At 75.3% G+C, this 57,671-nt stretch carries 55 protein-coding genes (2 of these 55 cut by a window edge); 47 read left to right on the forward strand and 8 right to left on the reverse strand.

Features of this window, described 5'->3' with window-relative positions; genetic code table 11:
* On the forward strand, positions 1–451 hold the final stretch of the coding sequence (locus VGH76_RS23395; protein WP_331559141.1) for an ethanolamine ammonia-lyase subunit EutB. 947 nt of this gene lie to the left of the window's left edge; 451 of the gene's 1,398 nt are visible here — the last part of the coding sequence; its start codon lies off the left edge, out of view; the stop codon is at positions 449–451.
* Positions 448–1,179: an ethanolamine ammonia-lyase subunit EutC gene (gene eutC, locus VGH76_RS23400; protein ID WP_331559142.1), complete on the forward strand. Its 732-nt coding sequence runs from the start codon at positions 448–450 to the stop codon at positions 1,177–1,179. The genes VGH76_RS23395 and eutC overlap by 4 nt, the downstream gene beginning before the upstream one ends.
* 3 nt (positions 1,180–1,182) lie before the next feature.
* On the opposite strand, the gene VGH76_RS23405 is transcribed toward eutC, so the two are convergent.
* Complete coding sequence (locus tag VGH76_RS23405) at positions 1,183–2,109, reverse strand: hypothetical protein (RefSeq protein WP_331559143.1); 927 nt, start codon at positions 2,107–2,109, stop codon at positions 1,183–1,185.
* Between the two features lie 102 nt (positions 2,110–2,211).
* Positions 2,212–3,579, reverse strand: coding sequence for an acyl-CoA dehydrogenase family protein (locus VGH76_RS23410; protein WP_331559144.1), 1,368 nt, complete (start codon positions 3,577–3,579; stop codon positions 2,212–2,214).
* A gap of 110 nt (positions 3,580–3,689) precedes the next feature.
* Between VGH76_RS23410 and VGH76_RS23415 the strand changes: the two genes are divergently transcribed.
* From VGH76_RS23415 to VGH76_RS23435, 5 genes are all read left to right on the forward strand, one after another.
* Positions 3,690–5,255, forward strand: a complete 1,566-nt coding sequence (locus tag VGH76_RS23415) for an Rv2578c family radical SAM protein (RefSeq protein ID WP_331559145.1) — start codon at positions 3,690–3,692, stop codon at positions 5,253–5,255.
* Between the two features lie 248 nt (positions 5,256–5,503).
* Positions 5,504–7,405 carry an aspartate--tRNA ligase gene (gene aspS / locus VGH76_RS23420; protein WP_331559147.1) on the forward strand — a complete coding sequence of 634 codons (1,902 nt, stop codon included), beginning with the start codon at positions 5,504–5,506 and terminating at the stop codon, positions 7,403–7,405.
* Between the two features lie 97 nt (positions 7,406–7,502).
* Positions 7,503–7,649: a hypothetical protein gene (locus tag VGH76_RS23425; protein WP_331559148.1), complete on the forward strand. Its 147-nt coding sequence runs from the start codon at positions 7,503–7,505 to the stop codon at positions 7,647–7,649.
* The gene (locus VGH76_RS23430) at positions 7,622–7,846 is read left to right on the forward strand and encodes a DUF389 domain-containing protein (RefSeq protein ID WP_331559150.1); all 225 of its coding nucleotides are present in this window, start codon (positions 7,622–7,624) and stop codon (positions 7,844–7,846) included. Before VGH76_RS23425 ends, VGH76_RS23430 begins: the two co-directional genes overlap by 28 nt.
* Before the next feature lie 114 nt (positions 7,847–7,960).
* Positions 7,961–9,232 carry a hypothetical protein gene (locus VGH76_RS23435; RefSeq protein WP_331559151.1) on the forward strand — a complete coding sequence of 424 codons (1,272 nt, stop codon included), beginning with the start codon at positions 7,961–7,963 and terminating at the stop codon, positions 9,230–9,232.
* Here the strand turns inward: VGH76_RS23435 and VGH76_RS23440 are convergent.
* Genes VGH76_RS23440 through VGH76_RS23450 form a run of 3 tightly spaced genes read right to left on the reverse strand, consistent with a single transcriptional unit; the run spans position 9,220 to position 12,274 of the window.
* Complete coding sequence (locus VGH76_RS23440) at positions 9,220–10,641, reverse strand: MFS transporter (protein ID WP_331559152.1); 1,422 nt, start codon at positions 10,639–10,641, stop codon at positions 9,220–9,222. The two genes, VGH76_RS23435 and VGH76_RS23440, sit on opposite strands and share 13 nt — an antisense overlap.
* On the reverse strand, positions 10,638–11,795 hold the full coding sequence (locus tag VGH76_RS23445; protein ID WP_331559153.1) for an aminotransferase class I/II-fold pyridoxal phosphate-dependent enzyme: 1,158 nt from the start codon (positions 11,793–11,795) through the stop codon (positions 10,638–10,640). Before VGH76_RS23445 ends, VGH76_RS23440 begins: the two co-directional genes overlap by 4 nt.
* Positions 11,795–12,274, reverse strand: a complete 480-nt coding sequence (locus tag VGH76_RS23450) for an Lrp/AsnC family transcriptional regulator (RefSeq protein WP_331559154.1) — start codon at positions 12,272–12,274, stop codon at positions 11,795–11,797. The genes VGH76_RS23445 and VGH76_RS23450 overlap by 1 nt, the downstream gene beginning before the upstream one ends.
* Positions 12,275–12,595: 321 nt before the next feature.
* Between VGH76_RS23450 and VGH76_RS23455 the strand changes: the two genes are divergently transcribed.
* The 12 genes from VGH76_RS23455 (at position 12,596) to VGH76_RS23510 (ending at position 24,874) form a co-directional block, all read left to right on the forward strand.
* A complete protein-coding gene (locus VGH76_RS23455; RefSeq protein WP_331559223.1) occupies positions 12,596–13,918 on the forward strand; it encodes a replication-associated recombination protein A in 1,323 nt (440 codons plus the stop codon).
* 140 nt (positions 13,919–14,058) lie between these two features.
* Positions 14,059–14,460, forward strand: a complete 402-nt coding sequence (locus VGH76_RS23460) for a DUF948 domain-containing protein (protein WP_331559225.1) — start codon at positions 14,059–14,061, stop codon at positions 14,458–14,460.
* Positions 14,457–14,777 (forward strand): hypothetical protein, encoded by a 321-nt coding sequence (locus tag VGH76_RS23465; protein WP_331559155.1) that lies wholly within the window; start codon positions 14,457–14,459, stop codon positions 14,775–14,777. Before VGH76_RS23460 ends, VGH76_RS23465 begins: the two co-directional genes overlap by 4 nt.
* Before the next feature lie 108 nt (positions 14,778–14,885).
* Positions 14,886–17,579 carry an alanine--tRNA ligase gene (alaS, locus tag VGH76_RS23470; protein WP_331559156.1) on the forward strand — a complete coding sequence of 898 codons (2,694 nt, stop codon included), beginning with the start codon at positions 14,886–14,888 and terminating at the stop codon, positions 17,577–17,579.
* 55 nt (positions 17,580–17,634) lie between these two features.
* The gene (gene ruvX / locus VGH76_RS23475) at positions 17,635–18,096 is read left to right on the forward strand and encodes a Holliday junction resolvase RuvX (RefSeq protein WP_331559157.1); all 462 of its coding nucleotides are present in this window, start codon (positions 17,635–17,637) and stop codon (positions 18,094–18,096) included.
* Positions 18,093–19,802, forward strand: a complete 1,710-nt coding sequence (locus tag VGH76_RS23480; RefSeq protein ID WP_331559158.1) for an endolytic transglycosylase MltG — start codon at positions 18,093–18,095, stop codon at positions 19,800–19,802. The genes ruvX and VGH76_RS23480 overlap by 4 nt, the downstream gene beginning before the upstream one ends.
* The gene (locus VGH76_RS23485) at positions 19,803–20,681 is read left to right on the forward strand and encodes a shikimate dehydrogenase (RefSeq protein ID WP_331559159.1); all 879 of its coding nucleotides are present in this window, start codon (positions 19,803–19,805) and stop codon (positions 20,679–20,681) included.
* 94 nt (positions 20,682–20,775) lie between these two features.
* The gene (locus tag VGH76_RS23490) at positions 20,776–21,390 is read left to right on the forward strand and encodes a prepilin peptidase (protein WP_331559160.1); all 615 of its coding nucleotides are present in this window, start codon (positions 20,776–20,778) and stop codon (positions 21,388–21,390) included.
* A 32-nt stretch (positions 21,391–21,422) separates the two neighbouring features.
* Positions 21,423–22,619 carry a chorismate synthase gene (aroC, locus tag VGH76_RS23495; protein WP_331559226.1) on the forward strand — a complete coding sequence of 399 codons (1,197 nt, stop codon included), beginning with the start codon at positions 21,423–21,425 and terminating at the stop codon, positions 22,617–22,619.
* Positions 22,616–23,152, forward strand: coding sequence for a shikimate kinase (locus tag VGH76_RS23500; protein ID WP_331559161.1), 537 nt, complete (start codon positions 22,616–22,618; stop codon positions 23,150–23,152). The genes aroC and VGH76_RS23500 overlap by 4 nt, the downstream gene beginning before the upstream one ends.
* Positions 23,145–24,239, forward strand: a complete 1,095-nt coding sequence (aroB, locus tag VGH76_RS23505; RefSeq protein WP_331559162.1) for a 3-dehydroquinate synthase — start codon at positions 23,145–23,147, stop codon at positions 24,237–24,239. Before VGH76_RS23500 ends, aroB begins: the two co-directional genes overlap by 8 nt.
* A gap of 281 nt (positions 24,240–24,520) precedes the next feature.
* On the forward strand, positions 24,521–24,874 hold the full coding sequence (locus VGH76_RS23510; RefSeq protein ID WP_331559163.1) for a VOC family protein: 354 nt from the start codon (positions 24,521–24,523) through the stop codon (positions 24,872–24,874).
* A gap of 84 nt (positions 24,875–24,958) precedes the next feature.
* Here the strand turns inward: VGH76_RS23510 and VGH76_RS23515 are convergent, their stop codons facing one another.
* Entirely contained in the window at positions 24,959–25,855 is an 897-nt protein-coding gene (locus VGH76_RS23515; RefSeq protein WP_331559164.1) for an EamA family transporter, read from the reverse strand.
* An 84-nt stretch (positions 25,856–25,939) separates the two neighbouring features.
* Between VGH76_RS23515 and VGH76_RS23520 the strand changes: the two genes are divergently transcribed.
* Complete coding sequence (locus VGH76_RS23520) at positions 25,940–26,839, forward strand: LysR family transcriptional regulator (RefSeq protein WP_331559165.1); 900 nt, start codon at positions 25,940–25,942, stop codon at positions 26,837–26,839.
* On the opposite strand, the gene VGH76_RS23525 is transcribed toward VGH76_RS23520, so the two are convergent.
* On the reverse strand, positions 26,840–27,799 hold the full coding sequence (locus VGH76_RS23525) for a hypothetical protein (RefSeq protein ID WP_331559166.1): 960 nt from the start codon (positions 27,797–27,799) through the stop codon (positions 26,840–26,842).
* A 62-nt stretch (positions 27,800–27,861) separates the two neighbouring features.
* Between VGH76_RS23525 and VGH76_RS23530 the strand changes: the two genes are divergently transcribed.
* From VGH76_RS23530 to nusB, 3 genes are read left to right on the forward strand one after another with little or no spacing between them, the layout of a single operon-like run.
* A complete protein-coding gene (locus tag VGH76_RS23530; protein WP_331559167.1) occupies positions 27,862–28,995 on the forward strand; it encodes an aminopeptidase P family protein in 1,134 nt (377 codons plus the stop codon).
* Between the two features lie 57 nt (positions 28,996–29,052).
* Positions 29,053–29,616 (forward strand): elongation factor P, encoded by a 564-nt coding sequence (gene efp, locus VGH76_RS23535; protein ID WP_331559169.1) that lies wholly within the window; start codon positions 29,053–29,055, stop codon positions 29,614–29,616.
* Positions 29,616–30,182, forward strand: a complete 567-nt coding sequence (gene nusB, locus VGH76_RS23540; protein ID WP_331559170.1) for a transcription antitermination factor NusB — start codon at positions 29,616–29,618, stop codon at positions 30,180–30,182. The genes efp and nusB overlap by 1 nt, the downstream gene beginning before the upstream one ends.
* A 139-nt stretch (positions 30,183–30,321) precedes the next feature.
* Here nusB and VGH76_RS23545 read toward each other — a convergent pair whose 3' ends face one another.
* Positions 30,322–30,810 carry a transcriptional regulator gene (locus tag VGH76_RS23545; protein WP_331559171.1) on the reverse strand — a complete coding sequence of 163 codons (489 nt, stop codon included), beginning with the start codon at positions 30,808–30,810 and terminating at the stop codon, positions 30,322–30,324.
* 345 nt (positions 30,811–31,155) lie between these two features.
* On the opposite strand from VGH76_RS23545, the gene pyrR reads away from it, so the two are divergent.
* The 24 genes from pyrR to VGH76_RS23665 form a co-directional block, all read left to right on the forward strand.
* The gene (gene pyrR / locus VGH76_RS23550; RefSeq protein ID WP_331559172.1) at positions 31,156–31,755 is read left to right on the forward strand and encodes a bifunctional pyr operon transcriptional regulator/uracil phosphoribosyltransferase PyrR; all 600 of its coding nucleotides are present in this window, start codon (positions 31,156–31,158) and stop codon (positions 31,753–31,755) included.
* A 41-nt stretch (positions 31,756–31,796) separates the two neighbouring features.
* The gene (locus VGH76_RS23555) at positions 31,797–32,753 is read left to right on the forward strand and encodes an aspartate carbamoyltransferase catalytic subunit (RefSeq protein ID WP_331559227.1); all 957 of its coding nucleotides are present in this window, start codon (positions 31,797–31,799) and stop codon (positions 32,751–32,753) included.
* Positions 32,750–34,033: a dihydroorotase gene (locus tag VGH76_RS23560; RefSeq protein WP_331559173.1), complete on the forward strand. Its 1,284-nt coding sequence runs from the start codon at positions 32,750–32,752 to the stop codon at positions 34,031–34,033. Before VGH76_RS23555 ends, VGH76_RS23560 begins: the two co-directional genes overlap by 4 nt.
* The gene (carA, locus tag VGH76_RS23565) at positions 34,030–35,142 is read left to right on the forward strand and encodes a glutamine-hydrolyzing carbamoyl-phosphate synthase small subunit (RefSeq protein WP_331559174.1); all 1,113 of its coding nucleotides are present in this window, start codon (positions 34,030–34,032) and stop codon (positions 35,140–35,142) included. Before VGH76_RS23560 ends, carA begins: the two co-directional genes overlap by 4 nt.
* A 3-nt stretch (positions 35,143–35,145) precedes the next feature.
* On the forward strand, positions 35,146–38,580 hold the full coding sequence (gene carB, locus VGH76_RS23570; protein WP_331559175.1) for a carbamoyl-phosphate synthase large subunit: 3,435 nt from the start codon (positions 35,146–35,148) through the stop codon (positions 38,578–38,580).
* On the forward strand, positions 38,577–39,500 hold the full coding sequence (gene pyrF, locus VGH76_RS23575; RefSeq protein ID WP_331559176.1) for an orotidine-5'-phosphate decarboxylase: 924 nt from the start codon (positions 38,577–38,579) through the stop codon (positions 39,498–39,500). Before carB ends, pyrF begins: the two co-directional genes overlap by 4 nt.
* Before the next feature lie 281 nt (positions 39,501–39,781).
* Positions 39,782–40,099: an integration host factor, actinobacterial type gene (gene mihF, locus VGH76_RS23580; protein WP_169183015.1), complete on the forward strand. Its 318-nt coding sequence runs from the start codon at positions 39,782–39,784 to the stop codon at positions 40,097–40,099.
* Between the two features lie 4 nt (positions 40,100–40,103).
* Entirely contained in the window at positions 40,104–40,760 is a 657-nt protein-coding gene (gmk, locus tag VGH76_RS23585) for a guanylate kinase (RefSeq protein WP_331559177.1), read from the forward strand.
* Positions 40,757–41,041: a DNA-directed RNA polymerase subunit omega gene (gene rpoZ, locus VGH76_RS23590; RefSeq protein WP_331559178.1), complete on the forward strand. Its 285-nt coding sequence runs from the start codon at positions 40,757–40,759 to the stop codon at positions 41,039–41,041. The genes gmk and rpoZ overlap by 4 nt, the downstream gene beginning before the upstream one ends.
* A 5-nt stretch (positions 41,042–41,046) precedes the next feature.
* Positions 41,047–42,297: a bifunctional phosphopantothenoylcysteine decarboxylase/phosphopantothenate--cysteine ligase CoaBC gene (gene coaBC, locus VGH76_RS23595; RefSeq protein ID WP_331559179.1), complete on the forward strand. Its 1,251-nt coding sequence runs from the start codon at positions 41,047–41,049 to the stop codon at positions 42,295–42,297.
* A gap of 178 nt (positions 42,298–42,475) precedes the next feature.
* Positions 42,476–43,672 carry a methionine adenosyltransferase gene (metK, locus tag VGH76_RS23600; RefSeq protein WP_331559228.1) on the forward strand — a complete coding sequence of 399 codons (1,197 nt, stop codon included), beginning with the start codon at positions 42,476–42,478 and terminating at the stop codon, positions 43,670–43,672.
* Between the two features lie 189 nt (positions 43,673–43,861).
* Entirely contained in the window at positions 43,862–45,997 is a 2,136-nt protein-coding gene (locus tag VGH76_RS23605; RefSeq protein ID WP_331559180.1) for a primosomal protein N', read from the forward strand.
* Positions 45,998–46,063: 66 nt separating this feature from the next.
* Positions 46,064–46,639: a peptide deformylase gene (gene def / locus VGH76_RS23610; RefSeq protein WP_331559181.1), complete on the forward strand. Its 576-nt coding sequence runs from the start codon at positions 46,064–46,066 to the stop codon at positions 46,637–46,639.
* A 2-nt stretch (positions 46,640–46,641) separates the two neighbouring features.
* On the forward strand, positions 46,642–47,568 hold the full coding sequence (gene fmt / locus VGH76_RS23615; RefSeq protein ID WP_331559182.1) for a methionyl-tRNA formyltransferase: 927 nt from the start codon (positions 46,642–46,644) through the stop codon (positions 47,566–47,568).
* Positions 47,569–47,596: 28 nt separating this feature from the next.
* Positions 47,597–49,078, forward strand: coding sequence for an RsmB/NOP family class I SAM-dependent RNA methyltransferase (locus VGH76_RS23620; RefSeq protein ID WP_331559183.1), 1,482 nt, complete (start codon positions 47,597–47,599; stop codon positions 49,076–49,078).
* Between the two features lie 103 nt (positions 49,079–49,181).
* Positions 49,182–49,859 (forward strand): ribulose-phosphate 3-epimerase, encoded by a 678-nt coding sequence (gene rpe, locus VGH76_RS23625; RefSeq protein ID WP_414637796.1) that lies wholly within the window; start codon positions 49,182–49,184, stop codon positions 49,857–49,859.
* A 136-nt stretch (positions 49,860–49,995) separates the two neighbouring features.
* Complete coding sequence (locus tag VGH76_RS23630; RefSeq protein ID WP_331559185.1) at positions 49,996–50,625, forward strand: riboflavin synthase; 630 nt, start codon at positions 49,996–49,998, stop codon at positions 50,623–50,625.
* A complete protein-coding gene (locus VGH76_RS23635; protein ID WP_331559186.1) occupies positions 50,625–51,899 on the forward strand; it encodes a bifunctional 3,4-dihydroxy-2-butanone-4-phosphate synthase/GTP cyclohydrolase II in 1,275 nt (424 codons plus the stop codon). Before VGH76_RS23630 ends, VGH76_RS23635 begins: the two co-directional genes overlap by 1 nt.
* A complete protein-coding gene (gene ribH / locus VGH76_RS23640; protein WP_331559187.1) occupies positions 51,896–52,402 on the forward strand; it encodes a 6,7-dimethyl-8-ribityllumazine synthase in 507 nt (168 codons plus the stop codon). Before VGH76_RS23635 ends, ribH begins: the two co-directional genes overlap by 4 nt.
* Positions 52,399–52,908, forward strand: a complete 510-nt coding sequence (locus VGH76_RS23645; protein WP_331559188.1) for a PH domain-containing protein — start codon at positions 52,399–52,401, stop codon at positions 52,906–52,908. The genes ribH and VGH76_RS23645 overlap by 4 nt, the downstream gene beginning before the upstream one ends.
* Positions 52,905–53,927 (forward strand): quinone-dependent dihydroorotate dehydrogenase, encoded by a 1,023-nt coding sequence (locus tag VGH76_RS23650; protein WP_331559189.1) that lies wholly within the window; start codon positions 52,905–52,907, stop codon positions 53,925–53,927. The genes VGH76_RS23645 and VGH76_RS23650 overlap by 4 nt, the downstream gene beginning before the upstream one ends.
* A 329-nt stretch (positions 53,928–54,256) precedes the next feature.
* Positions 54,257–54,958: an HAD family hydrolase gene (locus tag VGH76_RS23655; protein ID WP_331559190.1), complete on the forward strand. Its 702-nt coding sequence runs from the start codon at positions 54,257–54,259 to the stop codon at positions 54,956–54,958.
* 92 nt (positions 54,959–55,050) lie between these two features.
* Entirely contained in the window at positions 55,051–55,500 is a 450-nt protein-coding gene (locus tag VGH76_RS23660; RefSeq protein ID WP_331559192.1) for a Rieske (2Fe-2S) protein, read from the forward strand.
* 20 nt (positions 55,501–55,520) lie between these two features.
* Positions 55,521–57,671, forward strand: the 5' portion of a protein-coding gene (locus VGH76_RS23665; protein ID WP_331559194.1) for a DEAD/DEAH box helicase. Its footprint extends 1,002 nt past the window's final position; 2,151 of the gene's 3,153 nt are visible here — the first part of the coding sequence; the start codon lies at positions 55,521–55,523; its stop codon lies off the right edge, out of view.

Consider the following 57,671-nt stretch of genomic DNA (forward strand, 5'->3'; position numbering starts at 1 on the left):
CCACGCGGTGTGCCGCGCGTTCGACCCGCTGCTGGTCAACACCGTCGTCGGCTTCATCGGCCCGGAGTACCTCTACGACGGCAAGCAGATCCTCCGCGCGGGCCTGGAGGACCACTTCTGCGGGAAGCTGCTCGGCGTCCCGATGGGTGTCGACGTCTGCTACACCAACCACGCCGAGGCCGACGCCGACGACATGGACACGCTGCTGACGATGCTCGCGGCTGCCGGCTGCTCGTTCGTCATCTGTGTGCCGGGCGGCGACGACGTCATGCTCGCCTACCAGTCGCTGTCGTTCACCGACGTCCTCGGCGTGCGCGCGGTCCTCGGACTACGGCCGGCGCCGGAGTTCGAGGCGTGGCTCGCGTCGGTCGGGCTGCTCGACGACGCCGGGCGGGTGCCGGTCCTCGACCCGGCCGCGCTGCCGGCGCTGACGAGCGGGCTGGGCGCGTGAGCACCCGCGACGCCTGGCGCGTGCTGCGCGAGGCGACCCAGGCCCGCGTCGGGCTCGGCCGCGCCGGCGACGCGCTGCCCACCGCGGAGATCCTGCGCCTCGACGCCGCCCACGCCCTCGCCCGGGACGCTGTCCACTCGCCGTTGGATGTCGACACCCTCACGGCCGACCTCCGCGAGGCGAGCGGGCTCGACGTCGTGCGCGTCGCCAGCGAGGCGGCCGACCGCACCGAGTACCTGCAGCGTCCCGACCTCGGGCGACGGCTCGCCGACGGCGACGCGCTGCACCCCGACGAGTGGGACCTCGCCGTCGTCGTCGCCGACGGCCTGTCTGCGCGTGCGGTGCAGTCCCACGCCGCGGGGGCGCTCGCCGCGCTGCTGCCGCGTCTGGAGGGCTGGTCGGTCGCGCCGCCCGTCGTCGCGACGCAGGCGCGGGTCGCGCTCGGCGACGACGTCGGGTCCCGGCTGGGGGCCGCGATGGTGCTGGTGCTCATCGGGGAGCGCCCGGGGATGTCGGCCCCGGACTCGCTGGGCGCCTACCTCACGTGGGGCCCGCGCCGGGGTCGCGCGGACTCGGAGCGCAACTGCGTCTCGAACATCCGCCCGCCGCACGGCCTGTCCTACGCGCGGGCGGCGGAGGTGCTGGCCGCGCTGCTGACCGAGTCGCGCCGCCGGCAGCTGTCCGGGGTCGAGCTCAAGGACACCGGGGACGCGCTGCCGCCCGCGTGAGGCTCAGCCCTCCACGGCGCGGCGCGTGCGGCCCTGCGGGAGCCGGTCGACGAGCCGTCCGAGGCGCTCCGTGGTGCCCTGCAGCGGCGCGAGGGCGTGGGCGAGGACCTTGATCTGCCCGTCGAGCTCCTCGATCCGCCCGGCGACGGTGCGCAGGTCGGGCGTGACCTTGGTCAGCTCGGCGGCGGCGACCGACAGCTGCCTGTCAAGGCTCTCCAGCCGCGGCGGCATGTCCGGGAACGTGGTGTCGGCGTGGCGGGCGAGCACCTCGACGTGCTCGATCGCCCCGGTGAGCTTCTCGACCTCGGGCACCGCCTCCGCGAGCGCCTCGATCAGCGGGACCGCCTCGGCGATGGCCTGCGCGGTCGGGACGGCGCCGGCGATCGTCCTGACGTCGGAGGTGGCGGCGGCGATGCGATCGAGGTCGTCGACGGCGGAGGCGAGCCGGCCGAGCGACTCGACGGCGCCGGTGAGCTCGCGGATGTCGCCGGCGGCGCCGCCGAGCTGTTGCAGGGCGGGGACGGCGGCGGTGAGGGCGCGGATGTCCTCCGCGGCGCCGCCGAGCTGCTGCAGGGCCGGCACGGCCTCGGCGAGCGCGTGGAGGTCCGGGGCCGCGGCGGCGAGCGCGTCCAGGGAGCGCTGCAGGTCCTGCGCGAGCGGCAGGAGCGACTCCAGCACGACCGCGACACGGGGGACGGCCCGCAGCGCGTCGACCACCAGCGGGCTGAGCTCTACCGTCGCCGTATGCGCCGCCGAGGCCAGACCCCGCACGATCTGCGGGCCGCGCAGGGTGAGCTCGACGGCGGTGCGGGCGGACGCCGCGGCGAGCGCGTAGACCGTGTCGAGCACGCCCGACGGCGCGGACGGCGTGGACGACGACCCGGGCGACGACACCGGTGCCGGCGACCCCGGCGTCGACGACTCTGTCATGACGGCCTCATGGCTGCGGAGCACCTCGCTCTGACCTGGCGGGGACGTGGGAGCCGACCCTAGAGGGTCACCCGCCACCCCGCCCCGGTGACGCGGCCGTGATCACCGGCCGGGCGAGGCGAGCCGGCCGCCGAGCTCGAGCAGCGAGTCCGGGGCGTTCTTCGCGAGCTTCATGAACGCCTCGCCGGCACGGGCCCGGGCGAGCGAGCCGTGACCGAAGCGCCGGGACAGGCCGCCGTGGTCGCCGGGCAGCTGGTGGTGCTGCGGTCCCGAGGCACCCTCCGCGGCGAGCGCCCGCCCGATGACCATCCGCTGGATCTCGCTGGTGCCCTCGAAGATCGTGTAGAGCTTCGCGTCGCGGTACCACTTCTCCACCGGCAGGTCGCTCACGTAGCCCCAGCCGCCGCAGACCTGCACGGCCTGCTCCGCGGCCCGCACCGCCACCTCGGAGGCCTTGAGCTTCGACATCGAGCCCTCGGCGAGGTGGAAGGGCACGCCGTTGGCGGCCATCCAGGAGGCGCGCCAGCACAGCAGGCGGGCGGCGTCGATGTCGGCGGCGACGTCGGCCAGCGGGAACGCCACGCCCTGGTTCTCGATGATCGGACCGCCGAAGGCCTCGCGGCGGGACGCGTAGTCGCACGCGTACTCGAAGGACGCACGCGCGACGCCGAGCGCCATCGCGGCCACCATCGGCCGGGTCTGCTCGAAGGTCCCCAGCGCCGCCGAGCTGCCCTCGCCCCGACGGGCCTTGTCCAGCTTGTGCTCGAGCTTGTCGTCGCCGCCGAGCAGGTGGTCGCCCGGGATGCGGCAGTCGGTGAACGAGAGCTCGGCGGTGTGCGAGGCCCGGTGGCCGAGCTTGTCGAGCCGCCGGACCTGCTCCATGCCCGGGGTGTCCTTGGGCACGACGAACATCGCCTGCCCCTTGGTGCCGAGCTCGGGGTCGACGACGCCGTTGACCACGGTGACGTCGGCGATGCCGCCGTTGCCGATCCAGATTTTGGTGCCGTCGAGCACCCAGTCGTCGCCGTCACGGCGGGCGCGGGTCTGCAGGTTGGCGACGTCCGACCCGCCCTGCGGTTCGGAGACCGCCAGCGCGGCGAGCTTGATGTTCCCCGGCTCGCCGAACATCTCCGGCGCCCACTTCGCGATCTGCTCGGGCGTGCCGGCCTGGTTGAGCGCGGAGAGCGCGAGGGCGGGCAGCACCGTCGTCAGCCCGATGCCCGCACACCCCCAGAAGATCTCCTCGAGGAAGAGCGGGAGCGAGAGCCCGGTGGGGTCCGCGATGAGGTCGGCGTAGAAGAGCGCGTTGTAGAAGCCCTCGCGGGCCGCCGCGTCGACGATCTCCCAGGGGCACTCCTGGAGCTGGTCGTACTTCGGGGCCGCCGGGCGGATGACGTCCCGCGCGAAGGCGTGCGCCCGCCGGACGAGCTCGTGGTGGGCGGGCGTCAGTTCCAGGGTGAAGCTGCTCATCGTCCCTGCCTCCAGCTGATCGATCCGGGAGGCATTTACCGCGTACCGACGGTACCGAAACCTGCGGTACCGGAGTTGCTCTCGATGGGAACACGTGTTCGAATGAGGGCATGCGATGGGCCGGGCAGCAGGTGACCGACGACGGGGCGCTCCCCGGGATGCCCGCGCTCAAGGGTCTCGTCCGCAGCGTGCAGACGCCCGAGTTCGCCGGGGTGACCTTCCACGAGGTGCGGGCCCGCTCGGTGCTCAACCGGGTGCCGGGCGCCTCGCCGATGCCGTTCTCCTGGACGGTCAACCCCTACCGGGGCTGCTCGCACGCCTGCACCTACTGCCTCGTCGGGTCCACGCCCGTGCTGCGCGCCGACGGGGGCACGTCGCTGATGGCGCAGCTGCGGGTGGGCGACGCGGTGGTCGGCAGCGTCGTCGAGGACGCTCTGCGCCGGCTCGTGCGCACCACCGTCACCGCCCACTGGTCGCGCACCGTGCCGGTGGTGCGGGTGCGCCTCGCCGACGGCACCGCCGTGGACGCCGGGCCGGAGCACCGGGTCCTGACGACGGCGGGCTGGCGCCACGTGGTGCGCGAGGGCTGCGCCGGGGACGACGGGGTGTGGCTCGTCCCCGGGGACGTCCTGGTCGGTGCGGAGACGTTGCCGGCCCCGGGGCTTGCAGGCGTGCGGGACGTGCTCGCGGACGCCCGAGGTGCGGACCGCACCGTCGTCGCCGTGGACCCGGCGGGGGAGGAGACGGTGTACGACCTCACCACCGGCACCGGCGACTACGTGGCCGCCGGGGTCCTGCACCACAACTGCTTCGCCCGCAACACCCACACCTACCTCGACCTCGACGCCGGGGAGGACTTCGACCGCCAGGTGGTCGTCAAGCTCAACGCCCCCGAGGTGCTCGCCCGCGAGCTGCGCTCGTCGCGGTGGACCCGCGAGCACGTCGCGATGGGCACCAACACCGACCCCTACCAGCGCGCCGAGGGCCGCTACCGGCTGATGCCGGGGATCGTGCGGGCGCTGCGGGAGTCCGGCACGCCGTTCTCGATCCTCACCAAGGGCACGCTGCTCGCCCGCGACCTCCCGGAGATCGTCGCCGCCGGCGGGGACGTCCCGGTCGGCGTCGGGGTCTCGCTCGCCCTGCTCGACCCGGAGCTGCACCGGTCGGTGGAGCCGGGCACCCCGACGCCGCGGGCCCGGCTCGACCTCGTGCGCCGGATCGCCGACGCGGGGCTGCCCGTGGGGGTGTTCGTCGCACCCGTGCTGCCCGGTCTCACCGACTCCGACGAGGCGCTCGACGCGCTGCTCGGCGAGATCGCGGCGGCGGGCGCGGCCGGGGTGTCGGTGCTCGCTCTGCACCTGCGGCCCGGGACCCGTGAGTGGTTCCACGGCTGGCTCTCCCGCGAGCACCCCGAGCTGCTCGAGCGCTATGCCGGGCTCTACCGCCGCGGGGCGTACGTGGCGAAGTCCTACCGGGACGACCTCGCGGCGCGGGTGGCGCCGTTGCTGCGCCGGCACGGTCTCGACGGCGGGGGCCACCACATGGGCGGGCGGGCCGGCGGACGGTCGACGGCGCCCACGGAGGACGTGCCCGAGCCCTGGCCGGAGGGCGCGCTGCCCCGGCTGCCCGAGCCCGTGGTCACCGAGGCGAGCGGGGAGCAGCTCTCCCTGCTGTGACGTCGGTGCACCGGGTTGCTTCCCGCGCGCGCCGGATGCTCCGACGAACGCACCACCTTCCGATCCGGCGCCGCCGCCGGAAACCGGCAAGCCGATCCCGCCCCGAGGCCTCCAACCAGACACCCCCGACGAGCCGCAACGTGGGCGGCCACCTCCATCGTCGAGCGGCTGGGGACCCGGTCGTGCGCGGTCGATAGCCTGGGGAGCGGAGAACCATCCCCTCCCCAGGACCAGGAGATTCACCCCCGATGATGCGCACGCACCCCGCCGGCACGCTGCGCGCCGAGCACGTCGGCGCCACCGTCACCCTCGCCGGGTGGGTGGCCCGCCGTCGGGATCACGGCGGCGTGGTGTTCATCGACCTCCGCGACGCGTCCGGAGTGGTCCAGGTGGTGTTCCGCTCCGGGGACGTCGCCGAGGCCAGCCACCGGCTGCGCTCGGAGTACTGCGTGCAGGTCACCGGCACCGTCGAACGGCGCCCCACGGGCAGCGAGAACACCGAGCTCGCCACCGGGGCGGTCGAGGTGAACGCCACCGCGCTGACGGTGCTCTCGGAGTCGGCGCCGCTGCCGTTCTCCCTCGACGAGCACTCCGGGGAGAACATCGCGGGCGAGGACGTCCGGCTGCGCTACCGCTATCTCGACCTGCGCCGCGAGGGCCCGGCCCGGGCGATCCGCCTGCGCAGCGACGCCAACAAGATCGCGCGCGACGTCCTGCACGACCGCGGGTTCCTCGAGATCGAGACCCCGACGCTGACCCGGTCCACCCCGGAGGGCGCCCGCGACTTCCTCGTCCCGGCCCGCCTGCGCCCGGGCAGCTGGTACGCGCTGCCGCAGTCGCCGCAGCTGTTCAAGCAGCTGCTCATGGTCTCCGGGATGGAGCGCTACTTCCAGATCGCGCGGTGCTACCGCGACGAGGACTTCCGCGCCGACCGCCAGCCCGAGTTCACCCAGCTCGACATCGAGGCGAGCTTCGTCGACCAGGACGACGTCATCGCCCTCGGCGAGGCGGTGATCACCCAGCTGTGGGCGCAGCTCGCCGGGTACGAGATCGCCACCCCGATCCCGCGGATGACCTACGCCGACGCCATGGCGCGCTACGGCTCCGACAAGCCGGACCTGCGCTACGGGATCGAGCTCACCGAGCTCACCGGCTACTTCGCCGAGACGCCGTTCCGGGTCTTCCGGGCGCCCTACGTCGGCGCGATCGTCATGCCCGGCGGCGCCTCGCAGGCGCGCCGGACGTTCGACGGCTGGCAGGAGTGGGCCAAGCAGCGCGGGGCGCGCGGGCTGGCCTACGTGCTCGTCGGTGAGGACGGGCAGGTCGGCATGGGCGGCCCCGTCGCGAAGAACCTCTCCGACGCCGAGCGCGAGGGCCTCGCGAAGGCGGTCGGGGCGAACCCCGGCGACTGCGTCTTCTTCGCCGCCGGGCCGCGCAGCGAGGCGCGCGCCCTGCTCGGCGCCGCCCGCGGCGAGATCGCGCGCCGGCTCGACCTCATCGAGCCCGGCACCTGGTCGTTCGTGTGGATCGTCGACGCCCCGTTGTTCGAGGCCGCTGACGAGGCGACGGCGGCCGGAGACGTCGCGGTGGGCTCGGGTCAGTGGACCGCGGTCCACCACGCCTTCACCTCGCCCACCCCGGAGTGGGTCGACCGGTTCGAGGAGGACCCGGGGAACGCGCTGGCCTACGCCTACGACCTGGTCTGCAACGGCAACGAGATCGGCGGCGGGTCCATCCGTATCCATCGCCAGGACGTCCAGGAGCGGGTGTTCGCGCTCATGGGGCTCTCGCCGGAGGAGCAGCGCGAGAAGTTCGGCTTCCTGCTCGACGCCTTCTCCTACGGCCCGCCCCCGCACGGCGGGATCGCCTTCGGATGGGACCGGATCTGCGCGCTGCTCGCCGGGTCGGACTCGATCCGCGACGTCATCGCGTTCCCGAAGACCGGCGGCGGCTACGACCCGCTCACCTCCGCGCCCGCCCCGATCACGGCCCTGCAGCGCAAGGAGGCGGGGGTCGACAGTCTGCCTGCGAAGCCTGCGGAGCCGGGAGCAGGAGGAAAGCCGGTCCCCGCGAATCCCGTCAAGCCGCAGGAGCGTCCGGTGGACGACCCCGGCGACACGGACGGCGCGGGCGGCTCCGGCCCGGCCTGACCCCGTGATCCGCGTCCGGACGCTCTGCCCGTCGTAGCGCACCCGCGACGTCGTCGCCACCCTGCACGACGAACCGGGGGCGACCCACGTCGTGGTCATGCGCGGCGCCGCGGTCGAGCCGACGGGCGACCTCGTCGAGGCGGACGTGGCGCGCGAGGCGGTCGACAATGTGGTCGACGCGCTGCGGGGCCTCGGGCTCGGTGACGACGGCGGGGGGTGCTGGTCGGCGTCTTCATCTCGGTGACGACGGTGCCCGCCGCCGGCTTCGCCGCGGTGGCGGCGGTGCTCGGGGCGTGGCCGCAGGCCCTCGGGTCGCTGGTCCAGCTGGCGGTGAACGTCATCGGGATCGTCGTCGCGGGGCTGGTGGTGCTGCTCGTCGCGGGGCTGCGGGGAAGGGGTCCGGCGGCCGGTCCGGGGCCGCGACGGTCGCACGCTGGGTGATCGCGTGCAATCACACCGTGGTCGTCAGGACTCGGTCGTGCATCGATTCCGACTCCGTCACGTTCTCATTACTCGCGAGTAGCAGACCCCCGGACAGGTAGGGTCCATCGTCTGATGACCCCGCTCACGGCCGACGACCCCAGCGTCCCGTCCCCCCTCGACCGCTCCGGTCAGCCCCGTCCCGATCATGAGATCGACCGGACGGTGGCGCTCGCCGAGGATCTCCTCACCCGGCGCAGCGGGGCACGGGTACGGCTCGCGGACGCCGAGGACCTGGGGGGCAGCACCCGCTCGCGGGTGGTGCGGGTCCGGGTCGCGGAGAACCCGTTCTCGCTGCCGCGGACCCTCGTCGTGAAGCACTACCTCGCGGCGCCGGAGGCCGCGCCCATCGCCGGCCACGAGCGCGTCGACCCGTTCCCCTACGAGGCGGCGAGCTGCCAGCTGTTCACCGCGCTGCCCGCCGAGGACCGGGCGACGCCGACGCTCTACGCCAACGACCCGGAGCAGCGCCTGCTCGTCCTCGAGGACCTCGGCCGCTGCTCGAGCGTCGCGGACAAGCTCGACGGCGACGACCCGAAGGCCGCCGAGCGCGCCCTGCTCGGGGCCGCCCGCGCCCTGGGCAGTCTGCAGGCGGTCACCGCCGCCCGCGAGGGCGACTTCGGGGCGCTGCTGCGGCGTTCCGGCGTGCGCCACTGGCGCGATCCGCTGGCCGACGACGCCCGCTCCGCCCTCGCCGAGCTCCCCGACCTGCTCGCCCACCTGCTGCGCGTGGAGGCCGCCCCGGCGGCGGTCGCGCAGGCCCGCTCGGCGGCCGGCCTGCTCGGCGGCACCCACTACCGGGCCTTCAGCCCCTCCGAGGTCTCCCCGGAGAACTGCCTGCTCACCGGCGCGGGGGCCCGCTTCCTGGACTTCGAGTGGGGCTGCTTCCGCGACGTGGCGCTGACCGCCGCGTCGGTCCGGCTGCCGTTCCCCGGCTGGGGCCGGCCCGCGGTGCTCCCGACCGGGATGGCCGAGGCCATGACGGCGGCGTGGCAGTCGGAGGTCGCCGGTGTGTGGCCCGAGCTCGCCGACCTCGCCGTCTCCGGCCCCCGTCACCTGGCCGCGACGACGCTGTGGGTGTGGGTGTGCACCCGCTCCCTGCTGCCCGTCGTGGTGGACCGGGGCACCGTCCCCGAGCAGGTCGTCGTCGGGCGCCCGCCGGAGCACGCCGCGGCGGTGCTGGCGAGCTACTGGCGGCGGCTGCGCACCGACGCCGAGCGCCAGCGCGTCGAGGCCACCGCCGAGCTGGCCGACGCCGTCGTCGCCGCCCTCGAGCCCTACGGCGGCGACGAACCGTTGCCGTTCTTCCCGGCCTTCGCGCGGTGCACCCGGGGTCAGGAGGCCTGACCTCGGGCGGCCGCGGTGACACGGCCCAGCGAGCGGTCGGCGAGGGTCACGACGACGAACAGCGCGGCCGCGCCGAGCATGAACCAGGCGAGGTCGTGCATGCCCGGGGTGTCGGCACGCGGGGTGAGGAAGACCCCGCCCGCGGTCGAGGCGACGATCGCGCCCAGGTAGTAGAAGGTCCGCAGCAGCCCGGCGGACGAGCCGATCCGCTCGGGCGCGGCCTGGTGGTAGACCGCGTTCTGGTTGGCGAGGTTGTTCAGGCCCTGCGGCACGCCCGCGACGAGGGCGACCACGACGACGAGCCAGAGCGCGCTCGTCGGGCCCAGCGTCAGCAGCAGCCCGGCGACCACCACCTGTGTCACGGCACCGACCAGCAGCTTCCCGCGGATCTCGGGGCGGCGCCCGGTCAGCGTCGAGACCAGGATCCCGGTGCCGAACACCGGCAGCAGTACCAGGCCCGCGATCGACGGATCCAGGGCGCGTCCCTCCTCGAGCCACTGCGTGTAGCCGTAGAGCAGCGCGTACGACGAGACCGCGGTGAGCAGCGAGCGGGCGTAGGTCGCGAGCAGCGGGCCGTTGCCGCCCAGCAGGCGCAGGTCGAGGAACGGCGAGGACGTCCGCAGTTCCCACCCCACGAGCGCCGCCCCCGCCGCCACCGCCAGCACGGGCAGGAACCACAGCCGGAGCTCGGGATGGACGAGGAAGAGCAGCAGCGCCACGAGGGTCACGGAGAAGAGCACGATGCCGGCGAGGTCGATCCGCGCCGCGAGCCCGACCCGGACGCTCCGCCCCGCGAGCGGCTCTCGCGGCAACCGCCACGTCCCGAGGGCCAGGCACGCCAGCGCGAGCGGGGCGTTGACGGCGAAGGTGGCGTGCCAGCCGCCGACGGCGATGAGCAGGCCACCCAGGGCCGGCCCGACGACCGCCACCGTCTGGGTGGAGACGGCGAGGATCGTCAGGACGGTCTGCGGGCTGTCCCGCCCGGTGCGCTGCGCCTCGCTGTGGATCAGGTGCATCGCCGCCGGATAGCCCGCGCAGGTACCGAAGCCGATGAGCACCCGGGCGACGACGAGGACACCCAGTGCCGGGGCGAGCGTCCCGAGCACGCCGCCGACCCCGATGAGCACCGACCCCAGGAGGTAGAGCCGCCGCGGGCCGTACAGGTCGATGAGCCGCCCCACCACCGGCTGCCCGACCGCCGTCGCGAGGTAGAGGCCGGTGACCAGCCACGCCGTCTCCGCCGCGGGCGCCCCGAACGCGATCCCGATCGGCACCAACGCGACGGCGAGCATCGTCGAGTTGATCGGGTTGAGGATCGCGCCGAGGATCATCGGCAGGATCAGCCGACGGTCGAACGCCTCGTCGTCCCGCTCCGTGCCGCCCCGGCGCCGGAGCGGGAACGCCCTCACGCGACGAAGCGGGCGATGCGCTCCAGCGCCTGCTCGAGCTGGGGGAGCGAGGTCGCGTAGGAGCAGCGGACGTGCCCCTCACCGGACGGCCCGAACACGTCCCCGGGGACGACGGCGACCTTCTCCCGCTCGAGCAGGCCCTCGGCGAACTCCTGCGAGGTCATGCCCGTGGTGCGGATCGACGGGAAGACGTAGAAGGCCCCGCCCGGCTCCGGGCAGGTCAGCCCGAGCTCGCCGAGCCCCTTGGCGAACAGGCGCCGCCGACGGTCGTAGTCGGCGACCATCTCCTCGACGTCGTCCTGCGCGGTGCGCATCGCCTCCAGCGCAGCGATCTGGGACATGTGCGGCGCGCACAGCATCGTGTACTGGTGGATGCGGTGCATGAGGGCCGCGAGCGGCTCGGGGGCGCAGACGTAGCCGACCCGCCAGCCGGTCATCGCGTAGGACTTCGAGAACCCGCCGAGGGTCACCGTGCGCTCCCAGGCCCCCGGCGCGGCGGCCGCCGGGGTGTGGGTGCCGTCGTAGGTGAGCCGGTCGTAGATCTCGTCGGAGACCAGCCACAGGTCGTGCTCGACGGCCAGCGTGGCCAGCGCGGCGAGGTCGTGGGCGCTCTGCGCGGACCCCGTCGGGTTCGACGGCGAGCCGAAGAGGACCGCCTTCGTTCGCTCGGTGACCGCCGCCCCGATGAGCTCCGGGTCCAGCCGGTAGGCCTGCGCCGGGTCCAGCGCGACCGGCACCGGGGTGCCGCCGGCGAACGCGACGCAGGGCGCGTAGGCCACGTAGCAGGGCTCCGGGACGATGACCTCGTCGCCGGGGTTCAGGAGCGCCCGCAGCGTCAGGTCGAGCCCCTCCGAGACCCCCGAGGTGATCAGGCACTGGTCCTCGGGGCGGTAGCGCACGCCGTAGCGGTCGGCGAGGTCGGTGCACACCGCTTCGCGCAGCGCGAGCAGCCCGGAGTTGGAGGTGTACGTCGTCGCGCCGTGCTCGAGGGCGTGGATGGCGGCCTCGCGCGCGCTCCACGGCGTCGGGAAGTCCGGCTCGCCCACGCCGAGGGAGATGACCCCCTGCATGCCCTGGGCGAGGTCGAAGAACTTCCGGATCCCCGACGGCGGGACGGTGCGGACGATCTGCGAGAACGGCTTGCGCGGGCCCATCAGGGCGTCACCGACAGCCGCTGGTCGGGCTCGGGGTCGGTGAGCAGCTGGCCGTCGTCCTTGTAGCGCCGCAGCAGGAAGTGGGTGCTCGTCGCCGTGACCCGGTCGATCCCGGAGAGCTTCTGGGCGACGAAGTCGGCGACCTCCTTCAACGAGGACCCCTCCACCTCGACGCGCAGGTCCTGGGCCCCGCTGACCAGGTGGACCGCGCGGATCTCGCGGAACCGGGCGATACGCTCGGCGACGTCGTCGAACCCGCGCCCCCGCTCCGGCGCGACCGTGACGTCGACGAACGCGATCACCCGCTCGTCCCCGAAGCGGTCCCAGTCGACGACCGCCTTGTACCGCCGGATCACCCCCGAGGCCTCCCAGGCCGCGATCTGCTCGCGGACCCTGGCCTCCTCGAGCCCGGTCAGGGTCGCGATGCGCTCGACGCTCGCGTGCGCGTCGGCCTCCAGCACCGTGAGGATCTCCCGCATGGTCATCGACCCTATCCGGCGGGCGGCTCTTCCTCCTGAGCGAAGGGCACCTTCAGTCGGATAGATCGGCCAGGGGCGCCCGTCGCCGGAACGGGCGCGCCCGGCGCACGGTGAGCGAAGGGCACCTTCGGTCGGGTAGATCGACCGAAGGTGCCCGTCGCTCGGAAAGGCGGCCCCGGCGGCCGACGACGGGTGTCGGGGCCGCGCAGTAGCGTCGGGGGTGTGAGTGAGGAGGCCGACGGGGCGCTGTTCGACGTGGCGCCTCCCGAGCCGGTGCGGCGCCCGGCCGAGGAGGACCTGCGGCCCGTCACGCGGGGAGTCGTGGAGGACCGGCCCGCACCCCACGGTCACGAGGACGTCCGCCCGCCGCTGGCCGTCCGCATGCGCCCGGCGAGCCTCGACGAGGTCGTCGGGCAGGACCACCTGCTCGCCCCCGGCGCCCCGCTGCGCCGGCTCGTCGAGGGCGCCGCGCCCGCCTCGGTGCTGCTCCACGGACCGCCCGGCACCGGCAAGACCACCCTGGCCCGGCTGATCTCCCAGGCCACCGGCCGCTCGTTCGAGGCGCTCTCGGCCCTCTCGGCCGGGGTGAAGGAGGTCCGTGGGGTCATCGAGGTCGCCCGCCGTCGCCTCGCCGCCGCCTCGGCGGGCGGGCGGCCGACACAGACCGTGCTGTTCATCGACGAGATCCACCGGTTCTCCCGCACCCAGCAGGACGCGCTGCTCGGCGCGGTGGAGGACCGCGTCGTGCTGCTGGTCGGCGCGACCACCGAGAACCCCAGCTTCTCCGTCGTCGCCCCGCTGCTCTCCCGCAGCCTCGTCCTGGGCCTGCACGCGCTCGACGACGAGGCCGTCGGCACCCTGCTCGACCGCGCGGTCGCCGACGAGCGCGGCCTCGGTGGCGCCGTCACCCTCTCCGACGAGGCCCGCGAGCACCTCGTCCGGCTCGCCGCGGGCGACGGGCGTCGCAGCCTCACCGCCCTGGAGGCCGCGGCCGACGCCGTCCACGATCACGGCGAGATCACCCTCGCCGTCGTCGAGCAGGTCGTCGACGAGGTCGCGGTGCGCTACGACCGCGCGGGCGACCAGCACTACGACGTCGTCTCCGCGTTCATCAAGTCCATCCGCGGGTCGGACCCGGACGCCGCGCTGCACTACCTCGCCCGCATGATCGTCGCGGGGGAGGACCCGCGGTTCATCGCGCGGCGCCTGGTGGTGCACGCGAGCGAGGACGTCGGGCTCGCCGACCCCACGGCGCTGCAGGCCGCCACGGCCGCCGCCCAGGCGGTGCAGCTCATCGGGCTGCCGGAGTGCCGGATCGCGCTCGCCCAGGCCACGATCCACCTCGCCACCGCCCCGAAGTCGAACGCCGTCATCGCCGCGATCGACGCCGCGATGTCCGACGTGCGCTCCGGCGCCGCGGGGCCCGTCCCGCCCCACCTGCGCGACGGGCACTACGCGGGCGCGCAGAAGCTCGGCAACGCCGTCGGGTACCGCTACCCCCACGATGACCGCGCCGCCGTCGTAGCCCAGCAGTACCCGCCCGACGAGCTGGTGGGCCGCGACTACTACGAGCCGTCGGGACGCGGCGAGGAGCGCGCGATCGCCGAACGCCTGGCCCGGCTGCGGGATGTGGTGCGCGGCTGAAGGGAGGAGCGGCGACTCCCGGGGTGCAGCGCGGGGATCATGGTCATCCGGGTAGCCTTCCGCCACCCGCGCGGCGCGCCCGGTTCGTCCCGGCCCTCGTCAGCGGAAGACCAAGGCACCCAGCCGGAGGGGAAGTGACCGTGTCGGTCGGGCAGATCGCGGCGATCATCGCCGCGGCCGCGTTCGTGATCCTCGTGCTGCTGCTCGCGGTGCCGCTGCTCAAGCTGGGCCGCACGCTCGACGAGGCGACGATCGCGATCCGCAAGGCGCACGAGGGCTCGGCCCCGTTGCTGGACGACGCCCAGGTCACGCTGACCACGGTGAACACCCAGCTCGAGCGGGTCGACGGCGTCACCGCGAGCGCGCAGGCGGTCGCCGCGAACACGCGCGCGCTGAGCTCGCTGTTCACCGCGACCCTCGGCGGGCCGCTGGTGCGGGTCGCGGCCCTGTCATATGGGCTGCGCAAAGCCAGCCAGAACCGCAAACTGAAGAACGCAGCGCCCTCGAAGCGGTCCAACGGCAAGCGGAGTAGTCGCGGATGAAGCGCATGTTCTGGTTGGGGGTCGGCGTCGCCGTCGGAGTCGGCGCCTCCCGCAAGGTGTCCCAGGCCGCCCACCGCGCCAGCCCCGCGGGCGTCGGCGCCAGCCTCGGCGAGGGCCTGCGCGAGCTCGGGGCCGGTCTCGGCGCCTTCGGCGCGGAGGTCCGCGCCGGGATGGCCGAGCGCGAGGAGGAGCTCTACGCGCTCGTCGAGGACACCACCCGCATCGCGGTGCGGCCCGCGCTCCCGGCCCCGTCGGAGCCGGCGACCGCCGCGGGCCGGCACTCGCGAGCGCCTCGGCGGGGGGCCGCGGGCCGCTGAGCCCGCCTCACCGGTCCGGCCACTGCGGCGCCCCCGCTCCCACGTCCCGGAGATCCCTCCGGTGCCGGTCGGGCCCGACCGGCACCTGACACCCACGAGCAGGACACCGTGCAGACCCACGAGATCCGTCGACGTTTCCTCGCCCACTTCGAGAACGCCGGCCACACCCCCGTCCCCAGCGCCTCGCTGATCCTCGACGACCCGACGCTGCTGTTCGTCAACGCCGGGATGGTGCAGTTCAAGCCCTACTTCCTGGGCGAGGCCCCGCCGCCGTACGCCACGGCGACCTCGATCCAGAAGTGTGTGCGCACCGGCGACATCGAGAACGTCGGGCACACCACCCGCCACAACACGTTCTTCCAGATGGCGGGCAACTTCTCCTTCGGCGACTACTTCAAGGAAGGCGCGATCCGCCACGCCTGGGCGCTCGTCACGGGCTCCCAGGACGACGGCGGGTTCGGCTTCGACCCGGAGCGCATCTGGGTCACCGTCTACGAGAACGACGACGAGGCCGAGCGCATCTGGCACGAGGTCATCGGCCTGCCGTCCGAGCGCATCCAGCGCCGCGACGGCCGTGACAACTACTGGGACATGGGCATCCCCGGTCCCGGGGGGCCCTGCTCGGAGATCTACTACGACCGCGGCCCGGAATATGGACGGCCCGGCGGCCCCATTGCTGACGAGGACCGCTACCTCGAGATCTGGAACCTCGTCTTCATGCAGGACGTGCGGGGGGAGCAGAGCCCGAAGTACGGCGCCGCCCCCATCGGCGAGCTGCCCCAGAAGAACATCGACACCGGGATGGGCATCGAGCGCGTCGCGTTCCTGCTCCAGGGTGTCGACAACGTCTACGAGACCGACCTGCTCCGTCCGGTGATCGACCGGGTGCAGGAGCTCTCCGGGCGCTCCTACGACGAGGGCGGCGAGGAACAGCGCGTCCGCTTCCGCGTCATCGCCGACCACGTCCGCACCGGTGCGATGCTCATCGGCGACGGCGTCGTCCCCGGCAACGAGGGCCGGGGCTACGTGCTGCGCCGCCTGCTGCGCCGCGTCGTGCGCAACGCCCGCCTGCTCGGCATCACCGAGCCGGTGCTGGTCGACCTGGTCGGCGTCGTCCGCGACGCCATGAGCCCCTCCTACCCGGAGATCGCGACCAGCTACGAGCGCATCGCCGCCGTCGTGCGCCGCGAGGAGGAGGCCTTCCTCGCCACCCTGGCCACCGGCTCGCGCATCTTCGAGTCGGCGGTGGCCGAGACGCGTGCCGCCGGTTCGACGACGCTGCCGGGCTCGTCGGCCTTCGCGCTGCACGACACCTACGGCTTCCCGATCGACCTCACCCTCGAGATGGCCTCCGAGGCCGGGCTCGCCGTCGACGAGGGCGCCTTCCGCACGCTCATGGACGAGCAGCGGGCGCGGGCCAAGGCCGACGCCGCCGCCCGCAAGCACGGCGGCGCCGACGCCAGCGCCTACCGCGAGATCCTCGAGCGCGACGGGCTCACCGACTTCCTCGGCTACACCGACCAGCGCGCCGACGCCACGGTCGTCGGGCTCGTCGTCGACGGGGTCGGAGTCCCGGCCGCCACCGAGGGCGACGACGTCGAGGTCATGCTCGACCGCACCCCGTTCTACGCCGAGGGCGGTGGCCAGCAGGCCGACACCGGGCGGCTCTTCGGCGACGGGTTCACCGTCGAGATCACCGACGTCCAGACCCCGGTGCCCGGGCTCTCGGTGCACCGCGGACGCGTCCTGCACGGCGAGGTCACCCGCGACGCCCCCGTCTCCGCCCAGATCGACATGGAGCGGCGCGCCGCGATCTCCCGCTCGCACACCGCCACCCATCTGGTGCACGCCGGCATGCGCAAGGCCCTGGGCGACTCCGCCGCCCAGGCCGGCTCGCTCAACGCCCCCGGCCGGCTGCGGTTCGACTTCACCTCGCCCGAGGGCGCCGTCCCGACCACCGTGCTCGCCGACGTCGAGGACGAGGTCAACGCGGTGCTCCTCGGCGACGACGAGGTGCGCGCCTTCGTCACGAGCATGGACGAGGCCCGCAAGCTCGGCGCCGTCGCGCTGTTCGGCGAGAAGTACGGCGACGCGGTGCGGATCGTCGAGGTCGGCGACTACTCCCGCGAGCTCTGCGGCGGGACGCACGTCGGCCGGGCCGGTCAGCTCGGGCTGGTGAAGCTGCTGTCGGAGGGCTCGATCGGGTCGGGCGTCCGCCGCGTCGAGGCCCTCGTCGGCATCGACGCCTTCCGGTTCCTCGCCCGCGAGCACGTGCTGGTCAACCAGCTCGCCGAGCAGTTCCGCGCCCAGCCCGAGGAGCTGCCCGAGCGCATCTCCGGGGTGGTGGAGCGGCTGCGCGCCGCCGAGAAGGAGCTCGAGAACGTCCGTGCCCGGGAGGTGCTCGCCTCGGCGGGTGCCCTGGCCGACGCCGCCGACGACGTCGGCGGGATCGCGCTGGTGGCCTCCCGGACCCCCGACGGCGTCGGGGGCGGCGACCTGCGCACCCTCGCCTCGGACGTCCGCGGCCGGCTCGGCGACCGGCCCGGCGTCGTCGCGCTGTTCGCCCCGGACGGCGAGAAGGTCTCCTTCGTGGTCGCGACGACGGCCGCGGCCCGCGACCGGGGCCTGGCGGCCGGCGACCTCGTCAAGAGGTTCGCCCCGGCGATCGGCGGCCGTGGCGGCGGCAAGGCCGACCTCGCCCAGGGCGGTGGCTCGCCGGCGGGCGGACCGGGCGGGATCGACGCCGGCATCGGGGCCGCCATCGACGCCCTGCGCGCGCAGGTCGCCGGGACGGCGGGCTAGGTGCGCTCCGCGCCGGTGAGCAGTAATCCGCCCTATGACACGGATTAGTGCCCACATGCCCGGACGGATCCTGGGGGTCGACGTCGGCGCGGTGCGCGTCGGCGTCGCCCTCTCCGATCCGGCCGGGACCCTCGCGACCCCCCTCGTTACCCTCGATCGCGACGAGACGACGTGGTCCGACCTGGACCGGCTGGTGGAGCTCGTCACCGAGCACGAGGTGGTCGAGGTGGTCGTGGGCCTACCCCGCACGCTCGCCGGGCGCGAGGGTCCGGCGGCGCAGGCGGCCCGGGCCTACGTCGACGACCTGCGCGAGGTGCTCGCCGAGAACTCGATGACCGACCTCCCGGTCACCCTCGCCGACGAGCGACTCACCACCGTCTCGGCCATTCGCATGCTCTCCGACCGCGGCGTCAAGGGCCGCGCGCAGCGCCGCGTCATCGACCAGGCCGCCGCCGTGGAGATCCTGCAGACGTGGCTGGACGCGCGCCGCCGCCCCGAGCCCGGCGAGGGCCCGTGACCGGAACCGACCGCCGCGACGGCGGCAGGCGGCTGGTGCCGATGGCGACGGTCGCCGTCCGCCCGGCAACGGCACGCGGGGGCGACCAACGCCCGGCCGAGCAGGAATCGAGCCACGGCGGCGGCCGCCCCGCGGCCGTCCCGCGGCGCAGCCGCGGGCTCCGTCGCCCCCCGGGCGAGGAGGAGCGCACGACCGGGACCGCCGGCGAGGGCCGTGCCCGGGCGGCGAGCCCCGGGCACGAGGACGCGGTCACCGACACCCTGCGCCGCGACGACGCCGTCACCGACACCCTGCACCGCGACGGCGCGGTCACCGGACTCCCGACGACGCCGTCGCGCGTCCCGCTGCCCGAGCCGGCCCGGCGCTCCGGGCCCCGCGACGCACGCGAGGCCCGACCGTCCGACTCCCGGCCGCCGGGGGCCCGGCCCACGCCGCCGACCGGCCACGAACCGACCGCTCCGGCCCCGGCGCAGGCCTCGTCGTCGCCCGACCCCGATCCGGACGACGCCGACGACGACGACGCGCTCGGTGGCCTCGTCCCGGTGTCCTCCGAGGACTCCGCGCCAGCCGACGGGGACACCCGCCGTCGTCGGCGCCTGGTGTGGCCCGCCGTCGCGGGCGTGCTGGTCCTCGCCCTGGCCGGCGGGGCGTTCTTCGCCCGCGACCTGTGGGGCGTGTTCTTCCCGCCGGACTTCGCGGGCCCGGCCACCGGCCACGTCGTCGTGCAGGTCGCCGACGGGGACTCGACCCGCGACATCGGCGAGACCCTCGTCGCCGACGGAGTGGTCGCCTCCGCCCGCGGGTTCGGCGACGCGGCCGAGGACGACCCGCGGGGCCGCGGCATCCAGCCCGGCTTCTACGACATGCAGCGCGGGATGCCCGCCGCCACCGCGGTCACCCGGATGCTCGACCCGGCGAACCGGCTGGGGCGCCTCGAGGTCCGGGGCGGCACCCAGCTCGACGACACCGCGGGTGCCGGCTCGGCCCGCGTCCCCGGCGTCCTGAGCCTGATCTCGCAGGCCACCTGCGTGGTCGCGGACTCCGGGCAACGACGGTGCACCTCGGCCGACGACCTGCGTCGCACCATGGTCGCCACCGACCCCGCCCAGCTCGGCGTCCCGGACTGGGCGCTCGCCGACGTCCGCCGGGCCGCGCCCGAGCGGCGGCTCGAGGGCCTCGTCGCACCGGGCACCTACGACGTGACCCCGGGCGCCGACGCCCGCACGGCGCTCGCGTCCGTGGTGCGGACCTCGACGGGCCGGCTGGAGGCGGCCGGGCTCGTGAGCGGCGCCGCCGCGAACAACGTGAGCCCGTACCAGGCGCTCGTCGTCGGCTCGCTGGCCGAGCGGGAGGGCGTCGAGCAGGACTTCGGCAAGATCGCCCGGGTCGTCTACAACCGGTTGCCGATCCCGATGCGCCTGCAGCTCGACTCGACGATCAACTACCCGCTAGACCGGCAGACGCTGCTCACCACGCCCGTCGACCGGGCCGCGCCCGGGCCCTACAACACGTACCTCGACTTCGGGCTCCCGCCGACGCCGATCGGCGCGGTGTCGACCCCGGCGCTGCAGGCCGCGATCTCGCCCGCGCCGGGGGGCTGGATCTACTTCGTCAAGTGCGAGCCGGACGGCGCCTCGTGCTTCGCGGTCACGCCCGCCGAGCACGACGCGAACCGGCGGCTCGCGCAGGCACGCGGGGTCTACTGAGTGGCCGGTGACGGGGCGCGCCGGGCCGCGGTGCTCGGGTCGCCGGTCGCGCACTCGCTCTCCCCGGTGCTCCACGGGGCCGCGTACGAGGCGCTCGGGCTGACCGGCTGGACCTACGAGCACATCGAGTGCGACGACGTCGCGCTGCCCGGGCTCGTGCGCGGGCTCGGGACGGAGTGGGCGGGCCTGTCGGTGACGATGCCGGGGAAGCGGGCCGCGCTCGAGGTCGCGGCGACGGCGTCGGACCGGGCGCGGCGTCTCGGCGTGGCGAACACCCTGGTCCGGGCCCGGGCCGGGTGGGCGGCCGACTGCACCGACGTCGACGGGGTGGCCGGGGCGTTGCGCGGCGCGGGGGTGCGCAGCGTGCCCGGGATCGCGGCCGGGACGGTGGACGCGGTGCTGCTCGGCGCGGGCGGCACGGCCTCGGCGGCGGTCGGGGCGCTCTACGAGCTCGGGAACGAGGCGGTGACCGTCGTCGTGCGGGACCCGGCGCGCGCCGCCGACACCCTCGACGTGGCCCGCTCCTACGGCATCGCGCGGCGCGCGGTCCGCTTCGACGAGGTGCGCGACGAGGATCTGGCGCGGGCGAAGGCGCTGATCAACACGACCCCGGCGGGCGCGGTGGACGAGGCCCTGGCCGCGCGGCTGGTGGATGCCCTGCCGGCCTGGGCGGTGGTGCTGGACGCGGTGTACCACCCGTGGCCGACACCGTTGGCCGCGGCCGCGCAGCAGCGGGGGCTCGCGGTGGCGACCGGGCTGGACATGCTGCTCCACCAGGCGTTCGGGCAGGTCGAGCAGTTCACCGGCCGACCGGCCCCGCGCGCCGCGATGCACCAGGCGTTGGTCCGCGCGACTGGGTTCGAGGTCCGTTCGCCGTAGCGGTCCGTCCCCAGCGGCACCGCGGGGTCGAGTTGTCCCCAGGCCGGGACGCCGGAGGTGACGCGCCGGGGCCCGGCGCCGCACGCTCGTCGTCGTGACCGGTTCTCTCCCGCTCGGCGTCCTGCCGGGCGTCGTGCTCGCGCTCGTCGGCGGGGCGCTGCTCGGGGCGGCCGTGCGGGCGGGGGTCGCCCGGGTGCGGCGCCCGGTGCTCCTCCCGTGGGGCTGGTGCGTGCTGGGGACGGCGGCGGGGTGCGGGGTGGTGGCGACGGCGGCCGTGGTCGGGGCGGTGACCCCGGCGCGGGTGCCGGTACTGCTGGTGGTGACGGTGCTGGCGGTGGCGGGCGCGGGCACCGACGCGGTCGCGGGCCGGTTGCCCGACGTCCTCACCGTGCCGGCGCTCGTGCTGGGGCTGGGCGCGCTCGGATCGTCCGGGTCGGTGGTGGCGGGGCTCGTCGGGGCGGCGGTGCTCGGGGGCCTGCACGCCGGGGTGGCCCTCGTCGCGCCGGCGGCGCTCGGGGGCGGGGACGTCAAGCTGGCCGCCGCGCTCGGCGGCCCGCTCGCGGCGGCCGGGTGGTGGGCGCTCGCCCTCGCCCCGGCGCTGGCCGCGGTGGTGCTCGTCGTCGTGGCGCGGGTGCTGCGGCGACGGGCGGTGCCGCTCGGCCCGTCGCTGCTGGGCGTGAGTTGGCTCCTGCTCCTGGCAGCAGGGTGAGAGCCGTGCGGACGACGTGGAACGATGGCGGGGTGCTGCGGTGGTTGACGGCGGGTGAGTCGCACGGTCCGGCCCTGATGGCGGTCCTCGAGGGCATGGTCGCGGGGGTGTCGGTGTCCTCGAAGGAGGTCACGGCCGAGCTCGCGCGCCGGCGCCTGGGCTACGGCCGGGGGGCTCGGATGAGCTTCGAGGCCGACGAGCTCGAGATCCTCGGCGGGGTGCGGCACGGCCTGACCCAGGGCGGCCCGGTGGCGATGCGGATCGGGAACACCGAGTGGCCGAAGTGGGAGACCGTGATGGCCCCGGACCCGGTCGACCCGGAGCTGCTCGAGGGCCGGGCCCGCAACGCCCCGCTGACCCGCCCCCGGCCGGGGCACGCGGACCTCGCGGGCATGACCAAGTACGGGTTCGACGAGTCCCGCCCGGTGCTCGAACGGGCCTCGGCGCGGGAGACGGCGGCCAAGGTGGCCCTGGGCGCGGTGGCCAAGGCCTTCCTGGCGCAGGCACTCGGGGTCGAGGTGCTCTCCCACGTCGTCTCGCTGGGCACCGCCGAGGCCACCGAGGGCGCCATCCCGCAGCCCGGCGACGGCGAGCGCATCGACGCCTCCCCGGTGAGGGCCGTCGACGAGGCCTCGACCGCGGCGATGGTGGCCGAGGTCGACGCGGCGAAGGAGGACGGCGACACTCTCGGCGGGGTCGTGGAGGTCGTCGCGCACGGGCTGCCGGTGGGGCTGGGCTCCTACGTGCAGGCCGACCGGCGGCTCGACGCCCGCCTGGCCGGGGCGCTCATGGGCATCCAGGCGATGAAGGGCGTGGAGATCGGCGACGGGTTCACCACCGCCCGGCGGCGGGGCTCGGCCGCCCACGACGAGATCGACCCCGCTGACGGCTCGGGTGTCGATCGGGCGTCCAACCGCGCCGGCGGCATCGAGGGCGGCATGACCAACGGCGAGCCGCTCCGCGCCCGGGTGGCGATGAAGCCGATCTCGACGGTGCCCCGCGCGCTGCGCACGGTCGACCTCGCCACCGGCGAGGCGACCACCGCCCACCACCAGCGCTCGGACGTGTGCGCGGTCCCCGCGGCCGGGGTGGTCGCCGAGGCGCTGGTCGCGATGGTGCTCGCCGATGCCGCCCTGGAGAAGTTCGGCGGGGACTCCCTGGCCGAGACGGCCCGCAACGCCGCGGCGTACCGCGACGCGATCGACCCGATGCGCGAGGTGCACCGGTGAGCCCCACCGCCGTGCTCGTCGGCCCGCCGGGCGCGGGGAAGACGACCGTCGGGACGCTGCTCGCCGCCCGGCTCGGGGTCTCCTTCGCCGACACCGACGACCTGGTCGAGGCCCGCGCGGGGCGCGTCATCGCCGACATCTTCACCAGCGACGGCGAGCCCGCGTTCCGGGCGCTCGAGCGCGAGGCCGTCGCCGAGGCGCTACGCTCCCACACCGGGGTCCTGGCCCTCGGCGGGGGAGCGGTGCTCGCCGAGGAGACGCAGGGCGCGCTGCGGGGGCACCCGGTCGTGCTGCTCACCGTCGGGCTGGCCGCCGGCGTCCGCCGTACGGGGCTGTCCACGGCCCGGCCGCTGCTGGCCGGGGTCAACCCGCGGGCCACGTTCGCGGCGCTGCTCGCCGAACGGCTCCCGGTCTACCGCGCCGTCGCCGTCCACGAGATCGCGACCGACGACCGCACGGCGGACGAGGTCGTCGACGCCGTGCACGCCGCCCTCGTCCCGGCGCCCGACGCCCCGGTGGGCCACGGTGGTTGACCCGACGACGGTCCGCGTCGCGTCGGGCAGCCCGTACGACGTGGTGGTCGGTCGCGGCATCACCGGCGCCGTCGCCGCGTCGCTCACCGACGGCGGGGCGCTCGCCGGGGTGGCCCGTGTGGCGGTCCTGCACCAGCCCGCGGTGGAGCCGGTCGCGCTGGCCGTCGCCGAGGGGCTCGAGGCGGCCGGCGCCGACGTGCGCCGGGTCGAGCTGCCCGACGGCGAGGACGGCAAGAACCTCGCCACCGCCGGGTTCTGCTGGGAGGTGCTCGGGCGGATCGGGCTCACCCGCTCCGACGCCGTCGTCGCCGTCGGCGGGGGAGCGGCCACCGACCTCGGCGGCTTCGTCGCCGCGGGCTGGATGCGTGGCGTGCGGGTGGTCCACGTCCCGACGACGCTGCTCGCGATGGTCGACGCCGCGGTCGGCGGGAAGACCGGGATCAACACCGGGGCGGGGAAGAACCTCGTGGGCGCCTTCCACGAGCCGGCCGCGGTGATCGCCGACCTCGACAGCCTCACCACGGTCGGCGCCGAGGAGATCGCCGCCGGCATGGCCGAGGTGATCAAGACGGGGTTCATCGCCGACCCCGAGATCCTCACCCTGGTGGAGGCGGACCCCAAGGCGGCGCTCGACCCGGCCGGCCCGGTGCTCGCCGAGCTGGTGGTCCGCTCGGTGCGCGTCAAGGCCGAGGTGGTGGCCGCCGACCTCCGCGAATCGCACCTGCGCGAGATCCTCAACTACGGGCACACCCTCGGCCACGCCGTCGAGCGCCGGGAGGACTATCGCTGGCGCCACGGCGAGGCCGTCGCCGTCGGGCTCGTCTTCGCCGCCGAGCTCGCCCGCCGCGCCGGGCGCCTCGACGACGCCACCGCCGACCGTCACCGCGACGTCCTCGCCTCGGTCGGCCTGCCCACCCGTTACGAGGCCGACGCCCTGCCGGAGCTCGTCGAGTACATGAAGGTCGACAAGAAGAGCCGCGGCGCGCTGCTGCGCTTCGTCGTCCTCGACGGGCTCGCCCGCCCCGCCCGCCTCGAGGGCCCCGGCGCGGACGACCTCGAGGCCGCCTATTCGTCCCTGACCGGCTGAGACGATCACCGGCCGAACGCGCGCGTGGCCGCGTCCGGACTGCGGGTAGATCCGCGGCCCTGCGGCACCAGGAGTTCCTCAGCGGGGTGGCCACCCGCGCCGGCCTCGAGACCACCGACGACGCCCGCCTCGCTGACGGTGCGGGCGCGCACCGAGAGCCTGCAGGTCGTCACCGAGCTCGACGTCGCGCTGGCCGAGCGGGTCGACGACGCCGTGGCGACGGTCGGCTCCGGCGGCTGACCCGCCCGGGCGTGGCCGGGGCCCGCTGCCATGCTGGGCGCATGCGGGTCTCGGTGGTCTCGGTGCCGGTGAGCGACCAGGAGCGGGCCCGGGCGTTCTACGTCGAGGTGCTCGGGTTCGAGACGGTCGCCGACGCGACGTTCGGGCCCGGGATGCGGTGGGTCCAGGTCGCCCCGCCCGGGTCGGCGACGACGTTCGCACTGGTGACGTGGTTCGCGGAGATGCCGGCGGGCAGCCTGCGCGGGCTCGTCCTCGACACCGACGACCTCGACGCCACCCGCCGCGACCTCGTCGACCGCGGCGCCGAGGTTTCCGAGCCGTCCGACCAGCCCGGCGGGCGCTTCTGCTTCCTCGCCGACCCGGACGGGAACGTGCTCGGCCTGCACCAGGCGTAGGCCCGGGCCGGGCTCCGTTCCGGCGAGGGGCCCGTCTCGCCGGCTCTACCGACCGGTGGGCCCCTTCGCTCGACACCGACCCGCCTACACCGCCCCGGCGCCGACGACGGCGTCGACCGGCGGCACGGGCGGCTCCTCCCGACCCCCGGCCCGGGCTGCACCGATGCCCGCCGTCACGACCAGCACGATCCCGACGATGCCGAGCAGGCGCGGCAGCTGCCCGAGCACCACCGCCCCGACGATCAGCGCGATGGCGGGCTCGAGTGCCATGAGCGTGCCGAACGCGCCCGTGGTGAGCCGGCGCAGCGCCAGCATCTCCAGGGCGAAGGGGACCACGGGCAGCAGGAGCCCGAGGCCGAGGCCGGCGAGGAGCACCGTCGGGGTGAGGGCCGGGATCAGCCCCGGCACCGTCATGCCCGCCACGACGGCGCTCACCACCCCGGCCACCGGCATCGAGACCGCGAGGCCCTGCAGGCCGGTCACCTGGTCGCCGACCCGCTGGGTGAGCAGGATGTAGCCCGCCCAGCAGGCGGCCGCGGCCAGCGCGAAGCCCAGGCCGACCGGGTCCACCCCGCTCCGCCACGGCTCGGTCAGCAGCAGCACCCCGGCCGCCGCCAGGACCGGCCACACCAGCCCCCGGCCGCGGCCGCGCAGGACGGCCACCCCCAGCGGCCCCAGGAACTCCACGGCGCTCGCCGTGCCCAGCGGGATGCGGGGGACGGCGGCCATGAACAGCATCGTCAGGCCCGCCGTGACCACCCCGAGCAGGGCGGCGGCGCGCAGGCTCGACCGCGTGAACGACGACGGCCGCGGCCGCACGATCACCAGCAGCAGCACCCCCGCCCACACCAGCCGCAGCGCGGCCACACCCTCGGCGGGCAGGCGCGCGAACAGGTCGACCGAGGCGGCGAGGCCGAGCTGCACGCAGGACATGGAGCCGAGGGCGAGCGCCGCACCGGTGCGGGCACGAGGCGAGGTCACGACCGGCAGTCAACGCGGCCCCGACCGTCCGCGTCCACGTGAGAATCGTGGACACACCGTTCAGTGATACCGGACGATCGGGGGGTGGACACGCGGCGCCTGCCCTTCCTCGTCGAGCTCGCCCGCCTGGGCTCCATGCGGGCGGTGGCCGACCGGCTGCACACCTCGACGTCGTCGGTGTCCCAGCAGATCGCGACGCTCTCCCGCGAGGCCGGGGCGCCGCTCGTCGAGCCCGACGGCCGGCGGGTGCGCCTCACCCCGGCCGGGTGGCGCCTCGCCCAGCACGCCCAGGAGATCCTCGCGGCCGTCGACGCCGCCCGGCACGACCTCGACCCCCACGGCGAACCGGCGGGCACCGTCCGGGTGGCCGGCTTCGCGACGGCCGTGCGGCGCTCGCTCATGCCGGTCGTCGCGGCCTTCGCCCACGAGCACCCCCGGGTCCGGCTGACCATCCGCGAGCACGAGCCCACCGAGGCCCTCGCCCTGCTCGCCGACGACGCCGTCGACCTCGGGCTGGTCTACGACTACGACCTCGCCCCGTCGGCCATCCCGGAGCCCGCCGTCGCGCTCACCGGGGCCCCGCTGTGGGAGGCGCGGTGGGGCCTCGGGGTTCCCGACGACGACCGCGCCCGCGCGGTGGCGGACGCGGCGGCCCCCGCGGCCGCCGTCGTCGGGACCTACGCCGGCGACGACTGGATCGGGAACTCGCGCAACCGCGCCGACGAGGACGTCGTGCGCCTGCTGGCCTCGACGGCCGGCTTCGAGCCCCGGATGACCCACGAGGCCGACAGCCTCGACCTGGTCGAGGACCTCGTGGTCGCCGGGCTCGGCGTCGGGCTGCTGCCCGTGGACCGTGCCGTCCGCGCCGGGGTCCGGGTGCTGGAGCTCCGCGACCCGCAGGTGCGGTTGCGCTGCCGGTGGGTCACCCGCCGCGGCCGGGCCTCGTGGCCGCCGCTCGCGCTGGTGCTCGCGGCGCTCCGGTGATCAGCTCTCGGGGTCGGTGCCGGCGGGGTCGGTGCCGGCGGGGTCGGTGCCCGGGCGGCGCAGGCCGAACCGGCGCCGGCGCGTGCTGCGGGGCTGGTCGTCGGCGTCCCCGTCGGCGTCCCCGTGGCCGGCCCGGGACCCGGTCGTGCCGTCGGCCTGGGCGGGCAGGGGCGTCACCGGCGGCAGTACGGCCACGACGGGGGAGGCGTACCCGCTGTCGCGGGCGGCGGGGGTCGGCGACGAGGGCGTCTCCCCGAACGGGCCACCGCCGAAGGGCACCCGCGCCGGGTCGTCGCCCCGGGACCCGGAGCGGCGCGACGCGGCGGGAGCCGGGGAGGGGCGCGCCGGAGCGGGGCCGGCCGGGGCCGGGGTCTCCGGGGCCCGTCCCGCCTCCCGAGCCTCGCGCTCCTCGAGGCGGCGGGCACGGCGGGCGGCCACCCGCTCGGCGGTCGAGGCGGGCAGGACCGGGGCCCCGCCGGCCTCACCGGCGCGCGTGGACGGGATCGCGTCCTCGCCGACCGGCTCGTCGACGTCGGCGCCCGGGTCGTCGGCGGCCCGCGGGTCGCCGGAGCGGCGCAGCGAGATCCACCCGAACCGCGAGCCCAGGGACACCGACGCGAGCACCAGGAGCACCGTGAACGACGCCCGCCCCACCAGCGCGGACCCGAGGTCCTCGACGCCGACCGAGTCCACGAACAGCGCCAGCAGGACCCACGTGAGCAGGCCGGCCGCGGGACCCGTCGCCAGCGAGGCCTTCAACCAGGTCCACTCCGGCGGGATGCGGTCGGCGATGACCTCCGCGCCGCCCCACACGAGGCCGACGAGCAGCAGCAGGCCGAGCAGCAGGATCGTCCACAGCAGGGTCTGGTCGACGAACCGTGACGAGAGCGCGACGAACGCCGTCTGCCCCACGCCGTAGAGCAGCGTCATGACCAGAGCCCGCAGCACCCAGGGACGCACGGGCCCACCGTACGGTGCGCCGCGTCACCTCCCGTCGGCGCCGTCGGCCCTAGGCTGCGCCGGTGACCCCGCGGACCACCCTCACCCCCAGCGCGCACCCGGCCGGGGCCCGTCGTCGGGAGGCGCTGCGGGCGGCGCTGCGCGGGGCCGACCTCGACGCGCTGCTCGTGACCGACCTGGTCAACGTGCGCTACCTCGCGGGGTTCACCGGGTCGAATGCCGCGTTGCTCGTCCACGCCGCCGACGGCCCGGGCGACGAGGCCCGCACGGTGCTCGCCACCGACGGCCGCTACACCACCCAGGCGGTCGCGGAGACCCCCGAGCTCCCGCTGCTCGTCGAGCGGGGGTGCGGGCCGGCCCTGCTGCACGCGACGACGGCGGGCGCGGTCGGGTTCGACAGCGCCCAGGTCACCGTCGACGCCCTCGACATGCTGACCGCGGCCACCGAGGCCGACCTGCGCCGGGCCCCCGGGCTCGTGGAGCGCCTCCGCGCGGTCAAGGACGACGACGAGGTCGACGCCCTGCGCCTGGCCTGCGCGGCCGCCGACGCCGCGCTCGCCGGCGCCGTCGCGGACGGGGTCCTCGCCCCCGGGCACACCGAGCGGGAGGTGGCCCGCGAGCTGGAGGAGCGCATGGTCGCCCACGGCGCGTCGGGCCCGAGCTTCGAGACGATCGTGGCCGCCGGCGGCAACTCCGCGATCCCGCACCACCGGCCCTCGGACGCCCCCCTCGCGGCCGGCGACCTCGTCACGATGGACTTCGGCGCGCTCGTCGACGGCTACCACTCGGACATGACGCGCACCGTGCTCGTCGGGCCCGAGGACGCCGTCGCCGACTGGCAGCGCGAGGTCTACGCCCTCGTCGACGCGGCCGCGGCCGCCGGGCGGGCCGCGCTGCGCCCCGGCGTCGCGACCAGCGACGTCGACGGCGCCGCCCGCGAGGTCATCACCGCCGCGGGCTACGGCGAGCACTTCGTGCACCCGGTCGGGCACGGCGTCGGGCTCGTCATCCACGAGGCTCCGGCGATGGGCGCGACGGCGACCGCTACCCTGGAGGCAGGCATGACGGTCACCGTCGAGCCGGGCGTGTACCTCCCCGGTCGCGGCGGCGTGCGGATCGAGGACACCCTGGTCGTCACCGCGTCCGGGGCCGAACCGCTGACCGCGTCGACGCGGGATCTGCTGGTCCTGGGCTGACGCGGGACCGACCCGGAGACCGCCCGGGACGAGATCGAGCACAGGAGCGACGCAGCAGTGGCGACGACGAACGACCTGAAGAACGGCCTGGTGCTGCGGATCGACGGCAACCTCTGGTCCGTCACCGAGTTCCAGCACGTCAAGCCGGGCAAGGGCGGCGCCTTCGTCCGGACGACGCTGAAGAACGTCATGACCGGCAAGGTCGTGGACAAGACGTTCAACGCGGGCACCAAGGTGGAGACGGCCAACGTCGACCGCCGCGACATGACCTACCTCTACCGCGACGGCGACGACTTCGTGTTCATGGACGCGAACGACTACGAGCAGATTCCGGTCCCGGGGCAGACCGTCGGGGACAAGGCGCGCTTCCTGCTGGAGAACCAGGAGGTGCAGGTGTCCTTCAACGACGGCGTGCCGCTGTTCATCGAGATGCCGGCCTCGGTCGAGCTGGAGATCACCCACACCGACCCGGGCGTGCAGGGCGACCGTTCCACCGGGGGCACCAAGCCGGCGACGGTGTCGACGGGCGCGGAGATCCAGGTCCCGCTGTTCCTGGAGACCGGGACCAAGGTCAAGGTCGACACCCGCGACGGCCGGTACCTCGGCCGCGTCTCCTCCTAGTGGGAGACGGAGCGCAGCGGAGCTCGACCCGGCCAGGAAAGCCGTCGAGGGAGGCTCCGGTCCGCAAGGGGTCCCGCTCGAAGGCCCGCAAGCGCGCGCTGGACATCCTCTTCGAGTCCGAGGCCCGCGGCGAGGACCCGCTCGACGTGCTGCGCCGCCGGATCTCGGGCGCGGACGCGCCGCCGGTGTCGGACTTCGCGCAGACCCTGGTCGAGGGCGTCGTCGCGCACCGGGACCACATCGACGCCTCCCTCGGCGAGATGGCGCGCGGGTGGTCGGTGGAGCGGATGGCGGCGGTCGACCGCGCGATCCTGCGGATCGGGGCCTTCGAGGTGCTGTTCACCGACGACGTCGACGATGCGGTCGCCATCGACGAGGCGATCCTGCTGGCCCGGGAGCTCTCGACCGACGACTCGCCCCGGTTCGTCAACGGGGTGCTGGCAGGGCTGGCGTCGGGGCGGCGGGAGCCGGTGGCGGCGCCGGAGCGGGAGCGGGTCGAGGTGCCGCCCGACGCGCAGCTCGAGGCCGCGGCGGGGTCCGCGGCCGAGGAGGGCACGGCGGACTGAGCGAAGGGGCCCGTCGGTCGATCTATCCGCACGGCGGCGCCCCTCGCTCGCGGGGCATCTCCGGTCGGCGTTCCGGCGAAGGGCGCCCCTGGCTCATCTACTCGAGCGACGGGGCCCTTCGCTCGGAACGGCCGGCGGGTCAGTCCTCGCGGACGACCCGCGCCTCGGGCGGCAGCACGCCCCACTCGACGAGCTGCTCGGACAGGTCGCCCGGCGTCATGTCGTAGATGATCGCGAGCGAGCGCAGGTCCTCGTTGCGGATGGAGAGGACCTTGCCGTTGTAGTCACCGCGCTGGCTCTGGATGGCCGCCGCGTAGCGGGCGAGCGGACCCGCCTTGTCGGCCGGGAGGGCCTGCAGCCGCTCCAGGTTGATGACGATCTTGGCGGCCGGCTCGGAGCCCGAGTGGATGCGCCCCTCCGGCAGCAGCTCGGCCACCGGCACGCCGTAGAAGTCCGCGAGCTCGGCGAGCTTCTGGACGGTCACGGCGCGGTCACCGCGCTCGTAGGACCCCACGACGACGGCCTTCCAGCGTCCGCCCGACTTCTGCTCGACGCCGTGCAGCGAGAGTCCCTGCTGCTGCCGGATCCCCCGAAGCTTGGCGCCCAGCGCCTTCGCATAGTCGCCCATTGGCGGCACCCCGTTCCCGACGCGTCGGTCGGCCCGACCGCCCGACGCTCCCTGCTGAAGTCGATACGGAGAGTGATGATGCGCCCTCTGCGATCACGAGGTCAAGCCGGGGTCGGATCGCTGGTCGTCGGGTGTGTCGCGCGGCACGCGGATCCGGTCGGGTGGTCCGCGTCCCCGTCCCTCCGACGCCCACCGTGATCGTCTGGATGCAGAGCGCCCGCCGACCGGGTCCGGCGGTTGCCCGGGCGGCCCGAACGATCGCGTTCCGTGGCTGATAATCTCGGACTTGAACCCCATCGACATCCTTTAAGAGCCGTCCCGCGAGGCGGAGAAGGAGGTCCCCGAGTGCCCACGCGGCGCCGGGGCGGTCCCGGGCCGGGTGGTGCGACGAACGCCGAGGGTGAGCGCGAACTGCTCTCGTCGGCGGACGTGGCGCGCACCGTCGCCCGGATCGCCCACGAGATCCTCGAGAAGACGGCGGGCTCCGGTGCACGGGTCGTGCTCCTCGGACTGCCCACCCGCGGCGTCCACCTCGCTCACCGCCTCGCCGAGCGGATTCACGCGATCGGCGCCGGGAGCGACGGCGAGTCCGTGACGGTCGATGTCGGGACCCTCGACCCGACCCTCTACCGCGACGACCTGCGCCGCCAGCCCACGCGCCCCCTCGCCGAGACCGAGATCCCCGCCGCCGGGATCGACGACGTCACCGTCGTGCTCGTCGACGACGTGCTGATGTCCGGGCGCACGGTGCGCGCGGCCCTCGACGCGCTGCGCGACCACGGCCGGCCGCGCGCCGTCCAGCTGGCCGTCCTGGTCGACCGCGGGCACCGCGAGTTGCCGATCCGCGCGGACTACGTCGGGAAGAACGTCCCGACCAACCGCGGCGAGGACGTCGCGGTGTCGCTGGTGGAGTCCGACGGCCACGACGGGGTGACGCTGCGGTGAGCGGGCCCGACGACGACGGGCAGGGCGGCTCGGCGATCGGGCTGCGCCACCTGCTCTCCACCGAGCACCTGCGCCGCGACCAGGCGGAGGCACTCCTCGCGACCGCCGCGAACACGGAGCAGGCCCTCACCGGCCGCGCGGTCCGCAAGCTGCCGACCCTGCGCGGGCGCACGATCGTCACCCTCTTCTACGAGAACTCCACGCGCACCCGGGTGTCCTTCGAGGTCGCCGGGAAGTGGATGAGCGCGGACACGATCAACGTCAGCGCCTTCGGCTCCAGCGTCGGGAAGGGCGAGTCGCTGCGCGACACCGCCGCGACCCTGGCGGCCGCCGGCGCCGACGCCGTCGTGGTGCGCCACCCGGCGTCGGGGGCCCCGCACCGCATCGCGGGGTGGCTCGACCGCGTCGGGCACTCCCACACCGACGGGCACGTGGCCGTGGTGAACGCCGGCGACGGCACCCACGAGCACCCCACCCAGGCCCTCCTCGACGCGGCGACCCTGCGCCGGCGTCTCGGGGCGGACCTCGGGGGCAGGCGGGTCGCGATCGTCGGCGACGTGCTGCACAGCCGCGTCGCCCGCTCCAACGCCCACCTGCTGGCCACCCTCGGCGCCGAGGTCACTCTGGTCTCGCCCCCGACGCTGCTGCCGCAGGGGGTGGACGCCTGGCCGGTCACCGTGACCCACGACCTCGACGCCCACCTGGCCACCTCGCCCGACGCGGTGATGATGCTGCGCGTCCAGGCCGAGCGGATGCACGGCGCGTTCTTCCCGTCATCGCGGGAGTACGCGGTGCGCTTCGGGCTCTCCCAGCGCCGGGCCGACACGCTGCCGGACCACGCGGTCGTGCTGCACCCCGGGCCGGCGGTGCGCGGCATGGAGATCGCGAGCTCGGTGGCCGACTCCGACCGGGCGGCCATCGCCGAGCAGGTCACTGCGGGGGTGCACGTGCGGATGGCGGTCCTCTACCACCTGCTCGCCGGGGAGGACGTGGCATGACCACCCTGAGGATCGCGAACGTCCGCCCCTACGGCGAGGACGCCACCGACCTGTACGTCGAGGACGGCCGGCTCGTGGAGCACCTCGACGACCCCGACGAGACGCTCGACGGCGACGGGCTCGTCGCCCTCCCGGGCCTGGTCGACCTCCACACCCACCTGCGCGAACCGGGCGGCGAGGAGGCGGAGACGGTCGCCACCGGGTCCGCCGCGGCCGCGCTCGGCGGCTACACCGCGGTGTTCGCGATGCCGAACACGAACCCGACGCAGGACTCACCCGTCGTCGTCGAGCACGTGTGGCACCGCGGCCGCGAGGTCGGGCTGGTCGACGTGCACCCGGTCGGCGCGGTCACCGTCGGGCTCGGCGGGGAGCGCCTCGCCGAGATGGGGATGATGGCCGCCTCGCCCGCGGGCGTGCGGGTCTTCTCCGACGACGGCCGCTGCGTGAACGACCCGCTCGTCATGCGCCGCGCGCTGGAGTACGCCCGCTCGCTCGACGCGGTGGTGGCCCAGCACGCCGAGGACCACCGCCTCACCGTCGGCGCCCAGGCCCACGAGGGCCCGGTGGCGGCCCGGCTCGGCCTGGCCGGGTGGCCCGCGGCCGCGGAGGAGTCGATCGTCGCCCGGGACGCGATGCTCGCGGCGGCGGCCGGGGCGCGGCTGCACGTCTGCCACCTCTCGACGGCGGGCTCGGTGGCGGTGCTGCGCTGGGCGCGCGAGACCCTGGGCGCGCAGGTCTCCGCCGAGGTCACCCCGCACCACCTGCTGCTCACCGACACCGCCGCCGAGGACTACGACCCGGTGCACAAGGTCAACCCACCGCTGCGCCCGGAGGCCGACACGCTGGCGCTGCGCCGGGCGCTCGCCGAGGGCGACGTGGACTGCGTCGCCACCGACCACGCCCCGCACGCCGTCGAGGCGAAGGACTGCGAGTGGTCGAACGCACGTCCCGGGATGCTCGGTCTGCAGACCGCGCTGTCGGTCGTCGGGGCCACCATGGTGGAGGGCGGACTGCTGGACTGGCGCGGCGTCGCCCGGGTGTGCAGCGAGGCGCCGGCCCGGATCGCGGGGCTGCCGGACCACGGGCGGCCGATCGCGCCCGGGGAGCCGGCGAACCTCACGCTGGTCGACCCCGCGGCGCGGTGGACGGTGCGCGGCGCGGAGCTGGCCAGCATCGCGGACAACACCCCGTACGAGGGGATGGAGCTGCCGGTGTCGGTGGTCCACACCATGCTGCGGGGACGATGGACGGTCAGAGACGGGAAGGTCGGGCAGTGGTGAGCGATCAGGCGTTGCTGGTGCTGGAGGACGGCACCGTCCACCGCGGCGAGCCGTTCGGGGCGTGGGGCCGCACGCTCGGCGAGGCCGTGTTCACCACCGGGATGACCGGTTACCAGGAGACCCTCACCGACCCGAGCTACCGCCGCCAGATCGTCGTCTCCACGGCGCCGCACATCGGCAACACCGGCTGGAACGACGAGGACGACGAGTCCGCGCGCATCCAGGTCGCGGGCTACGTGGTGCGGGACCCGGCGAGGATGCCGTCCAACTGGCGCTCCCGCCGGGGCCTCGGCGAGGAGCTGGAGCGCCAGGGCGTCGTCGGGGTCTCCGGGGTCGACACCCGGGCGATCACCCGTCGGCTGCGCGAGACCGGCTCGATGCGCGCCGGGCTGTTCTCCGGCGACGCGCTGGGCACCACCGCCGAGATGCTCGACGCCGTGCGGGCCAGCCCGCCGATGGCGGGGGCCGACCTCGCGGGCGAGGTCACGACCACGACGCCGTACACGGTGGCCGCCGAGGGCGCCCGGCGGTTCTCGGTCGCCGCGCTGGACCTCGGGATCAAGGCGAACACGCCCCGGATGCTCGCCGCGCGCGGCATCGAGACCCGGGTGCTGCCCAGCACCGCGACGATCGACGAGCTGCTCGACGGGTCGCCCGACGGGGTGTTCCTCTCCAACGGGCCGGGCGATCCGGCCACCGCCGAGCACGCCGTCGCGCTCACCGCCGAGGTGCTGCGCCGCGGGGTGCCGCTGTTCGGCATCTGCTTCGGCAACCAGATCCTGGGCCGGGCCCTCGGGCTCGGGACGTTCAAGCTGCGCTACGGCCACCGCGGCCTCAACATCCCCGTCGTCGACCACACCACGGGGACCGTCGCGATCACGAGCCAGAACCACGGGTTCGCGGTCGCCGGCAGGCCCGGCGAGCACGTGGACTCCCCGCACGGGGATGTCCACCTCTCGCACGGCTGCCCCAACGACGGCGTCGTCGAGGGACTCACCTGCTCCGACGTGCCCGCCTTCTCCGTGCAGTACCACCCCGAGGCGGCGGCCGGACCGCACGACGCCGCCGACCTCTTCGACCGCTTCGCCAGCCTGATGGGAGGGCGCTGAGCGATGCCGCGCCGCGACGACATCCACCACGTCCTGGTCATCGGGTCGGGCCCGATCGTCATCGGGCAGGCCTGCGAGTTCGACTACTCCGGCACCCAGGCCTGCCGGGTGCTGCGCGAGGAGGGCCTGCGCGTCTCGCTGGTCAACTCCAACCCGGCCACGATCATGACCGACCCGGAGTACGCCGACGCCACCTACGTCGAGCCGATCACCGTCGAGTACGTCACCAAGGTCATCGAGGCCGAGCGCCCCGACGCGCTGCTGGCCACGCTGGGCGGCCAGACCGCCCTCAACACCGCGATCGCGCTCCACGACGCCGGCGTCCTCGAGCGCTACGGCGTGGAGCTCATCGGCGCCGACATCGACGCGATCCAGCGCGGCGAGGACCGGCTGAAGTTCAAGGAGATCGTGCGCTCGCTGGGCGGCGACGTGCCCCGCTCCGAGGTCTGCCACTCCATGGCCGAGGTGCGGGCCACGGTCGCGGAGGTCGGGCTGCCCGTGGTCATCCGGCCGAGCTTCACCATGGGCGGGCTGGGCTCCGGGCTGGCCTACACCGACGAGGAGCTGGAGCGGCTGGCCGGCACCGGGCTCGCCGCGAGCCCCGTGCACGAGGTGCTCATCGAGGAGTCGGTGCTCGGCTGGAAGGAGTACGAGCTCGAGCTGATGCGCGACGGCAAGGACAACGTCGTCGTGGTCTGCTCGATCGAGAACGTCGACCCGATGGGCGTGCACACCGGGGACTCGGTCACCGTCGCCCCCGCGATGACGCTGACCGACCGCGAGTACCAGGTCATGCGCGACACCGGCATCGCTGTGCTGCGCGAGGTCGGCGTCGAGACCGGCGGCTGCAACATCCAGTTCGCGGTGCACCCGGAGACCGGGCGCCTGGTCGTGATCGAGATGAACCCGCGGGTGTCCCGCTCGAGCGCCCTGGCCTCGAAGGCCACCGGCTTCCCGATCGCGAAGATCGCCGCCCGCCTCGCCGTCGGCTACACCCTCGACGAGATCCCCAACGACATCACCGGCGAGACCCCGGCGAGCTTCGAGCCGACGCTGGACTACGTCGTGGTCAAGGTCCCGCGGTTCGCGTTCGAGAAGTTCCCCCGGGCCGACCCGACACTGACGACGACGATGAAGTCGGTCGGCGAGGCGATGGCGCTGGGCCGGTCGTTCCCGGAGGCGCTGAACAAGGCGCTGCGCTCGACCGAGACCTCCGACGCGGGCTTCGGCACCCGCCCCGACCCCGACGGGATCACCGCCGAGGACGCGCTGCACCGCGCGTCGCTCCCGCGCGACGGCCGGCTCTACGCGGTGGAGCGGGCGCTGCGGCTCGGCAACAGCGTCGAGGCGGTCAGCCGGGCCTCGGGGATCGACCCGTGGTTCGTCGAGCAGATCCAGGGCCTGGTCGAGCTGCGCCGCGAGCTCGCCGACGCGCCGGTGCTCGACGCGCTCCTGCTGCGCCGGGCCAAGCGCGCGGGCCTCTCCGACGCCCAGGTCGCCGGGGCGCGCCCCGAGCTCGCGGGCGAGGCCGGGGTGCGGGCGCTGCGGCACCGCCTCGGCGTCCGCCCGGTCTACAAGACCGTCGACACCTGCGCCGCGGAGTTCGAGGCGCACACCCCGTACCACTACTCGGCCTACGAGTCGGACCCGTCGGCGGAGTCCGAGGTCACCCCGCAGACCGAGAAGCCCAAGGTGATCATCCTGGGCTCGGGGCCGAACCGGATCGGGCAGGGCATCGAGTTCGACTACTCCTGCGTGCACGCGGCCACGAGCCTGCGCGCCGCCGGGTTCGAGACCGTGATGCTCAACTGCAACCCCGAGACGGTCTCCACCGACTACGACACCGCCGACCGGCTCTACTTCGAGCCGCTCACCGAGGAGGACGTCCTCGAGGTCGTCCACGCCGAGCGCCTCTCCGGCGGCGGGGACTCCGTGCGCCACGCCGACGGCACCCGCACGCCCGGCCTGGCCGGCGTGGTCGTCCAGCTCGGCGGCCAGACCCCGCTCAAGCTCGCCGCGGCGCTCGAGGCCGCCGGCGTGCCCATCGTCGGCACCCCGCCCGCGGCGATCGACCTCGCCGAGGAGCGCGGCGCGTTCGGCCGCGTCCTCGACGACGCCGGGCTGCCCGCGCCGCCCTACGGCACCGCGACCAGCTTCGACGGCGCGCGCGCCATCGCCGCCGAGATCGGCTACCCAGTGCTGGTGCGGCCCTCCTACGTGCTCGGCGGGCGCGGCATGGAGATCGTCTACGACGACGAGACGCTCGCGGACTACATCGCGCGCGCCACCGAGGTCACCCCCGACCACCCGGTGCTCGTCGACCGCTTCCTCGACGACGCCATCGAGATCGACGTCGACGCCCTGTGCGACGCCACCGGCGAGGTCTACCTCGGCGGGATCATGGAGCACATCGAGGAGGCGGGCGTCCACTCCGGCGACTCGTCGTGCACCCTCCCGCCGATCACCCTCGGGCTCTCCGAGATCGAGACGGTGCGGGCCTCGACGGTGGCGCTCGCCCGGCGCCTCGGGGTGCTCGGCCTGATGAACGTGCAGTACGCGCTCAAGGACGACGTGCTCTACGTCCTCGAGGCCAACCCCCGCGCCAGCCGCACCGTGCCCTTCGTCGCGAAGGCCACCGGGGTGCCGCTGGCCTCGGCGGCCGCGCGGGTGATGCTCGGCGCCACGATCTCGGGGCTGCGCCGGGAGGGCATCCTGCCCGCGGCCGGCGACGGCGGGCACCTGCCGACCGAGCACCCGGTGGCGGTCAAGGAGGCCGTGCTGCCCTTCCACCGCTTCCGCCGCCCCGACGGGCGCGGGGTGGACTCGCTGCTCGGGCCGGAGATGAAGTCGACCGGCGAGGTGATGGGCATCGACGTCGCCTTCTCGACGGCGTTCGCCAAGGCCCAGGCGGCCGCGTCCGGGCCGCTCCCGACGTCGGGTCGGGTGTTCGTCTCGGTGGCCAACCGGGACAAGCGGTCGCTGATCTTCCCGGTGAAGCGGCTCGCCGACCTCGGGTTCGAGATCCTCGCGACGGCGGGCACCGCGAGCGTGCTGGAGCGCAACGGCATCCCGGCCACGGTGGTCCGCAAGCACTTCGAGGGGCCCGACAACATCGTCGACGCCATCCAGGCCGGCGGGGTCGACCTCATCATCAACACCCCGGTCGGGCACGCGGGCCCGCGCGTCGACGGCTACGAGATCCGGGCCGCGGCCCTCAACGTCGGCGTCCCGTGCGTGACGACGGTGCAGGGCGCGGCCGCGGCCGTGCAGGCCATCGAGGCGGTCATCGGCGGCGAGGTCGCGGTCACCCCGCTGCAGGTGCTGCACGAGCGGCTGGCCAAGGCTCGGTCCGAGACGGCGGGCGCCGAGCCGGCAGGCGCCGAGCCGGCAGGCGCGGAGCCGGCAGGCGCGGAGCCGGCGGGGGCGGTCCCGGCGTGACGACGGGTCCGCGGGCCCGTACCCCGTTCCGGGCCCGCCTCACGGCGGCCGTCGCCGACCAGGGGCCGCTGTGCGTCGGCATCGACCCCCATCCCGGGCTGTTGGCGCGGTGGGGCCACGAGGACGACGCCGCCGGGGTGGAGCGTTTCGGGCGCGAGGCCGTGGCCGCCCTGGCCGGGCACGTCGCGGTGGTCAAGCCGCAGGTGGCGCTCTTCGAGGTCCACGGCAGCGGCGGGATCCGGGCCCTCGAACGGGTGCTCGCCGACGCCCGGGACGCCGGTCTGCTCACGATCGCCGACGCCAAGCGCGGCGACATCGGCTCGACGATGACGGCCTACGCGTCGGCGTGGCTCGCGGACACCTCGCCGCTGGCCGCGGACGCGGTCACCCTCTCGCCCTACCTGGGGGTCGGCTCGCTCACGCCCGCGATCGACCTCGCCGCCGCGACGGGTCGCGGGGTGTTCGTCCTGGCGCGCACCTCGAACCCCGAGGCGCCGGCGGTGCAGTCCGCGCAGGCGTGGACGCTCGACCCGTCGGCGTCCCCCGGCGACGGCGCGGGGTACCGGGGGATGCGCGAGGTCGCCCAGAGCGTCGTCGACTCCTGCGCGGCCGTGAACGTCCGCCACCCGGGTGTCGCGGGCGTCGTCGTCGGGGCGACGGCCGGGACCACCGGGCGGGCCCACGGGCTGGACCTCTCCCGGCTCGACGGGCCGGTGCTGGTCCCGGGCCTCGGGGCCCAGGGCGCGACGCCGGCCGACCTCGCCGAGGCCTTCGCGGCGGGCAGCGGGCCCGTGGTCCCGTCCAGCTCCCGCGAGGTCCTCGCCGCGGGCCCCGACCCGGAAGCGCTGCACGACGCCTGCGCCGCGCTGAACGGCTCGCTGCGGGATCTGCACCTTCCGGCCGGACCGGTCGGCGCATGACACCCGACGCGGGGCGCACCGGCCCCCGGCGCGCCGGGCGTCCGGCCCGTCGACGTACGCCGTCCGCGTCACCCTTGCGGTGGCCGTCGTCGTCCCAGCGCACGGGGACCACTACGCGGGGCGACGACGTTCACACGCCGGACACCCGCGGACTGTGTCCCGGCCGCGCAGACGGTACGTTCGCCTGCGACGAGTTCCGCCCGACCCGGTCGAGGTCGTGACCGTCCCGACGGGCCCGTCACCGACCCGACACCACCGACCCGCTTGAACCGGAGGAGACCGTGGCACTTCCCGAGCTGACCGAGGAGCAGCGGGCGGCCGCGCTGGAGAAGGCAGCCGCCGCCCGTCGCGCCCGGGCCGAGCTCAAGGAGCGGCTCAAGCGCGGGGGCACCACGCTGGGTGACGTCCTCGACCAGGCCGACTCCGACGAGGTGCTCGGCAAGATGAAGGTCTCGGCGCTGCTCGAGGCACTGCCCGGCGTCGGCAAGGTCCGCGCCCAGCAGATCATGGAGCGCCTGGAGATCGCGCCCAGCCGCCGGCTGCGCGGCCTGGGGGAGCGCCAGCGCAAGGCCCTGCTCGCGGAGTTCGACGGCGAGTGAGCCGGTGAGCCCGCAGTCCTCCCGCCGCGGTCGGCTCCTCGTCCTCGCGGGGCCGTCGGGGGTCGGCAAGAGCACCGTCGTGGCCGAGCTGCGCCGGATGGACGCCCCGCTGTGGTTCAGTGTGTCGGCGACCACCCGCGCGGCCCGGCCGGGGGAGGTCGACGGGCGCGAGTACCACTTCGTCTCCGACGAGGAGTTCGACCGCATGGTCGCGGCCGGGGACATGCTGGAGTGGGCCTCGATCCACCGCGGTCTGCACCGCTCGGGCACCCCGGCCGCGCCCGTGGAGGAGCATCTCGCCGCGGGCGAGCCGGTTCTGCTCGAGCTCGACCTCGCCGGCGCCCGGGAGGTGCACCAGCGCCGCCCCGACGCGCTGCTGGTGTTCCTGGAGCCGCCGTCGTGGGAGGAGCTGGTCTCGCGCCTGACCCGGCGCGGCACCGAGCCGGCGGAGGTCGTCGAGCGTCGGCTGGCCACGGCCCGCGTCGAGCTGGCGGCCCGGCGGGAGTTCGACGTCGCGCTGGTGAACCACGACGTCCGGGAGACCGCACGGCGATTGGTAGACTTGGCACATCCCTCTGACGCCCCTGCCTGCGGTTCTGCGGTCGACGACCCAGCGCACGCGGGGGCCGTCGGACCCCGAGCCGCAGGAGCAAGTGAGTGAGCATCCCCACCAGCCGTGTCAGCGGTGGCTTCCACGACGTGCCCGAGGGCATCACCAACCCGCCGATCGACGAGCTGCTGGAGACCGTCAGCTCGAAGTACGCGCTGGTGATCTACGCCGCCAAGCGGGCGCGCCAGATCAACGACTACTACGCCCAGCTCGGTGAGGGTCTGCTCGAGTACGTCGGCCCGCTGGTCGAGCCCGGCCCGCGCGAGAAGCCGCTCTCGATCGCCATGCGCGAGATCCACGGGCGGATGCTCGAGCACACCGAGGGCGAATAGGCCCCGTGTCCGACGGCGGCGCTCCCGCGGCCCCGAAGGAGATCGTCCTCGGGGTCTCCGGCGGCATCGCCGCCTACAAGGCCTGTGAGCTGCTCCGGCGGCTGCGCGAGGCCGGCAACCACGTGCAGGTGGTGGCCACCCCGAACGCACTGCAGTTCATCGGGGCGGCCACCTTCGAGGCGCTCTCCGGCCGCGAGGTGCTCTCCGGGGTCTTCGAGCACGTCCCCGACGTCACCCACGTCGCGCTCGGCCGCCGCGCCGACCTCGTCGTGTGCGCCCCGGCGACCGCCGACCTCCTCGCCCGGCTCGCGGCCGGCCGCGCCGACGACCTGCTGACCTCGACGCTGCTGACGGCCCGATGTCCCGTGCTCGCCGTTCCCGCGATGCACACCGAGATGTGGGACCACCCGGCGACGCGCGACAACGTCGCCACGCTGCGCCGCCGCGGCACCCTCGTCCTCGAGCCCGCCTCAGGACGCCTCACCGGCGCCGACTCCGGGCCTGGCCGCCTCCTCGAGCCCGTCGAGATCGCCGAGTTCGCCCGGCTGCTGCTCGAGGACTCCGCCGCGCTGCCCCGGGACCTCGAGGGCCGCCACGTCGTCGTCTCCGCCGGCGGGACCGCCGAGCCGCTCGACCCCGTCCGCACCCTCGGCAACCGGTCCTCGGGCCGGCAGGGCTTCGCGCTCGCCCGCGTCGCCGTCCAGCGCGGCGCGCAGGTCACCCTCGTCGCCGGCACGACGGCCGACCTGGAGCCACCGGCCGCCGTCGACGTCGTGCACGTGCGGACCACCGAGGAGATGCGCCGTGCCGTGGTCGACGCCGCCAAGGGCGCCGACGCGGTGGTGATGGCGGCCGCCGTCGCCGACTTCCGGCCGGCGAACGTGGCCGGGTTCAAGATCAAGAAGGGCGACGGCGAGCCGGACGCGATCCCTCTCACACGCAACCCCGACATCCTCGCCGAGCTCGTGGCCGAGCAGGTGCCCGGGCGCCTCGTCGTGGGCTTCGCCGCGGAGACCGGCGACGAGACGCACGACGTGCTCTCGTTCGGCCGCGAGAAGCTCGCGCGCAAGGGGTGCGACATGCTCGTCGTGAACGCCGTCGGTGCAGGCGGGGGCGGTGGTCACTCCGCCTTCGAGGGTGCGGACAACGAGGGCTGGCTGCTCGGCTCCGACGGGTCCTCGGTGGCGCTGCCGAGGGGGTCGAAGGCCGCGCTCGCGGCCCGCGTCTGGGACGCGATCGCCCCCCGCCTCTCCTGAGCGCTGCGTGCCCGCCCGACCACGGACCGTGACGAAACCTGCTTGAAACGTCATTCCCACACGTCGTCGCCGAGCACAACCGAACTGTGACGGGCTGCGCAGAAGGCCCGGTCAGGGCCCTGCCAGGGGCCGGGGGAGCCGTTAGGGTTGTCGGGTCCCATTGTCGAGGCAGGGAGAGATTGTGCCCGCTAGGCGTTTGTTCACCTCCGAGTCCGTCACCGAGGGCCACCCGGACAAGATCTGTGACGCCATCTCCGACGGGATTCTGGACGCCTTGCTGGCGCAGGACCCGAAGAGCCGCGTCGCCGTCGAGTCGATGGTGACCACCGGCCAGGTGCACGTGGCCGGCGAGGTGACCACCAACGCGTGGGTCAACTACGTCGACGTCGTCCGCAAGACCATCCTCGACATCGGCTACGACTCGTCGGCCAAGGGCTTCGACGGCGAGAGCTGCGGCGTCTCGATCTCGATCGGCGCGCAGTCCAAGGACATCGCCCAGGGCGTCGACACCGCCCACGAGGCGCGCGTCGAGGGCTCCGAGGACGAGATCGCGAAGCAGGGCGCGGGCGACCAGGGCCTGATGTTCGGCTACGCCGACGCCGACACCCCCGAGCTCATGCCGCTGCCGATCGGGCTCGCGCACCGGCTGGCGCGCAAGCTCACCGCGGTCCGCCGCGACGGCACGCTGCCCTACCTGCGCCCGGACGGGAAGACACAGGTCACGATCGCGTACGAGGACGACAAGCCGGTCGCCGTCGACACCGTGGTCCTGTCCACCCAGCACGCGGCGGACATCGACCTGGACAACATGCTGGCCCCCGACATCCGGTCGAAGGTCATCGAGCCGACGCTCGAGGGCATCGACCTCGACTCGTCGAACACCCGCGTCCTGGTCAACCCGACCGGCCGCTTCGTCACCGGTGGCCCCATGGGCGACGCCGGCCTGACCGGCCGCAAGATCATCGTCGACACCTACGGCGGCTACGCCCGCCACGGCGGCGGCGCGTTCTCCGGCAAGGACCCGTCGAAGGTCGACCGTTCGGCCGCGTACGCCGGCCGCTGGGTGGCGAAGAACGTCGTCGCCGCCGGCCTCGCGAAGCGCGCCGAGGTCCAGCTCGCCTACGCGATCGGCAAGGCCGAGCCCGTGGGCGTCTTCCTGGAGACGTTCGGCACCGCCAACGTCGACCCGGCCAAGATCGAGAAGGCCATGCGCGAGGTGTTCGACCTGCGCCCCGGCGCGATCGTGCGCGACCTCGAGCTGCTGCGCCCGATCTACCAGCCGACCGCGGCGTACGGCCACTTCGGCCGTGACGACCTCGACCTGCCCTGGGAGCGCACCGACCGCGCGGACCAGCTCAAGTCGATCGTGAGCTGACCGAACCCCGTTCTCGGCCTCGGCCCGGTCGCCCCTCGTGGGGTGGCCGGGCCGTCGTCGTGCCAGCGGGCCCCTCGGCCATGTCAGCGGAGCGGCGTTGCTTGCATCCAGTGACAGTTTCGCCCCGTCGTCGATCTTCCGTGCCGGACCGGGCCCGGGCCGACGGTGCCCTCTGGTAGACCGGCGCGCATGAGCGGATCCCGGGCGGGCGGCGAGGACGTCCTCGCGCTCCCCGGCATGCCCTCGGCCGAACCGCCGCCGGCCCGGCCCGGCCCGAAGCAGCCCAAGCACAACGAGCGGCTGCCCGCGCCGAGCCGATCGGTCGCGAAGGTGGCCGTCGACGTGTCCCTGCCCCACCTGGACCGGCCCTTCGACTACCGCGTGCCCGTCCAGCTCGACGAGACCGCCGTCGTCGGGGCGCGGGTGCGGGTGCGCTTCGCCGGGCGCACCGTCGACGGCTTCGTGCTCGACCGCACCGACACCTCCGACCACGACGGCAGGCTCGGCTGGCTGGACAAGGTCGTCTCCCCGGAGCCGGTGCTCTCCCCGGAGCTCGCCACGCTGTGCCGCACGGTGGCCGACCGCTACTCCGGCACGTTGGCCGACGTGCTCCGGCTGGCGGTCCCGCCGCGGCACGCCCGCGTCGAGCAGGAGACAACGCCGGAGCGTCCCGACGAGGCGGGTCCCGACGACGAGGCCCGGGACGACCCGGGCTGGTCGGCCTACCCCCGCGGGCAGGCCTTCCTCGACGCCCTGGCCCGCCGCCAGGGCGCCCACGCCGTCTGGCAGGCCCTGCCCGGCGAGGACTGGGCCCGCCGGCTCGCCGAGGCCGCCCGGGCCGCGCTCTCCGCCGGGCACGGCGCGGTGATCGTCGTCCCGGACCGGCGCGACCTCGACCGCCTGCACGCCGCGTGCGTCGAGGTCGTCGGCGAGCACCAGGTGGCCGCCCTCGCCGCCGACCTCGGTCCCGCCGAGCGCTACCGGCGCTGGCTGGCCGTCGCGCGGGGACACCGGCGCCTGGCCGTCGGGACCCGGGCCGCGGCCTTCGCCCCGGTGCACGACCCGGGGCTGCTCGCGATCTGGGACGATGGCGACGACAGCCACGCCGAGCCCCGCGCGCCCTACCCGCACGCCCGCGATGTGCTGCTCGACCGTGCCCACGCCGCCGGCGCGGCACTCCTCGTCGCCGGCACCACCCGCACGGCCGAGGCCGAGGTGCTCGTCCGGACCCGGTGGGCCCACCCGGTGGTCGCCGAGCGCGCCACCGTCCGGGCCCGCGCCCCGCGGGTCACCGCCATCGGCGAGGACGACCACCAGCTCCTGCGCGACCCCACCGCCCGCGCCGCCCGCGTGCCGGGCGTCGCCTTCGAGGCGGCCCGACAGGCGCTGGCCGCCCACCGGCCCGTCCTCGTCCAGGTTCCGCGCCGCGGCTACCTCCCCGCCGTCGCGTGCGCCCGTTGCCGCGAACCGGCCCGCTGCCGGCACTGCCACGGCCCGCTGGGCATCCCGGCCGGCACCCGGGACACCCCGAGCCCACCCACCTGCCGCTGGTGCGGCCGTCCCGACACCGCCTACCGCTGCCCGGCGTGCGCCTCCCCGCGGCTGCGGGCCACCGTGGTGGGCAGCGGTAGGACGTCGGAGGAGCTCGGGCGCGCCTTCCCACAGACCGTCGTGCGCTCCTCGGGAGGCGGGTCGCCGATCCTGGACACCGTCCCGGACGGGCCGGCCCTCGTCGTCGCCACCCCCGGCGCGGAGCCGGTCGCCGACGGCGGGTACGGCGCCGCGCTGCTCCTCGACGGCGCGGCGCTGCTCGCCCGCCCGGAGCTGCGCGCCGCGGAGGAGACGGTGCGCCGGTGGTTCGCGGCGGCCTCGCTGGTGCGCCCGGCCCCCGACGGCGGGCGGGTCGTGGTCGTCGCGGAGTCGAGCGTCGCGGCGGTGCAGGCCCTGGTGCGCTGGGACCCCGCCGCCCACGCCGGCGCCGAGCTCGACGCGCGCACCGAGCTGGGCCTGCCGCCCGCGGTGCGCATGGCCGCCCTCGACGGCGACCCGGACGCGCTGCGCGGCCTGCTCGACGTGCTGCGCCTGCCCGACACCGGCGAGGGCGAGCCCGAGGCCGAGGTCCTCGGGCCCGTCGAGCTGCCGCCCGGCACCCGGCTGCCCGGGGGCGACGAGCGAACCGAGCGCGCCGAGCGCTGCCTGGTCCGGGTGCCCCGCCGTGCCGGTCGGGCGCTCGCGGCCGCGCTCGCGGCCGCCGTCGCCACCCGCTCGGCCCGCAAGGAGACCGACCCGGTGCGGGTGCTGCTGGACCCGCAGGACCCGCTGTAGCGCCTCACCCGATCCGTACCCCGTGGTCGAGCTCCCCTCTGCTGCGTCTCCGTAGACTGGACCATCGTGACCGTCCAGCCCGTCCGCTACTTCGGGGATCCCGTCCTGCGCGAGCGCGCCACCGAGGTGACGACGTTCGACAAGGAGCTGCGCACCCTCGTCGACGACCTGTCCGAGACGATGCTCGAGCAGGGCGGCGCCGGGCTCGCGGCCCCGCAGATCGGCGTCGGGCTGCGGGTGTTCGTCTTCCGCGCCGAGGGCGTCGACGGGCACATGGTCAACCCGGAGTGGACCGTGCTCGACGACACCGAGCAGGTCGGGCCCGAGGGCTGCCTGTCGATCCCCGGGTTCCGGTGGGACTGCCGCCGCTACGACCACGTCGTCGCCCGCGGGTGGGATCTGCACGGCGAGCCGCAGGAGATCGAGGGCACCGCCATGCTGGCCCGCGCGATCCAGCACGAGACCGACCACCTCGACGGCGTGCTCTTCCTCGACAAGCTCGACCCCGCCACCCGCAAGGAGGCGATGGCGGCCATCCGCCAGGCCGAGTGGTTCGACCCGGCCGCGCCGCCGCGGGTCAAGGTCAGCCCGCACGCCCCCACGCACGGCCCGGTGAATCCGCTCTTCGGGGGAGTCCGCTAGTCATGCGGCTGGTCTTCGCCGGGACCCCGGAGCCCGCGGTCGTGTCGCTGCGGCGGCTGCTCGAGGCGGACGCCCACGAGGTGGTCGCGGTCGTGACCCGCCCCGACGCGCCCGCCGGACGCCGTCGCACGTTGCAGCGCTCGCCGGTCGGCGCGCTGGCCGACGAGGCCGGGATCGAGGTGCTGACCCCGGCGAAGGCGTCCGACCCCGAGTTCCTCGACCGGTTGCGCGCGATCGGGCCGGACTGCTGCCCCGTCGTCGCCTACGGCAACCTGCTGCGCCCGGCGGCTCTCGAGATCCCGGTGCACGGCTGGGTGAACCTGCACTTCTCGCTGCTGCCCGCGTGGCGCGGTGCGGCGCCGGTGCAGGCCGCGATCCGCGCCGGCGACGAGATCACCGGGGCCACGACGTTCCGGCTCGAGGCGGGCATGGACACCGGTCCGGTGTTCGGCACCGTCACCGAGAAGATCGCCGACGACGACACCGCGGGCTCGCTGCTCGCGCGCCTCGCGTCCTCGGGCGCGGGCCTGCTCGCGGCCACCCTCGACGGGATCGCCGACGGCTCGCTGGACGCGGTGCCGCAGCCCGCCGAGGGCGTCTCGATCGCCCCGAAGGTCACCGTGGATGACGCCCGGATCCGGTGGACCGACCCACCGCTCGCGATCGACCGGCTCGTCCGCTCGGTGACCCCGGCGCCGGGGGCGTGGACCGAGTTCCGGGACCAGCGGGTCAAGATCGGACCCGTGACGACCACCGGCTTCGACGACCTCCCGCCCGGCGAGCTGCGCGTCGAGAAGCGTCGGGTCCTGGTCGGGACCGCGGGCGCCCCGGTCGCGCTGGGTACCGTCCAGCCCGCCGGCAAGCCGGCCATGCCCGCCGTCGACTGGACCCGCGGGGCACAGCCGGGGTCGGGGGAGCGGTTCACGTGACCGGGGCGAGCGAAGCGACGGGGGACGCATGAGCGACAGCTCCGTCCCGCCCGGCGGGCACCGGTCCGGACGCGGCCCGCGCCGCCGCCCCGGACGCCCGCACCGCACCGGACCACCCCGGGGCCGCTCCGGCCCGGACCGCCCGCCGCAGGGCGACCCGGCCCGCGAGGCCGCCCTCGACACGCTGCGCGCGGTCCGCGAGGACGCCGCGTACGCCAACCTCACCCTGCCGCGGCTGCTGCGCGAGCGGCGCATCTCCGGCCGCGACGCCGCGCTGGCCACGGACCTCGCCTACGGGGCCTGTCGGGCGCAGGGCCTGCTCGACGCCGTCCTCGGCGCCTGCGTCGACCGGCCCCTCGACCGGCTCGACGGCGTCGTTCTCGACGCCCTGCGCCTGGGCGCCCAGCAGCTGCTGCGCACCCGCATCCCCGCCCACGCCGCCGTCGGGGCCACCGTGGAGCTCGTCCGGTCGCGCGCCGGCTCGAAGCCCACCGGCTTCGTCAACGCCGTCCTGCGCCGGGTGGGGGAGCGGGACGAGGAGGCCTGGGTCGGCGAGCTCGCCCCCGCCGCCGCCGAGGATCCGATCGGTCACCTCGCCTTCGTCCATGCCCACCCCCGCTGGATCGCGGAGGTCTTCGCCGAGGCGCTGGGCGGCGACGCCGAGCTCGACGCGGCCCTGGCCGCCGACGACGCCCGCCCGGCGGTCCACCTCGCCGCCCGCCCGGGGGAGATCACGGCCGAGGAGCTCGCCGCGATCACCGGGGGCGACGAGGCGCCGTACTCGCCCTACGGGGTGCACCTCACCGAGGGCGGCGACCCCGGGGACCTCGAGCCGGTCCGCGAGGGGCTGACCGTGGTGCAGGACGAGGGCAGCCAGCTCGTCGCGCTCGCCGCCGCGCGGGCCGAGCTGCGCGGCCCCGACGGACCCGGCCGCGACGAGCTCTGGCTCGACCTGTGCGCCGGGCCCGGCGGGAAGGCCGTGATGCTGGGCGCGCTCGCCGCCATCGAGGGCGCGACCCTGGACGCCGTCGACCGTGCCCCGCACCGCGCCGCCCTGGTCGAGAAGGCCACCGCCGGCCTGCCGGTCCGGGTGCACACCGGTGACGCCCGCGAGATCGCGCTGCCCGAGGCCGCCTACGACCGGGTGCTCGTCGACGCGCCCTGCACCGGGCTCGGCGCCCTGCGACGCCGGCCCGAGGCCCGGTGGCGGCGCCGACCCGAGGACGTCGCCGAGCTCACCGACCTCCAGCGCAGCCTGCTGCTGAACGCCCTCGAGCGGGTCCGGCCGGGCGGCGTCGTCACCTACGCGACCTGCTCGCCGCACCCCGCCGAGACCGTCGAGGTGGTCCGCGCCGTCGCCGAGAAGACCGGCGCCGAACTGCTGGACACCGCCGCGCTCCTGCCCGGCGTGCCCGACGCCGCCGTCCCGGACGGTCCCGGCATCCAGCTCTGGCCGCACCGCCACGGCACCGACGCCATGTACTGCGCCACCCTGCGCCGTTCCCCCTGACGGCCTGTGCGTGCCCTATCGGCGTGCTGAATGGTCGGTCGTGCCCTCGCACGGAAACGCACGCACGATGGCCGTAGGCCAGAATGGCGGTGTGCCCGCCCCGCTGATCGCGCCCAGCATCCTGTCCGCGGACTTCGCGCACCTCGCCGACGAGGCCGCCGCCGTCGAGGGCGCCGACTGGCTGCACGTCGACGTCATGGACGCCCACTTCGTGCCGAACCTGACGATCGGGCTCCCCGTCGTCGAGAGCCTGCTGGCCGCCACCGACATCCCCCTCGACTGCCACCTCATGATCGACGACCCGGACCGCTGGGCCCCGCCCTACGCCGAGGCCGGGGCCCACAACGTCACTGTCCACGCCGAGGCCGCGCACCACCCGCGCCGCATCGCGAAGGACCTGCGGGCGGCCGGCGCGACGGCGGGGCTGTCGGTCAAGCCGAACACCCCGCTCGAGGACTGGCTGGAGGTCCTGCGGGACTACGACACGCTGCTCGTCATGAGCGTCGAGCCCGGGTTCGGCGGGCAGAGCTTCATGCCCGAGGTGCTCGACAAGGTGCGCACGGCGCGCCGGCTCGTCGACACCGGCCACCTCACGGTGCTCGTGGAGATCGACGGCGGCATCGGGACCGACACCGTCGAGCAGGCCGCCGAGGCCGGGGTGGACTGCTTCGTCGCGGGCAGCGCGGTCTACGGCGCCGACGACCCCGGGCGGGCGGTCGAGGCACTGCGGGGGCAGGCTGCCCACGCGTCCCCGCACCGGTCGAGCGCTACCCGCGGGTAACGTCGAGGGCGGTCCGAGCAGCAGTGGCCCGTCTCACCGCACGCGCCACCCCGGGCGGAGGCACGGCCGGGACGGTCCGAGGATGATGCAGGCATCGCCCGTCGTTGTGCGAGCAGAGGATCGAGTCAGGAGCGCCGTGTTCACCGGGATCGTGGAAGAGGTCGGCGACATCGTCGACGTCACCCCGTTGGAGGACTCCGCACGCCTGCGCATCCGGGGCCCGCTGGTCACCTCCGACGCCTCCCCGGGCGACTCGATCGCCGTCAACGGCGTCTGCCTCACCGTGGTCGACCCCGCGGACGGCACCTTCGGCGTCGACGTCATGGGCGAGACGCTGCGGCGCTCCAGCCTCGCCGGGGCGGCCCCCGGGACGACGGTGAACCTCGAGCGCGCCCTCGCCGCCAACGCCCGGCTGGGCGGGCACATCGTGCAGGGCCACGTCGACGGGATCGCGACGATCACCGGGCTGGAGCCCTCGGAGCACTGGACCGCGGTGCGGTTCACGACGCCGCGGGAGGCCGACGGCGGCGTCGGGCTGGCGCGCTACATCGTCGAGAAGGGCTCGATCGCGGTCGACGGGATCAGCCTCACCGTCACCGGGGTCGACGACGACGGGTTCTCCGTCGGGCTGATCCCGACGACGCTCGCCGAGACCACGCTGGGATCACGGGAGGTCGGGGCGACGGTGAACCTCGAGGTGGACGTCCTGGCGAAGTACGTCGAACGGCTCATCAGGGTGGGCGCGGCGACGGCAGGAGCGGAGTGATGATGCACGTGGACGGCTTCGAGCACATCGAGCGCGCCATCGCCGACGTCGCGGCGGGCAAGGCCGTCGTCGTGGTCGACGACGAGGACCGCGAGAACGAGGGTGACCTGATCTTCGCCGCCGAGAAGGCGACGCCGGAGCTGGTCTCCTTCATGGTCCGCTACACGTCGGGCTACGTCTGCGTGCCGCTGACCGGCGAGGCGTGCGACCGCCTCGACCTGCCGCCGGCCCACTCGATCAACCAGGACCGGCACGGCACCGCCTACACCGTCTCGGTCGACGCCCGCGAGGGCATCGGCACCGGCATCTCCGGCACCGATCGGGCCCGGACCATCCAAGTGCTGGCCGACCCGGGGTCCGCCGCCACCGACCTCTCGCGCCCGGGGCACGTCGTGCCGCTGCGGGCCCGCGACGGCGGCGTGCTGCGCCGGCCGGGGCACACCGAGGCCGCGGTCGACCTGGCGCGCCTCGCCGGCCTCGCGCCCGCCGGCGCGATCTGCGAGATCGTCTCGCAGAAGGACGACGGCGACATGGCCCGCTACGACGAGCTCGCCGTCTTCGCCGACGAGCACGACCTCGCGATCATCACGATCAAGGACCTCATCGCCTACCGGCGCCGCTCGGAGAAGCAGGTCGCCCAGGTCGCCCACGCCCAGATCCCCACCGACCACGGCGTGTTCACCGCCTACGGCTACGACTCGCTGCTCGACGGCATCGAGCACGTCGCGCTGGTCTACGGGGAGCTCGGTGACGGCGAGGACGTGCTGGTCCGCGTGCACTCCGAGTGCCTCACCGGCGACGTGCTCCGCTCCCGACGCTGCGACTGCGGGCCCCAGCTCGACGCCGCCATGGCCGCCGTGGCCGAGGAGGGCCGCGGCGTCGTGCTGTACGTGCGCGGGCACGAGGGCCGGGGGATCGGGCTGATCCACAAGCTGCAGGCCTACCAGCTGCAGGACGCCGGCGCGGACACCGTCGACGCCAACCTCGCGCTCGGCATGCCGGCCGACGCCCGCGACTACGGCACCGGCGCCCAGATCCTCGCCGACCTCGGCATCCGCTCGATGCGCCTGCTCACCAACAACCCGGAGAAGCGCGCCGGGCTCGAGGGCTACGGCCTGGAGATCCTCGGCCGGGTGCCGCTGCCGGCCCGCGCCACCCCGGAGAACCTGCGCTACCTGCGCACCAAGCGCGACCGCATGGGCCACGACCTCGAGGGCCTCGACGCCTTCGAGGACGGGCTGGTCAACAGCGAGGGGACGAGGTCGGGCGCATGAGCACCCAGGGACGGCCCGAGATCGAGGTGCCCGACGCCACCGGTCTGCGCCTCGGCATCGCCGCGACCCGCTGGAACGCCGACATCGTCGACACCCTGCTCGAGCGCGCCCGGTTCGCCGCCGAGCGCGCCGGGGTCGTCGGGCCGACGGTCGTCCGCGTCGCCGGGGCGATGGAGCTGCCCGTGGTGTGCCAGGGCCTGGCCGCCGGGCACGACGCGGTGGTCGGGCTCGGCGTCGTCATCCGGGGCGACACCCCGCACTTCGACTACGTCTGCGACGCGGTGACCGCCGGGCTGCTGCGCGTCGGCCTCGACGAGCGGACCCCGGTCGGCAACGGCGTGCTCACCGTCGAGACCGTCGAGCAGGCCTGGGAGCGCGCCGGCACCCCGGAGTCGAGCGAGGACAAGGGCTTCGAGGCCGTCGTCGCGGCGCTGGACTCGGCACTCACCCTCGACGTGCTCCGCGAGGGCACCCGCCGCACCCCGGTCGGATTCGCGCGATGAGCGTGGGCCCCGGCGGAGAGGCGCTGCGGCCCGTCGTCGTCCCGCCCGAGGCGCTCGACCTGGGTCCCGTCGAGCTCGAGATCCGGCCCCGCCGCATCCCGTGGGTCGCGTGGATCGTCGCGGTGCTGGTGTTCGCGTTCTTCGCCACCGGCGCGATGCTGGTCTACGTCAGGTCGGCGGGGTTCAACTTCCGCCCGGCCGATCAGGTCGCGATGGTCGTGCTGGGGCTCCTGCTGGCGGGTGCGACGCTGCTGTTGACCCGGCCGCGGCTGCGCGCCGGGCGCGGCGGCGTCGAGGTGCGCGCCACCATCCTGACCCGCCGGGTCGCGTGGGACGACGTCCTGGCCGTCAGCTTCCCCGACGGCGCCCAGTTCGCCCGCCTCGAGCTGCCCGACGACGAGTACCTCGTGGTCGCCGCGATCCAGGCCGTCGACAGGGAACATGCTGCGCACGCGATCCGATCGCTCCGGGCCCTGCACGCGCGCTACGGGACGCCGCTCGGGTGAGCGACGGGCTCTACGGCGCGCTGTTCCGTCACGTCGCCGTCCGGGTGCCCGCGGAGCGGACCCACCGGATCGGGCTGCGGGCCCTGCAGGCGGCGACCCCCGTCCTGCCGCACCGCACCCCCGACCCCTCGTTGGCGGTCACCGCGATGGGCCTCGAGTTCGCCTCGCCGCTCGGGGTCGCGGCCGGCTACGACAAGGACGCCGAGGGGGTCCGCGGGCTCGCCCGCCTGGGGTTCGGCGCCGTCGAGATCGGCACCGTCACCGCCCGTCCCCAGCCCGGGAACCCGCGCCCGCGCCTCTTCCGGTTGCCGGCCGACCGGGCCCTCGTCAACCGCATGGGCTTCAACAACGCCGGGGCGGACGCAGTCGCGGCACGGTTGGCGGCCCTGCGGGCAGGCGGGCCGCTGGGCACCGTGCTCGGCGTCAACATCGGCAAGTCCAAGGCCGCCACCGGGCCCGACGAGACCCTCGCCGACTACCGCCACTCCGCCCGTCGTCTCGGGCCGCACGCGGACTACGTCGTCGTCAACGTCTCCTCCCCGAACACCCCGGGGCTGCGCGACCTGCAGGGCGTCGACGCCCTGGAGCCGCTGCTCGCCGCGGTCCGCGAGGAGATCGGCCCGACGCCGCTGCTGGTCAAGATCACCGCGGACCTCGACGACGACGGGGTGGACGCCATCGCCGACCTCGCCGTCGCGTCGGGGCTCGACGGGATCGTCGCGACCAACACGACGGTCGCGCGGTCCGGCCTCACGACCCCGGCCGACGTCGTCGAGGCCGCCGGGGGCGGTGGGCTGTCCGGGGCGCCGTTGGTGGAGCCGGCCCGCGCGGTGCTCGCGCGGCTGTCGGCGCGGGTCGCCCGGCGGCTCTGCCTGGTGTCGGTCGGGGGCATCGCCGACGCCGCGGAGGCCCGGCGCCGCCTCGAGGCGGGCGCGACGCTCGTGCAGGCCTACACCGGCTTCGTCTACGGCGGGCCGGCGTGGCCGGGGCGGGTCAACGCGGAGCTCGCCGCCGGTTGAGTCTCTGGCGCTCGTGCGCGTCGCGCACACGGTCGGGCGAGGTGGTGTTCACCGGCGATCTCGGGGTGCGTCCCGCACACGGTCAGTCGAGGCTGTCCGACGAGGTTCGGCATCGCGTCCCGCACACGGTGAGCCGAGCCGACGCCCGGCGCGAATCCACCTGCGGCTTCACGGACCCGCCCGGGTTCCGGCCAACCGTGTGCGTCGCGCACTCGTGAAGGGCTAGAGAGCTCGACACGGGTCGACCGTGTGCGTCGCGCACCCCCGGTGGCGTCGAGGACTCGACCCCGACCGACCGTGTGCGTCGCGCTCGCGGCAGGCCCGGCAGCATGGGCGATGTGACCGCCCCGCAGATCGCCCCGGCCCGCCGTCCGCAGGTCGTGCTGTTCGACCTGTTCGAGACCTGCCTGGCGCTGGAGGGGCTGCGGCCCCGCTTCACCGCGCTCGGGCGGCCGGGCACCGACCTGGAGCTCTTCTTCGCCCGCCTGCTGCACCAGGGGATGGCGATGACCCTCGCCGGCGAGGCGCCGCCGTTCCGGACCGTCGCCACGGACATGCTCCGGCGCACCAGCGGGCCCGACCTCACCGACGCCCAGGTCGACTCCGTCCTCGACGGGTTCCGCGAGCTGCCCGTGCACGACGACGTACGGGCAGCGTTCACCCTGCTGCGCGAGGCCGGGATCCCGGCGTACGGGTTCACCCACGGCTCGGCCGCGACGGCCTCCGCGGCGCTGGAGCGCGGCGCCGTGCGCGACCTGCTCGAGGACGTCTTCTCGAGCGAGGAGATCGCGTCGTTCAAGCCGCCGCGGCGGGTGTACGACTTCGCGGTGCAACGGACCGGCGGCGCAGCGGCCCGGACGGCGCTCGTGGCGGTGCACTCCTGGGACGTGCACGGGGCGCTCGCGGCCGGGCTGCTCGGCGGGTTCTGCGAGCGGCTCGAGGGACGGGTGCCCGACGCCGTCCTCCGCCCGCACGTCGTCGCCCCCGCGCTCGACGACGTCGTCGCGGGCCTGCTGGCCCTGCCGGAGTAGCGTCGTGGTGCGGCCGGGTGCCGGATCCGCGCTCCCCGTCCGTCGAGGACGATCGGCCCGGTCCAGCACGTCCGACCACGGAGGTCCTCCCCGTGACCCGTGAAGCCCCGACCGCTCCCGACGCGCCGGCCGCCGGCCTGACCCGTCGTCGTGCCCTCTGCGGTCTCGCCGTCGCGCTCGCCGCCCCGGGCGTGCTCGCCGCCTGCTCGTCGGCCGGCGACGGCGGAGCGCCCGCCACGCCCGCCCCGCCCCCGGGCGGTACGCCGGTGTCGTCGATCCCGGTGGGCAGCGGCACCGTCGTGCAGGGGCCGAACGGCCCGGTCCTGCTCGTGCAGCCCACGGCCGGCACGGTCGAGGCCTACAGCGCCGTCTGCCCGCACCAGCAGGTCACCGTCGACCCGCCCGTCGACGGCACCATCACCTGCCCGGGACACGGCAGCCAGTTCGCCGCGGCCACCGGCGCCCTCGAGAAGGGCCCGGCGGAGTCCGGGCTCACGCCGGTGTCCACGCGGATCGTCGACGGCGCCGTGCAGCTCGCCTGAGCGGCGCGAGGGGGAGGACGATGCTCGCGCTGCACGCCGCGTGGTCGCCGGGCCGGGGGATCTGCCTCTGGGCCGAGGACCCCGCGCGCGGCGAGCGCGGCACGAGCCGGGCGCGCGGGGCCCGACCGCACCCGTTCGCGGCCGACCACGCGCAGCTGCGCGGCGTCGCGGCGGCGCTCGGGGCGACCGGCGCCGAGGGGCAGGCCGTGCTCCACCTGCCCTCCACCGGCGGACCCGACGCGGCCGAGCGGGCGCCGGTGGCGTCGACAGGGCTTCGGGTGAGCGACGCCGTTCTGGCGTCAGATGCCAGCAATGCGCCGTTGCTGCCGGAGGAGCCGGGGCCGGCCGCCCTCGCCCCGTGGACCGTCCCCGTGCTCGAGCTCGACGCCGGGGTGCTCCTGCGCGCCGAGCCCCTCCCCGGGGAGGGCGCCGAGCTGGAGGCCCTGCGCGCCCTCGGGCGGTTCGCCGCCGACCTCGTCACCCGTGGTCGCGTCCTGCCCGCCCCCGACCCGGACCACCCCGAGCACCCCCTCGGCTGGCGCCCGGTCCTGCAGGGCCGCGACCTCGTCGCCGCCGACGCGTTCGCCGCCGCGCTCCCGCCCGCCGTGCGCGCCGAGGCCCTCGACGGCCGCCCGCTGCGCGACGGCGCCGGGCCCGACCCCGTCGAGGTCGTCTCCGAGGCGCTGACCGCGTTCGTCGACGCCGAGGCCCGCCACCGCCTGGCCGACGAGGAGCTGCCCGACGACCTGCTCCACGCCGCCGCCCGGGGTGCCCTCGACCCCGGGCTCGCCCGCTGGGACGTCGTCGGCGCCCCGCACGCCGGCCCGGCCCGGGGCACCTTCCGGCTCACCGAGATCGTCGTCGACCACCTCGGCCACGCCCTCGAGGGGGAGCCCCGGTTCTGGCTGGAGTTCTCGCTGCAGTCGGCCCAGGACCCGAGCCTGCGGGTGACCGCCGAGTCGATCTGGCGGGACGCCGGGGCGCTGCGCCGCTGGCTCGACGACCCCAGCGAGCTGCTCCTCGCCGAGCTCGGCCGCGCCGCGAGCCTCTACCCGGAGCTCACCGACGCGCTGCGCGTCCCCCGCCCCACCGGCATGGAGCTCGACCGCGAGGGCACCCACCGCTTCCTGCTCGACGTCGCCGCCGGCCTCGACCGCGCCGGGTTCGGGGTGCTGCTCCCGAGCTGGTGGTCGAAGCCCGCCCGGCTCGGCCTCACCGCGAACGCCGAGGGCACCGCGACCCCCGACGGGGTCGTCGCCACCCCCGGCCGGCTGCGCCGGGAGGAGCTCGTCGAGTTCTCGTGGCGGCTCGCGGTCGACGGCGAGCCGCTCTCCGACGAGGAGATGCGTGCCCTCGTCCACGCCAAGGCCCCGCTGGTGCACCTGCGCGGGCAGTGGGTGGCGGTCGACCGGGACCGGCTGCGGGCGGGGCTCGAGTTCCTCGACCGGGCGCCCGGCGAGGCGACCGTCGGCGACGTCCTGACGCTCAACGCTGCCTATCTCTCCTCTCCGGCCGACCACGACGACCTGCCCCCCGAGTGGGCCGCGCCGCTGCCCGTCGAGGAGGTCACCGCCGGCGGAGCGCTGGGCGACCTGCTCTCCGGCGCCACCGAGCGGCACCTCGCGCTGCTCGACGACCCGCCCTCGCTCGAGGCCACGCTGCGCCCCTACCAGCGGCGCGGGGTGTCGTGGCTGGCGTTCCTGGCGGGGCTGCGGGTCGGTGGCGTGCTGGCCGACGACATGGGCCTCGGCAAGACACTGCAGGTCCTGGCCCTCGAGGCCCACGAGCGGGGTCCCGACGACGAGTCCGCTCCCGGCCGGCCGACGCTGCTCGTCGCGCCCACCTCCGTCGTCGGGACCTGGCAGCGCGAGGCCGCGCGGTTCGTGCCCGGCCTGCGGGTCGCGGTGCACCACGGGGCGGGCCGGGCCACGGGCGACCTCGCCGCCCTGCTCGCCGGGGCCGACCTCGTCGTCACCTCCTACGGCACCCTGACCCGCGACGTCGCCGAGCTGTCGCGCCACCGCTGGCACCGCCTCGTGCTCGACGAGGCCCAGCTGGTGAAGAACAACCGGTCCCGGGCCGCGCGGGCGGTCCGCACGATCGACGCGCAGCACCGCCTCGCGCTCACCGGCACCCCCGTCGAGAACCGGCTGGCCGAGTTGTGGTCGATC

Origin of the sequence: Actinomycetospora sp. (genome assembly GCF_036497585.1) — a bacterium.
GTDB lineage: Bacteria > Actinomycetota > Actinomycetes > Mycobacteriales > Pseudonocardiaceae > Actinomycetospora.

What these genes read in the sequence shown, in the direction of transcription:
- VGH76_RS23405 (WP_331559143.1), bottom strand. Translation starts at nt 2,109, where the DNA reads ATGACAGAGTCGTCGACGCCGGGGTCGCCGGCACCGGTGTCGTCGCCC.
- VGH76_RS23410 (WP_331559144.1), bottom strand. Translation starts at nt 3,579, where the DNA reads ATGAGCAGCTTCACCCTGGAACTGACGCCCGCCCACCACGAGCTCGTC.
- VGH76_RS23415 (WP_331559145.1), top strand. Translation starts at nt 3,690, where the DNA reads ATGCGATGGGCCGGGCAGCAGGTGACCGACGACGGGGCGCTCCCCGGG.
- aspS (WP_331559147.1), top strand. Translation starts at nt 5,504, where the DNA reads ATGATGCGCACGCACCCCGCCGGCACGCTGCGCGCCGAGCACGTCGGC.
- VGH76_RS23425 (WP_331559148.1), top strand. Translation starts at nt 7,503, where the DNA reads ATGCGCGGCGCCGCGGTCGAGCCGACGGGCGACCTCGTCGAGGCGGAC.
- VGH76_RS23435 (WP_331559151.1), top strand. Translation starts at nt 7,961, where the DNA reads ATGACCCCGCTCACGGCCGACGACCCCAGCGTCCCGTCCCCCCTCGAC.
- VGH76_RS23445 (WP_331559153.1), bottom strand. Translation starts at nt 11,795, where the DNA reads ATGGGCCCGCGCAAGCCGTTCTCGCAGATCGTCCGCACCGTCCCGCCG.
- VGH76_RS23450 (WP_331559154.1), bottom strand. Translation starts at nt 12,274, where the DNA reads ATGCGGGAGATCCTCACGGTGCTGGAGGCCGACGCGCACGCGAGCGTC.
- VGH76_RS23465 (WP_331559155.1), top strand. Translation starts at nt 14,457, where the DNA reads ATGAAGCGCATGTTCTGGTTGGGGGTCGGCGTCGCCGTCGGAGTCGGC.
- ruvX (WP_331559157.1), top strand. Translation starts at nt 17,635, where the DNA reads ATGCCCGGACGGATCCTGGGGGTCGACGTCGGCGCGGTGCGCGTCGGC.
- VGH76_RS23510 (WP_331559163.1), top strand. Translation starts at nt 24,521, where the DNA reads ATGCGGGTCTCGGTGGTCTCGGTGCCGGTGAGCGACCAGGAGCGGGCC.
- VGH76_RS23545 (WP_331559171.1), bottom strand. Translation starts at nt 30,810, where the DNA reads ATGGGCGACTATGCGAAGGCGCTGGGCGCCAAGCTTCGGGGGATCCGG.
- VGH76_RS23560 (WP_331559173.1), top strand. Translation starts at nt 32,750, where the DNA reads ATGACCACCCTGAGGATCGCGAACGTCCGCCCCTACGGCGAGGACGCC.
- carB (WP_331559175.1), top strand. Translation starts at nt 35,146, where the DNA reads ATGCCGCGCCGCGACGACATCCACCACGTCCTGGTCATCGGGTCGGGC.
- VGH76_RS23605 (WP_331559180.1), top strand. Translation starts at nt 43,862, where the DNA reads ATGAGCGGATCCCGGGCGGGCGGCGAGGACGTCCTCGCGCTCCCCGGC.
- fmt (WP_331559182.1), top strand. Translation starts at nt 46,642, where the DNA reads ATGCGGCTGGTCTTCGCCGGGACCCCGGAGCCCGCGGTCGTGTCGCTG.
- VGH76_RS23620 (WP_331559183.1), top strand. Translation starts at nt 47,597, where the DNA reads ATGAGCGACAGCTCCGTCCCGCCCGGCGGGCACCGGTCCGGACGCGGC.
- VGH76_RS23635 (WP_331559186.1), top strand. Translation starts at nt 50,625, where the DNA reads ATGATGCACGTGGACGGCTTCGAGCACATCGAGCGCGCCATCGCCGAC.
- ribH (WP_331559187.1), top strand. Translation starts at nt 51,896, where the DNA reads ATGAGCACCCAGGGACGGCCCGAGATCGAGGTGCCCGACGCCACCGGT.
- VGH76_RS23645 (WP_331559188.1), top strand. Translation starts at nt 52,399, where the DNA reads ATGAGCGTGGGCCCCGGCGGAGAGGCGCTGCGGCCCGTCGTCGTCCCG.
- VGH76_RS23655 (WP_331559190.1), top strand. Translation starts at nt 54,257, where the DNA reads ATGGGCGATGTGACCGCCCCGCAGATCGCCCCGGCCCGCCGTCCGCAG.